We start from the raw sequence: 53,319 nt of genomic DNA, 5'->3' as shown, positions 1-53,319 counted from the left end.
CCCATGACCTGGATGAGCGGGCATTCCGAGCACGCCGCCGACCGGGAGATGCCCGGCCTCGCCTCCCAGGACGAGCTCGACCGCCTCGGCGGTCTCAAGGGCAAGGACCTCGACGCCTTCTTCCTCCAGCTCATGATCCGCCACCATGAGGGCGGCCGCCTCATGACCACCGCCGCCGCCCGCGACGCCGCCGTCCCCCACGTCCGCGCCTACGCCAGGACCATGACCATCGAGCAGCGCCAGGAGACCGCCACCATGTCCGGCCTCCTGTCCGCCCTGGACCGCGCGCCCCTCCCCTGATCCGGTCCCCGCACTCCGCGGGTCAGCGGTCGGTGAGGGCGGCGAAGGCCTCGTCGAGGAGGGCGGCGAGGTCGAGGGAGCCGTCGGAGGACGTCCAGCGGTCGATGGCCAGGGAGAGGCAGTCGAGGGCCGCGGCGGCGCGGACCAGGGGCGCCAGGGGCGGGGGGTCCGGGAGGCCCGCCCGGTCGGCGAGGGCCTGGGCCAGGCCGGGGCGCCAGCCGGAGTGCTTCTCCATGCGGCGGGCGCGCAGGGCGGGCGTCTGCTGGACGAGGCGGGTCAGGGCCAGGGTGCCGGACGGGTTCTCGCGGTAGTCCTCGAGGATGAAGTCGAAGGACCGGCGCAGGGCCGTCCAGTCGTCCTCGCCGGCGGGGCGGGCGCGCAGCTTCTCGGCGAGCTGCCGGCCCTGGGCGTCCAGGACGCTGAGGACGGCGTCCTCCTTGCTGCCGAAGTACCGCAGGAAGGTGCTGCGCGAGACGCCGGCCGCGGCCGCGACGTCGTTCACCGTGACCTGGTCGTAGCCGTTGCGGCGGAACAGGTCGAAGGCCACCTCGGCGAGCTCGGCCTTCACCGCCGCCCGCGCGATCTCCCTGGTGCCGCGCACCGTCCCCATCATCCGATCATGATATAAGACACCTTGCTGAAACTCGGTCTCATATTTAACACGATGACCGAACTATGAATCATGGAGTCACCTGTCCGGGAACGGACGTTCGGGGGAAGCGCGTGAGAGAGACCCATCCCACCAGGATCGTCGCCGTGCTGGCGTTCGCCGGCACCGTCGGCGCCATCATGCAGACGCTGGTCACACCGCTCATCGGCGAGCTGCCGACGATGCTGCACACCTCGGCGTCCAACGCCTCCTGGGTCATCACCGCGACGCTGGTCTCGGCGGCGGTGTTCATGCCGATCAGCGGGCGGCTGGGCGACCTGTACGGCAAGCGGAAGGTGCTGCTGGCGTGCTGCGTGCCGCTGACGGGCGGCTCGATCCTGTGCGCGCTCGCGTCCTCGGCGCCTTTGATGATCGCCGGGCGGGGGCTGCAGGGCGTGGGGATGGGGCTGGTGCCGCTGGGCATCAGCCTGCTGCGCGACGTGCTGCCGCCGCGGCGGCTCGGCTCGGCGATCGCGATCGTCAGCGCGTCCATGGGCATCGGCGGCGGCATCGGCCTGCCCGTCTCGGCCGCGGTCGCCGAGTACGCCAGCTGGCGCGCCCTGTTCTGGGGCTCCGCGGTGCTCACCGCGCTGATCGCCGTGCTGATCTGGCTCGTGGTGCCCGCCCCCGCGTCGCTGGCCTCCGGGGAGCGGTTCGATTACGTCGGCGCGGTCGGCCTGGGCACCGCGCTGGTCTGCCTGCTGCTGCCCGTGACCAAGGGCGCCGACTGGGGCTGGGGCGACCCGCTGACGCTCGGCCTGCTCGCCGCCGCCGCGGTGCTCCTGCTCGCCTGGGGCTGGTGGGAGCTGCGCATCACCCAGCCGCTGGTCGACCTGCGGGTGACGGCGCGCGCACGGGTGCTGCTGACCAACGTGTCCTCGCTGCTGATCGGCTTCGCGATGTACGCGCAGGCGCTGATCGTCCCGCAGCTGATGCAGCTGCCGGAGGCCACCGGCTACGGGCTGGGCCTGTCGATGCTGGAGATGGGCCTGTGGATGGTCCCGGGCGGGCTGATGATGATGGCCGTCTCCCCGCTGGGCGGCAAGCTGTCGGCGGCGCGCGGCCCCAAGTTCACGCTCGTCCTGGGCGCGCTGGTCATCGCCGTCGGCTACGGCTCCTCGATGTTCCTGCTGTCCACGGCCTGGGGGCTGATGATCGTGGCCATCGTGTGCAGCGGCGGCGTCGGCCTCGCCTACGGCGCGATGCCCGCCCTGGTCATGAGCGCGGTGCCGCCGTCGGAGACGGCCTCGGCCAACAGCTTCAACACCCTCATGCGCTCCCTGGGCACCTCCGCGGCGGCCGCCGTCGTCGGCGTCGTCCTCTCCCAGCTCACCATCACCGTCGGCCCCTACACGCTGCCCTCGGAGACCGGCTTCCGCACCGGCATGCTCGTCGGCTGCGGCCTCGCCCTCGTCGCCGCCGCCGTCGCCGCCACCATCCCGGGGCCGCGCCCCCACGGCGACGCGCCCGAGACCAGGCCCGGGGTCAAGGCCGAAGCCGCCGCCTGAAGCCCTTCCCCGGGAAGTCCGCCCGATTTCCGGGGCTAAAACATGAAATTCTTTCACAAGGGATCGTCCAGGTGACGTCTTTCCCGTATCGTCCGTTCGATGGCTACGGTTCTCCTGGTCGAGGATGACGACCACGTCAGGCAGGCGCTGCTGCGGGAGCTGCGGGCGCTGGGGCACGTCGTGCGCAGCGCCGGGCGGGCGCTGGACGCGCTGCGCGAGGTCGCCGCGCAGGCTCCCCAGGTCGTCGTCCTGGATCTGGGACTGCCGGATCTCGACGGCGGCGAGGCGCTGAAGATGATGCGGGCGGTCTCCGACGTGCCGGTCATCGTGGCCACCGCACGGGACCGGGAAGAAGAGATCATCCGGCTGCTGAGCTCGGGTGCCGATGACTACGTGGCCAAGCCGTTCTCGGCGGGCCACCTGCACGCGCGCATCGAGGCGGTGCTGCGGCGCGCCAGGGGGGCGCCGCAGCCGGAGGCGCTCATCGTGGGCGGGCTGCGGATCGATGTCGACCGGCGGCAGGCGAGCCTGGACGGGGCGCCTTTGCAGTTGTCCCGCCGGGAGTTCGACCTGCTGGCGTTCCTCGCGCGCCATGCGGGCCGGGTCGTCAGGCGCAGGGAACTGCTCGCCGAGGTCTGGCGGCAGCCCTACGGGGACGACCAGACCATCGACGTCCACCTGTCCTGGCTGCGGCGCAAGATGGGCGAGCGCGCGTCATCGCCGCGCTACCTGCACACCGTGCGGGGCGTGGGCGTGATGCTGATGGCGCCGGAGTGAGGCGCGTCAGTACTCGTAGACCTCGACGAGCGGAGGATGGCCGTTCCACGTCGCGAACACGGCGGAGCCGTTGACGCCGTCGGTCAGATCGACGCGCAGCCACTCCTCCTTCCGCCAGACCTTGGCCTGGAATCCGCTGTTGGGGGAGGCCGAGACGAGCCGTGCCGAATCGGCGGACAGGGCCAGCACCACACGGCCGGACTTCACCACGTAGGTGCGGACGTCACCGCCCGCGGGAGCGGGATCGGGCTCCGTCTTGGGGGGCTTGGTCGGACGGGCCGTGGGGCGTTCGGTGGCGGGCTTCGTCGCGGGCGGGACGGGTTCGCGGGTCGATGACGCCTGGGCCGTGCCGGAGGACGCGGTGGCCGTCGGCGCGGCGGGAGCGGGCTCCGACGCCGGAGGGCGTCCCTCGTGGACGGCCGCCTGGGCGGCGAGATCCGGGATCGGCAGCGCCGTGCCGCGCAGCGCGTCGCCCACGCCGGCCCAGCTGATCGCCATGCCCGCCGCCGTGGTGGCGATCCACACCGCGACGAAACCGATTCGTACCTGCATGGGGCCCCATTATGGTGATGCGCCGGTGAACAAGCCCGTCATACCAGCACAGAGGTGAGCATGCGAAGAGCACTGGCGCGCGTCGCGACCGCCGTGACGGCGATGGTGGCGCTGTCCTTCGTCGTCCCGCTCGGACTGCTCAACAGCCAGATGTCCCACGACCGGGCGCTGATCTCGGCCGAACGGCAGGCGGCCTCGCTGGTGCCGGTGCTGACGGTGACGAACGACCCCGACCAGCTCGACGCGGCGATCGGCTCGATCCCCGCCGGAGCCGCGGGACGCCTGGCCCTGCACCTCCCCACGGGCGAGGTGATCGGCTCCCCGCACGCGCCGGACGGCGACCTCGCCGAGGCGCGGCGCCTCAGCCGCACCTTCACCGCCGAGGTCGCGGGCGGGAAGGTGCTGCTGCGCCCGGTGCTGCTGGACTCCGGACGGCCCGCCGTCATCGAGGTGCACGTGCCGGAGGCCGAGCTCAGCCACGGCGTGGCCAAGTCCTGGACGATCCTCGCGCTCGTGGCGATCGCCCTGGTCCTGGTGTCCGTCGCGATGGCCGACCGGCTCGCGATCCGCGTCGTGCGGGCCGCGGACCGGCTCGCGCAGGCGGTGAAGCGCGTCGCCGGGGGCGACCTGGCCGTCCGGATCGTCCCCGACGGCCCGGCCGAGCTGCACGAGGCGGGCGAGGCGTTCAACCACATGGCCGACCAGCTCGCCCGGCTGCTGACCGCCGAACGCGAGGCGGGCGCCGACCTGTCGCACCGGCTGCGCACCCCGCTGACCGCGCTGCGCGTCAACCTCGACGGCCTCGCCGCGCACCCCGGCGACCCCACCCGGATCGCGCAGAGCCAGGACGCCCTCGGACGGCTGGAGGAGGCCGTCGACGAGCTCATCGCCGCCGCGCGCAGGACCGGCGGGAAGACCGCGGGCTGCGACGCCGCGGCGGTCGTCGGGGAGAGGCTGCGGTTCTGGTCCGCGCTCGCCGAGGACCAGGACCGCCTCTGGGACCTGGTCGCGCCCGGCGGGCCGGTCCCCGTCCCCGTCCCCGCGCCCGAACTCGCCGCGGTCATCGACGCCCTGCTCGGCAACGTCTTCCGGCACACCCCGCACGGGACGTCCTTCCAGGTCACCCTCCACCAGGGCGGCAACTCCACGGGCCTGCTGTTCGCCGACGCGGGCCCCGGCATCGCCGATCCCGAGACGGCGCTGCGGCGCGGCGCCAGCGGCGCCGGATCCACCGGCCTCGGCCTCGACATCGCCCGGCGGCTCGCCGAGTCCACCGGCGGCTCGCTGCGCGTCGGCACCTCCCTGCTCGGCGGCACCCAGATCGAGGTGTGGCTGCGCACCGCGCCCCGCCCGTCCCTCACGCGAACAGGCCGCCACACCGCCCGCCGAGCCCGCCGGAAGGGGCGGGCTTAGGCCTCGCTGATGCCTTCCTTAAGAGCTTCTGAAGAGCATTTTCCAGCCTCCTTCCGCGCCTTAGCGTCGGGGCGTCGCACCCCCTGGAGGCCAAGTTGAACAGCCACGTGAAGACCCTCGGCCGGTCCGCCCTCGTCCTGGCGGCGGCCGCCGCGCCCGCGGTCGGACTCGCCATGCCCGCCACCGCCCACGGCTCGATGCAGTTCCCGCTCGGCAGGGCGCTCACCTGCTACCAGGAGAACCCCGAGTCCCCCAGTTCCGCGGCCTGCAAGGCGGCCGTCGCCGCGGCCGGACCCCAGGCCTTCTACGACTGGAACGGCGTCCGCGTCGGCGACGCCGGAGGACGCCACCGCCAGGTCGTCCCCGACGGGAAGCTGTGCAGCGCGGGCGACCCGGCCTTCCGCGGCCTCGACCTGCCCCGCGCCGACTGGCCCGCGACCTCCCTGAAGGCGGGCACCCCCTACACCTTCCAGTTCAAGGTCACCGCCGTGCACCAGGGCGGCTTCCAGCTCTTCATCACCAAGGACGGCTACGACCCCGCCAAGCCCCTCACCTGGGCGAGCCTGGAGTCCCAGCCCTTCCTGACCGCGCCCGGCGCGACGCCCTCCAACGGCTTCTACAACCTCGCCGGGAAGATCCCGGCCGGAAAGAAGGGCCGCCACATCATCTACGTCGTCTGGCAGCGCACCGACAGCCCCGAGGCGTTCTACTCCTGCTCGGACATCGTCCTGGGCGGCGGCTCCACCACGAACCCGGGCACCACCGCGGCTCCGCGGCCGCCCGTCACCACCGCGCCGCGGCCCTCCGCCACGTCCACGCCGACCGTCGTCCCCAAGCCGTCCCGGCCCGGCAGGCCGACCGGGTCCGCCCGGCCCACCCGTCCCGGCAAGCCGGTCAAGACCACCGGTCCCGGCGGGCCGACCGGGCCCAAGCCCTCCTCGACCTGCTCTCCCGGCTCGCACGCCCACCACACCGACCCCTCGCACGTGAACCTGAAGAGCACTCCCGTGGCGGGCACCACCGACGCGCCGAAGACCTCCAGCACCGTCCTGATCGGTTCGATAGCCGGCCTCACCCTCGGCGGCCTCGCGGGGCTCCTCTTCACCGCCCGCCGCCGCGCCCGCAACTCCTCCTCCTGACCCCGGCCCGCCACGCGCCGAAGGCGGACGGCACTTCCCCGGCCGTCCGCCCCGCCGTCTCCGGAGGCGCTGGTTCCGCGAGGGCGTTCAGCCTCCGCCGGTGAAGTCCTCGCGGTTCAGTCCGGCGTCCCGCATGGCCTCCTTGAGCTTGGCCCCCGTCTCCGTCTCCTCCTTCGGCCGGGGGCGGCGGGCCTGGTCGTCGGGCTGGGGGAGGACCTGGTCGGTCTCATGGGTCTTGGGGGTCTTCTCTTCCGGCGTGGACATCGGGTGTCAGCTCCCTGCTTCGAATATGGATGTTGTGGGGCATACCCGAACGAAAGTGATGAAACGAGAAAAGGGTGAAGATCTTTCAACGATTGACCCGGAGTTGGCGAGCGCGGACCGCGGCGGCCCGCGCGGAACACCCGTCCCGCGCCCGTTCAGGGACGGGTGAAGGCGAGGACGGCGTTGTGGCCGCCGAAGCCGACGGCGTTGGACAGGGCCGCGGCGGGACCGGCGGGCAGGGGGCGCGGCGCTCCGGTGACGATGTCCAGGTCGATGGCGTCGTCCAGGTCGGCCAGGTGGGCCACCGGGGGGAGGAGCCCCTCGTGGAGGGCCAGGACGGCGACCAGGGCGCCGAGGGCGCCCGCGCCGCCCAGGAGGTGTCCGGTCATCGACTTGGAAGCGGTGATCGCCAGGCCGCCGGCGGCCGTGCCGAAGGCGGTCCTGATGCCGTTGATCTCGGCCACGTCGCCCAGCGGGGTACCGGTGGCGTGCGCGTTGACCGCCACGACCTCGGATGGGACGAGATCCGCGTCGGCCAGGCAGCGCGTCATCGCCTTCGCCGCGCCCCGGCCGTCCGTGGACGGCTGGACGATGTCGTGCCCCTCCGCCGAATAGCCAACGCCCGCTGCCACCGCGTACACCCGGGCGCCCCTCGCCAGAGCTGACTCCTCCGACTCCAGAACGAGCACCGCGGCTCCTTCGCCGAGGACGAAACCGTCCCGCGACTTGTCGAAGGGGCGGGAAGCCGTCGCCGGTTCTCCGTTACGAGTGGACATGGCACGCATCGCACCGAAGGCCGCCATCTGCAGGGGATGGATGCACGCTTCCGAGCCACCGGCGATGACCACGTCCGCCCGGCCGTTGCGGATCATCTCGGCACCGTAGCCGATGGCCTCGGAGCCGGACGCGCAGGCGCTGACCAGCGTGTGCACGCCCGCCCTCGCGTCGAATTCGCGGCCCACCTGCACGGCGGGGCCGTTGGGCGGCTGGCGGAACGGGGCGAGCGGTGAGACCTCCGCCCATCCCTTCTCCCGGAGGGTGTCGTAGCCGTCGAGCGCGCTGTGCAGCCCGCCGATCCCGCTGGAGACCACCACGCCGAGCCGGTCGGGGTCGAGCCCGGCCTCGTGTCCGGCGTCCGCCATGGCCTCCATGGCCGCGATCAGCGCGAACGCCTGGCTCCGGTCCAGCCGTTCCAGCCGCTCCGGGGAGAGCCTTCCGGAGGCGGCGGGTTCCACCGCGGCACTGGCCGCGAACCGTACCGGCAGTGCGTCGACGTCCTTCCAGGGAAGGTTCCTCGCACCGGATTCGCCCGCCAGCAGCGCCTTCCAGGTGGATGCGACGTCGCCGCCCAGCGGGGTGGTGGCACCCAGGCCCGTCACCACGACACGTGTCTTCTTCATATGCTTTTCTCCTCTTCATGTGGATCGCCGAGCGTGCTGAAGCGCGGAAGACCCTCGTCGGCCTGGTCGAGGGGATGCGGGACGGCGGTGGTGCCGCCCTCGTCACGGGTGCGGGCGGGATGGGCAAGAGCACGCTGCTCCACGAGGTCCGTGAGCGGGCGGAGGCGTCGGGGGCGACCGTGCTGGCGGCCGTCGCCGCGGCGGCCGAGAAGAACCGCCGCCTGGGCGTCATCGAGCAGCTGGTCTCCGCATCGGAACAGGTGCGGACGGCTGAAGAACTCCATCTGCTCGTCCAGCGGCTCGCGGAGCGTACGCCCGTGCTCGTCACCGTCGACGACGTCCACGAATGCGACACCGCCTCGCTGGAGTTCCTCCGGTACCTGGTGCGCAGAGCCGGGCTCTCCCGGGTCTTGGTCGTGCTCGGAGAACGTTCCGAGCCGAGCGGCTCGCGGACGGCCGAGCAGTTCCTCCGCGATCCGCGTTGCGCGCTGATCCGGCTGGCCGCCCTCTCCGTCCGGGAGACCGCGGAGGTGCTGGGCCGCGAACCGGGCGGAGGGCCGTCCGCCGCTCCCGAGTGGCATCGGATATCGGGCGGCAATCCGCTGCTGCTGCGCGCTCTGTTGCAGGACAGTGCCTGCGGTGACGGACCCGAGCCGGGTGCGGCGTTCCGGTTGGCGGTCCGGTGCCTTCTGGACGGCACGGTGTCGCGTACCGCGCACGGGCTGGGCCTGCTGGACGGTGCCGCGACGCCGCCGAGACTCGACCGCCTCCTCGCGCTGCCGCCCGGTACCGCCGAGCAGGCTCTCGCGGGCCTGGACGCCCTCGGCCTCACCGAGTCCGGCCGATACCGCGCCGAGGCCGTACGCAAAGCCGTGCTGGAAACGTTCTCCGCCACGGAACGTGCGGAATTGGAGCATCAGGTGGCCCGTCTTCTTCATGAAGAGCGAGCCACGGCCACCTCGATCGCCCGGCATCTCGTCGCAGGCGGATCTCCTGGCGCGGCGTGGGGTGTTCCGATCCTCCGGGAGGCCGCCGGTCTGGCATTGCTGGAGAACGACGTGGCATGGGCCATCACCTGCCTGCGAACGGCATATGACGCCTGCGAAGACCACTCCGAACGGGCGACCGTCCGTTCGGACCTGGCTCAGGCCGAATGGGAGGCGGACCCGGCAGCCGTCCTCCGGCACCTGCCCGAGCTGCTGGAAGACCAGCACGAAGGGAGGCTGGACACGCTGCGGACCGTCCGGCTCATCGGCCACCTGATGTGGCACGGCAGACCTGAAGCGGCCGACGGCATCCTGAGCGGCCTGGACGGCGGCGGTGAAGCGGCCCGCCTCTGGTTCGCCTACGCCTACCCCGTACCGGGAGCCCGCTACCGGACCCGTTCCGTTCTCGCCCGGATGCGGCTCGGCCGGCACGTCCAAGCCGTCGATCCGCACTCCGACGGAGCGCTCGTACTCCGCTCCCTGCTCTCCGACGGGCCCACCGTCCCGGCCGTGGAGGCCGCGGAAAGGCTGTTGCAGGAGCTGCTCCTCCACGCTCCACCGGTGGCTCCCGCGATGGCCGCGCTCGCTTCCTTCGTCAGGTCCGCCCGGCTGGACGAGGCTTCCACGTGGTGTGAAGCCCTGTATGAGAACGCCGAGGCGCGCACTCCGGCCGTCCGGGCGATCCTCGCCGCCGCCTGCGCGACCGTCGAAAGTCGACGCGGCGTCTTCGACACGGCTCGGGAGCGTGCCGACGAGGCACTCTCGCTGCTGAGCCCGGCCGCCTGGGGCGTCGTCATCGGCATCCCCCTGGCCGCGAAAGCCCTGGCGTGCACCGCGCAGGACGATCACGAGACGGCGGCGGAGTGCTTCCGCGTTCCGGTCCCCGAGGCGATGTTCGAGGCGCTTCCCGGGCTGCACTACTGCACGCCCGCGGGCTCCACCACCTCGCGGCGGGACGCCACCGCGCGGCGCTCGGCGACTTCCACGCCTGCCGGGACCTGATGGCCGCCTGGCGGATGGACGTCTCCTCGTCCCTCACCTGGCGCGCGCCCGCCGCCGAAGCCCTGTTCTCCCTGGGCGAAGGGGAACGGGCGGCGGCACTCCTGGCCGAGGGAACGGACCGGAAGGGACCCGACGCGCTCAGCGCGGCCGAAAGGCGGGTCGTCCGGCTCGTCCGCCGCGGCCTCGGCAACCGCGAGATCGCCGAAGAGCTCTTCGTGACGGCCAGCACCGTGGAGCAGCACCTGACCCGCGCCTACCGCAAGCTCGGCGTCCGCGGCCGTGCCGAGCTGGCCGCGGTGCCGGAGACCACCGCCCATTGACGCCGCCTTCCTTCCAGATGCCTCGGAAGGATAGGAACGGCTCTCACGCCGCAGAACCCCTGTTCGCCCGGCGGGAACCCCTCATCCCGGCGGTAGGGGGTGCCTCAGGACAGGAGGGACTTGAGGGTCGGACCGTGGGAGTCCATCCAGGAGCAGAGGTCGATGAAGACGGTCTCGGCCGCCACGCGGCCCGCGGCGTGGTGGTCGTCGCGGGCGCGCCGGAAGCGCGCGCCGAGCTCGTCGATGACCGCGGCGGGGTCGTCCCAGCCGTAGGCGGTGCAGAAGAGGGCGACGCGGCGGGCCTGCTCGTCGAGGTCGAAGAGCGGCTCGGCCACCGCGGCGAAGCACCAGACGGCGTGGCCGAGATCGGCCAGGCGGGTGCCGGGGGTGAGGGTGTCGTCCCAGTCGATGAGGCCGACCGCCTCCTCGCCGACGAACACCGTGTTGTGCGGGCCGAGGTCGCCGTGGCAGACGACCTCCGCGCCGCCGGCCACCGGCGTGCCGGCCGTGGCGTCGTGGAAGGCCCTGATCAGGCGGCCCGCCGAGGCGATCTGCGCGTCCGCGAGCAGGGCGGCGTCCGGGACCACCTCGCCGGGGAGGAAGGTGAGGATCTCCCGGTCGTGCTCGTCGACGCCCAGGAAGCGCGGTGCTCCGGCGAATCCGGCGCGCTCCAGATGGAGCAGCACCTCGCGGGTGAAGGGGCCGGTCGCGTGGGCGGGCCTGCGCACCGTGTCCCCCACCCGCACCAGGCCCAGAGTCTCGCCGCCGCCCAGGGTCTGCTCGCTCATCCCGCCCACCCAACACTCCGCCGCGCGGACCGGCAAGGGACGTGACACAAGAGTGATCAACTTCTGTCGGCGGGGCGGACTGACAGCGACTTGACCGTATATTCCGTTTCTGAGATTTCCCGTCAAGTCCCGCTTACTGTGGAGTACATGCGATCCGATCTTGCGGCGTTCGAACAGAGGCTCGCCGTCCGGCACACCGTGCCCGACGTGCTCAAGGCGACCTGTTCCCACCTGCTGGACCGGGTTCCCGCCGACGTCTGGTGCTCCGTGCTGCTCGACCCGGCCACCCTGCTCGACACCGGGGGGCACGTCGAGAAGGGCTTCCCCCGGGAGTACCTGATGAAGATCTTCGAGATCGAGCACTTCGCCGGGGACGAACCCGGCGGCTTGCGCGACCTGGCCGCCGGAACGGCCACCACCCGGCTGCTCAGCCGCTCCATGGGCGGACGGCTGGAGGACAGCGCCTACTACCGGACGATCCTGCGCCCGCAGGGACTCGGCGACGAGTTGCGGCTCGTCCTGCGCGACGGCCCCTACATGTGGGGCGTGCTGGTGTGGTGCCGCGCCGAGGGAGGCCCGCCGTTCACCCCGGCGGAGGAGGAGATCGCCGCCCGCCTCGCCGCCCCCGCCGCCGACGCGCTGCGGCGCGCCCTCCTGCTGAACGGAGTCGACACCGGCACCGACGCCCCGGGCCGTCTCATCACCGGCGTCGACGGCACCATCCGCTCGGCGAGCCCCACGGCCCTCGCCTGGCTGGACGTTCTGGCGGGCGACCCGGAGCAGAACCGGCAGCTCCAGGGCACGATCGACGCCGCGCTCTTCTCCGGCACGGCCCGTTCCGTCATCCCCGTCCGCGACGGAGGGAGCCTGTCCGTCCACGCCTGGTCGGTGCACCTGGACGGCGAGCAGACCGTCGCCGTCTCCCTCGGCCCCACCCCGTCAACGACCCCGCGCGCGCTCATCCTCGCCCCCTACGACCTGACCGAGCAGGAGGAGGAGGTCGCCTGGCACACCCTGCGCGGCCACTCCCCGGAGCACATCGCCGAGCACCTCTCCCGCGCCCCCGAGGCCGTTGCCGAACGCCTGGAGAACGTGCTGCGCAAATCCGGCCTGGACAACAGGCAGGCCTTCGTCGCCGACGTCCTCTGCCGCCACTACCTCCCCTTCTTCGGCCGCGGTCCCCTGTCCACCGACGGGCGCCGCCTCCCCGAAGCCGCCGGCTGAGCCCTGGGGCGCCCTCAGACGAGCCGGTCGACCAGGGAGTGCATCTGGTCGCGGAAGTACCGACGAGCGCCCGGATCCTCCGGAAGGCCCTGCTCCCCGGCCCGGTCCGGCAGCCCGCCGTGCACGAAGCCCCGCGCCGACCACATCATCAACCAGCCCAGGAACCGGAGATCGAGCTCCGGGCGCACGCCCTCCCACCCCTGGGCGGTCAGCACCACCAGCAGCGGAGGCGGGAACTCGTCCTCGGGAAAGGTGAGGTCCACCGCGTCCTTGAGCGCCCGCTGCTCCCACAGCCCCGGAACCTCCGGATGAAGGAACACGAAGTCCAGGAAGGCGTCCAGCAGGTGGTGCAGCCCCGCCACGTCGTGCGGGGTCTCCTTCATCGCCGCCTGCAGATGCGCCACGTCCCGCTCGTAGAACCAGGTGACGACCGCGCGGTAGAGCTTCTCCCTGCCGCCCTGGAGCAGCGGCGACTCCTCGCTTCCCCGCCCCACCGCGGCGGCGATCAGCTCCATGCTGGTCCCGTCGTACCCCAGTTCCGCGAACAGCCTCCCCGCCGTCTCCAGAACCCGCTCGTCCATCTCCTTGATCCAGAAATCCACGGCATCCCTCCGCTCTTCACCCCTTCAACACCGCTCCCATTCCCGATTTCCTCCCGCCACGGGAAAAGAGAGGTCAGGAAACGGGCTTGAGTCTCCAGTCAGGGGAGACCGCACAGTGGGGGACATGGACGGCGAGCACCTGTACACGATCGGAGAACTGGCCCGGCGCACCGGGCTGGCGGTCAAGACGATCCGGTTCTACTCCGACAGCGGCGTGGTGCCGCCGACCGACCGCAGCCCCGCCGGCTACCGGCTCTACGACCTCGACGCCCTGGTGCGCCTGGACCTGGTGCGGACGCTGCGCGAACTCGGATTCGACCTGGCGGCGATCCGGCGCGTACTGGACCGCCGGGTCTCGGTACCCGAGATCGCCGCGGTGCACGCCGACGCCCTGGACGCGCAGATCCGCACGCTGCGGACGCGCAGGGCGGTGCTGAGAGCGGTGGCCGAGCGCGGTTCCGACCCCGAGCTCACCGAACAGGTCCGCGAGCACGTCGAATCCGCCCGCGCCTCCGGCATCGACCCGGCCTCCGACCGGGCACGAACGGTCCTCGACGGGATCATCGCCCGCTCCTGCGCCGCCTTCGGCGAGACCGACTCCCCCGAGTACCGCGCCGCCCTCCTCACCCGCGTGGAGACCGCCAACGATCCGCGGACCGAGCGCTGCTTCCAGCTTCTCGGCATCATGAACGGCTGGCCCCCGATCCCGACCCTGGTCCCCGTCTTCGACTGGTTCGTCCAGTCCCTCCGCCACCACCCCGTCCCGTAGGACGGATCAGGCCGGGAGGTCGGAGGGGGCGGAGAGGCGGCCGAGGACGGCGGTGGCGGCGGCCACGGGCGGGGAGACGAGGTGGGTGCGGGCGCCCTTGCCCTGGCGGCCTTCGAAGTTGCGGTTGGAGGTGGAGGCGCTGCGGTGGCCGGCGGGGAGCCTGTCGGGGTTCATGCCCTGGCACATGGAGCAGCCGGGGTGGCGCCACTCGGCGCCCGCGGCGGTGAAGACGCGGTCCAGGCCCTCCTGCTCGGCCTGGAGCTTGATCTTGACGGAGCCGGGGACGACGAGCATGCGGACGTGGTCGGCGACGCGGCGGCCGCGCAGGAGGGCCGCGGCGGCGCGGAGGTCCTCGATGCGGCCGTTGGTGCAGGAGCCGAGGAAGACGGTGTCGATCCGGATGTCCTTCAGCGGGGTGCCGGGGGCCAGGTCCATGTAGGCGAGCGCCTTCTCGGCGGCGTCCCGTTCGGCGGGGTCGGGGAGGTCCGCCGGGTCGGGGACGCGCGTGTGCAGGGGGGCGCCCTGGGCGGGGTTGGTGCCCCAGGTCGCGAACGGGGTGAGGGAGGCGGCGTCGATGACGACCTCCTTGTCGAAGACGGCGTCGTCGTCGGTGCGCAGGGTCTTCCAGTACGCCAGGGCCTCGTCCCATACGGCGCCCTCGGGAGCGTGGGGGCGGCCCTTCAGGTAGGCGAAGGTCGTCTCGTCAGGGGAGATCATGCCGGCGCGTGCGCCCGCCTCGACGGACATGTTGCAGACCGTCATGCGGCCCTCCATCGACAGGGCGCGGATCGCCTCGCCGCGGTACTCGATGACGTGGCCCTGGCCGCCGCCGGTGCCGATCTCGGCGATGACCGCCAGGATGACGTCCTTGGCCGTGACGCCCGGTCCGAGCGCTCCGTCGATCGTCACGGACATCGTCCGGAAGGGCGTCGAGGAGAGCGTCTGGGTGGCCAGGACGTGCTCCACCTCGCTGGTGCCGATGCCGAAGGCCAGCGCGCCGAACGCGCCGAGGGTGGCGGTGTGCGAGTCGCCGCAGACGATCGCCATACCGGGCTGGACGAGGCCGAGCTGGGGCGCCATGACGTGCACGATGCCCTGGTCGGGGTCCTTCAGGGAGTGGATGCGGATCCCGGACCCGGCGCAGTTGGCGCGCAGCGTCTCCAGCTGGGTGCGGGAGAGCGGGTCGGCGATGACGTCGACGTCGTCGGTGGGGACGTTGTGGTCCTCGGTCGCGATCGTCAGGTCGGGCCGCCGGACGGTGAGGCCCGCGGCGCGCAGCCCCGCGAAGGCCTGCGGGCTGCTCACCTCGTGCAGGAGGTGGAGGTCGACGTAGATCAGGTCGGGGCGGCCGGCGGCGCGGTGGACGACGTGCCGCTCCCAGATCTTGTGCGCGAGGGTCTGGCCCATGGGCTTCCTCCTGCCAGGGCGTCTCACCGAATGAGACGCCGGTCCCGGATCGCGGTCATCCTATGAGAAAAGTCTGATCTTTGGTAGAGGAGGCTTCGGCCCCGCCGGTCCTCCCGAAGGACATGCGGGGCCGAAGCATCTGATCAATGCGTCACCGGGGCGAACTGGGCACGGTGCAGGGCGGCGTAGGCGCCGTCGCGGGCGAGGAGCTCCGCATGGGTCCCCTGCTCGGCGACCCGTCCGGAGTCCAGGACGACGATGAGATCGGCGTCCCGGATCGTGGACAGCCGGTGCGCGATCACGAAGCTCGTGCGACCCCGGCGCAGCTCCTTCACGGCCCGCTGCACCAGCAGCTCGGTACGGGTGTCGACGGAGCTGGTCGCCTCGTCGAGGATGAGGATCCGCGGGTCGGCCAGGAAGGCGCGCGCGATCGTGATCAGCTGCCGCTCCCCCGAGCTGACCCCGGACGCCTCGTCGTCCAGCACGGTGTCGTACCCGTCGGCGAGCGTCGCGACGAACCGGTCGACATGCGCCGCGCGGGCCGCCCGCTCCACCTCCTCCCGGCTCGCCCCCTCCTTCCCGTACGCGATGTTCTCCGCGATCGTCCCCTGGAAGAGCCACGCGTCCTGCGACACCATCCCCGTCGCCGACCGCAGCTCCCGCCGCGCCATCCCCGCGACGTCCGCCCCGTCCAGCGTGATCCGGCCCGCGTCCGGCTCATAGAACCGCATCAGCAGGTTGACCAGCGTCGTCTTCCCCGCCCCCGTCGGCCCGACGACCGCCACCGTCCGCCCCGGCTCCGCCACCAGCGACACGTCCTCCAGCAGCCGCCTCCCCGGCTCGTAACCAAACGAGACACCCGAGAACACCACCCTCCCCCCACGACCTCCACCCGGCACCGCCGGCTCCCGCCCGACGGGCCGCTCCACGTCCGCGCCTCCGCCCGACCCGGCAGACCGCTGCTCCGCAGTGAGCCGTCCTACGTTCGAGGCGGGGGTTCCCGTGCGGGTGGCGAAGGTTCCCATGCGGGCGACAGGGGTTTCCGTGTGAGTGGAGAGGGCATCCGTGCGGGCGGCAGGGGCTTCCGTGCGAGTGACAGAGGTTCCCGTGCGGGTGGAAAGGGCTTCCGTGCGAGTAGCGGGGGTTTCCGTGTGGGTGGAAAGGGCTTCCGTGCGGGTGGCGGGATGTTGCGGGTCGGGGGACTGTTCGGGTTCGTCGAGGAGAGCGAAGACGCGGTCGGCGGAGGCCAGGCCGGACTGGAGGAGGTTGACCAGGCCCGCGAGCTGGCCTGTGCCCTGGGTGGCCTGTTGGGAGTACTGGATGAAGGCCTGGACGTCGCCGAGGGAGAGCGAGCCGGAGGCCACGCGGTGGGCGCCGGCGACCGCGATCAGGAGGTAGCCGACGTTGCCGAGCAGCATCGTCGCCGGGCGGGCCAGGCCCGAGACGAACTGCGCCTTGAAGGACGCCCGGTAGAGGTCCTCGTTGTACGAGGCGAAGCGCCGGGCCGCCTCCTCGCTCCGGCCGGACAGGCGGACGACGGCATGTCCGGTGAACACCTCCTCCACATGCCCGTTGAGCTTGCCCGTCGTCCCCCACTGTGCCAGGAAGCGCGGCTTGGCGCGCTCGGCCGCCCACCGGGCTGTGGACAACGACACCGGGATCACGACGAGGGCGATGAGGCTCAGCAGGGGCGAGATCCAGGACATCATCGCCAGCACGCCGACCAGGGACAGCACCGAGTTGAGCAGCTGGCCGAGGGTCTGGGAGAGCGTCTGGGAGAGGTTGTCGACGTCGTTGGTGACCCGGCTGAGCAGGTCGCCGCGCGGCCGCTCGTCGAAGTAGCGCAGCGGGAGGCGGGACAGCTTGGCCTGCGCCAGGTCGCGCAGCCGGTACATCGATCGCTGCACCAGCCTGCTCAGCACCCGCCCCTGCAGCAGCAGGAAGAACGACGAAGCCAGGTAGAGGGCCAGGAGCCGGAGCAGCACGTCGCGGAGGCCCGCGAAGTCCACCGGGCGGTCGCCGGTCACTCCGTCGAAGATGAGGTCGGTGGCCCGGCCCAGGACCTTCGGGGCCGCCACCATGCACACCACTCCGGCCAGTGTGGAGAGCACGGCCAGCGAGATCAGCCTGCTCTCGGGACGTAGCAGCTCCAGCAGTCGACGGCCCGTGCGCGCCGCGTCACGGGACTTCTCAGCGGGCGCGTTCAGGAAGGCCGCCGGGCCGCGGAAGACCGTTTCCTTGTCGGTCATGCCGCCTCGCTTTCGGTCAGCTGGGACAGGACGATCTCGCGGTAGGTGGAATTGCCGGCCATCAGCTCGTGGTGGGTGCCCGTACCGACGACCGTGCCGCGGTCCAGGACGACGATCCGGTCGGCGTGACGGATCGTGCTGACGCGTTGAGCGACGATCAGGACGGTCGCGCCGGACGTATAGGCGGGCAGGGACGCACGCAGCGCGGCATCCGTGGCGTAGTCGAGCGCGGAGAAGGCGTCGTCGAAGAGGTAGACATCGGGCCGCGCGACGAGCGTGCGCGCGATCGCCAGCCGTTGCCTCTGTCCGCCGGAGAGGTTGCCTCCGCCCTGGTTGACGGGCGCTTCCAGCCCTTCGGGAAGCGCTTCCACGAAATCGCGGGCCTGTGCGACCTCAAGCGCCCGCCAGAGTTCGTCTTCCGTGGCGTCCGGGCGCCCGTAACGCAGGTTGGAGGCAACGGTTCCGGAGAACAGGAAAGGCTTCTGCAGGATGTATCCGACCGTGCTGGAGAGCAGGGAGGGATCGAGTTCCCGTACGTCGACGCCGCCGACGAGCACGGTGCCGGCCGTCGTGTCGAACAGCCTCGGGATGAGATCCAGCAGGGTCGTCTTGCCGCTTCCGGTGCTGCCGACGATCGCGACGACCTCGCCGGGCTCGGCCACCAGGTCGACGTCGTGCAGGACCGGCTGCTCCGCCCCGGGGTAACCGAAACCCACTCCGCGCAGCTCCACGCGTCCCCGAGCCGGAAGTTCCCGGACGGGCCGCGCGGAGGGAACGACACTGGAGACCGTGTCGAGCACTTCGCGAATCCGCTGCGCCGATACCTCCGCACGCGGCATCAGCAGCACCGTGAAGGTCGCGAACATGACCGTCATCAGGATCATCATCAGGTAGGCGAGGAAGGCCATCAGCGAGCCGACGCCCATCGTTCCCGCGTCCACCCGATGGGCGCCGAACCAGAGCACTCCGACGCTGGAGAGGTTCGCGAGCAGCATCACCAGCGGGAACATCATCGCGATGAGGAACCCGACACGCGTCGAGACACCGCGCAGCTCCCGGTTGGTACGGCGGAAGCGCTCCCGTTCCGTATCCTCCTTCACGAACGCCCGTACGACCCGTACGCCGGTGATCTGCTCGCGTAGAACGCGGTTGAGAGTGTCGAGGTACTCCTGTGTCCGGAGGTAGAGGGGCCGCATGCGACGCAGGATCACCGCGAAGATGACGGCCATTGCAGGCAGCGCCAGCAGCAGCACCGCGGACAGCGACACGTTCTCGCGCAGCGCCATGACGATGCCGCCCACGCACATGATGGGTGCGGTGATGAGCATGTTGAACGTCAGCAGCGCCACCATCTGCACCTGCTGGACGTCGTTCGTGACACGGGTGATGAGTGATGGCGTGCCGAACCGGCCCACTTCCCGTCCAGAGAACGTCTGGACCTTCGTGAAGAGGTCGGCACGCAGGTCCCGGCCGACGGCCATCGCGGCGCGGGCGGCGTAGTAGGTGGCGCCGATGGAGCCGGCGGCGCCCGCCAGGGCCACCGCCAGCATCACCAGGCCGAGTTCGAGGATTCTTCCGGTGTCTCCGGCGACCACGCCTTCGTCGACGATGTCGGCGTTGAGGGCGGGCATGAAGAGCATGCCGAGGACGGTCAGAATCTGCAGAAGCAGGATCAGGACGAGTTCGCGCCGGTAGGGGCGGAGGTGCTCGCGGAGCAACCGGGCCAGCATCGGTCCCCTCCCGTCAGCTGCCGTAGGGGTTGCGTCGCTTGGCTTCGCGCAGGGCGTCCGCCCACCAGACGAGCTGGTCCAGCATCGTCTTCGCGGCCTGGTTGCAGCCGTCGGGACTGGTGGGGAAGCTTCCGTCCTCGCCGACGTGGCCCCACACGTTGTGGAAGCTCACCCCGTCCCGGACGGAGACCATGTGCATCTCCGCGAAGATCTGCCGGAGCTGCTCGACGGCGCGCAGCCCGCCCGACATGCCGCCGTAGGAGACGAAGCCGACGGGCTTGGCCTGCCACTCCTTGTAGAAGGAGTCGATGGCCGTCTTCAGGGGAGCGGGGAAGCTGTGGTTGTACTCCGGCGTCACCACCACGAACGCATCCGCGTCCGCGAAACGCGGCCTGGCCGCGCCGACAGCGGGGTCCTTCCCGTCCATGTCCTCCGGCAGCCTCAGCTCCGCCAGGTCCAGGACGTCCACCTTCACACCCGCGTACGCTTCGGCCCGCTCGACGAACCACCGCGCGACCAGCGGGGACATCCGCCCCTCACGGGTGCTCCCCAGCAGCACGGCGAGCTTGATCGGTCCGGTCATCGTTTTCTCCCATCGGTGAAAGAGCGATCACCGGCAGGTTAGAAGTTGAAGTTAACTTCAAGTCAAAGTATGAATCCAGTGCCCTGGATCACAGGGCCGCGGCGTTGACCTCGAGTCGACTTCAACTTTCACGATGGACTTCCACGCGAGGAGGTCCTCATGATCCTGATCACCGGAGCCACGGGAAACGTCGGCGGCCAGGTGGCCGCCGGCCTGGCGGACCTGGAACCCCGCCGCCTGTCCCGCTCGGCGAGCGGCCCCGGAGCCGTCGCCGGGGACCTGACCGACCTGGAGCTGATGGAGAAGGCACTGGACGGCGTCGACCGCGTCTTCCTGCTGTGGCCCATGGCGCCCGCTCCCCTGGCCGAGCCGCTGGTGGACCTCCTGTCCCGTCGGGTGGAGCGAGTGGTCTTCCTGTCCACCCTCACCATCGCGGCGGGCCTGGACGACGACATCACGCGCACCCATGCCGAGCTGGAGCGGATGATCGACGAGTCCGGCCTGGCGCGTACGTTCATCCGCGCAAGCGGATTCGCCACCAACCTGTTGTGGGAGGCTCACGCCATCAAGTCAGGTGTCGTGCGCAAGCCCTTCGGCGCCGCGGGCCGTTCTCTCGTACACGAGCACGATCTCGGGGCCGTCGCCGCCCAGGCGCTGCGTGACGACGCCTACGCCGGCACCGAACTGGTCGTCACCGGACCGGAGGCGGTGACGCAGCGACGACAGATCGAACTCATCGCGGAGGCCACCGGCCGTCCGATCCGCTGGGAGGAGCTGTCGCAGGACGCCGCTCACGCCGAGATGGTCGGTGCGGGCTGGGATCCGACCATGGCGGCGGACCTCCTCGACTACTACGGCTCGCTGGTCGAAGCCCCCGAGCCCGTCACTTCCACGGTCGCGGACGTGACGGGGGTGCCTGCGCGCTCCTTCCGCCAATGGGCACAGGATCACGCGGACGCCTTCCGCTGACATCAACCGCATCGAGCGACCAGAGCCTCGACCTGTTCTGAGAGAGGTGCGCTCCCCAGCCGATTGTCCAGCGTGAGATGAGGCACCGGAGGCGGAACATCCGGCTGCATACGCGCGATGAAGGCATCGAAGGCGGCCAGTTTCCCCGTGTCACGCGCAAGGTTCCTGGACGTGAGGCGGGCGTGCAGGGTGGTCGCGTCCGTGCGGATCCAGATGAGCCTCACGGGCGGGCCACCCAGTTCCTCCCGCCAGATCTCCCATCTCCGCGGATCCCGAATCTGACCGGTGAACGGACCACTGAGCAGTACAGGGCATCCGTGGGAGCGAATTTCACGGGCGGTGGCCGTCAACCCCGCATACTCGTGGCCCTTGATGTTCTCGTCGTACCAGGAGCCTTCACGTTCTCCCGGATCGCGCGACGCGGCCGCAAGCGTCGCCGCAACGAACGGACCGTACAACGTGTCCTTGTCCAGGAGCGCCGGAACCGGCCGAAGCCTCTCCAGAAGGAGCGCACAGGCCGTCGACTTGCCGCTCCCGGGCGGTCCGGCCACGATCCAGACGGGCGCCGATGCGTTCATCCCGCCACGTTATGCCGAGGGGCCCGGCTTGCCGCCGGGCCCCTCGGGTTCGGATCAGGTGTGGACGGACTCCTTCAGGGCGCCGCCGGCGACCCACTTCTTCCACGGGATCTGGAAGTAGCCCCAGCCGTTGTTCCAGTCCAGCTTCCGCTTCGTGCCCGTGATGATGACCTTGTCGCCGCGGTAGGACCACTTCATGAACCACTTCGCGTCGCCGCCGGGGGAGCGGACGCAGCCGTGGCTGCAGTTGCGGCGGCCGAGGCAGGAGGGGTCGGACATGTTCTGGTGGATGTACTCGCCGCTGGCGCTGATGCGCGTCGCCCAGGGGATCATCTCGTCGTAGTAGCCGGGGTCGCCCTTCTCCTTGCCGGGGGAGATCATCCGCTCCAGCTTGCTGTGCGCCATCACCAGGTGCACGCCGCTGGTGGTGATGAGGACGTCCACGCCGTTCTTCCGCTCGCCGCCGGAGCCGAGGCTCACCGGCCAGGAGCGCACCAGCTTGCCGTTGCGGTAGGCCTTCGCGCGGTACTTCTTGGAGTTGATCTTCACCACGTGCGAGTCGCCGACCCGGAACGACATGCTGCCGTTCTTCATGCCGACGACCTTGTTCCCGGCCTTGACGCCCTTCAGCGCGGCCCGGACGGTCACCGTCTGGTTGGGCTTCCACTCCGTCTTCGGCCGGAAGATCGCCAGCGACGTGCCGCGCGTGCTCGTCGTCCAGAACCAGGCGCCCTCGGTCGACTTGGTCGACTCGACGACCAGCGCCTGCTCCACCGCCTTCTTGTTGCGGATCTTCTGGTTGAACCGCAGCATGATCGGCATTCCGGTGCCGACCTTCTCACCCCGCCGCGGCGTGATGTCATCGATCGAGAGCGTCCGGGCCTTCGCCCGCTCCGCCCCCTCGTCCGCCGCCGGTGCGGCCGCCGCCCCGCCGGCCAGTCCCGTCACCAACACCAAAGAGCCCAACCCGAGCAAGGCGACGCCACGCATGTTCTCTTCTCCAGGGGATTCGCGCGCCGGGAGTATGCCCCCATACCCCGACAAGCACTAACGAGCAGATCGAAAACACTACTCGTCCACTGCTGCACCTTCCCTGGCGATCCCCCCAGAATCAACCAGATCCTCACCCACCCGACTCACAACCGTGACGCCGAAAAGGGAACCTTCCCGGCCGAGGCTGAAAACCGACATATCCCCCCGGTCCGCGTGGCCGTCCAAGGGGACGCGATCACGACGCGCGGCCCGCCACGTGCGGCACCGGCGTCGCGAGGCGGGGAGCGTGCGGTGCGCCTACTCGCCGGTGGACCCGTCGATGCGCTCGCGCAGCAGATCGGCGTGGCCGTTGTGCCGCGCGTACTCCTCGATCATGTGCGTGAGGACGTACCGGAGCGAGAAGACGCGACCCGTATGGTGCACACCGGTGACGTCGAGGGACTCGGCGGCCGCCGCGATCGCCCTGGAACTCGCGCACTCCTCCCGCCACACCGCGAAGGCCTCGTCCACGTCGGCGCCCTCGACGTCGAAGCCCGAGGCCCTCGGCGACCCCGTTCCCCACCGCAACCGCACGCCGTCCCCCGCGATCACGTTCCGGAACCAGCCGCGCTCGACCTCCGCCAGGTGCCGCACCAGCCCCAGCAGCGACAGATCCGAAGGCGGGATCTCCTTGCGCCGGAGCTGCTCGTCCGTCAACCCCGCGCACTTCAAGGCCAGCGTGTCCCGTTGGAACTCCAGGAAGCCGACCAGTGTCGACCGCTCGTCCGCCGCCCAAGGCCGCTCATACCGCCGCTCTTCACTCATGCACGGATCCTCACCGCCGTCCCCCGAACCTGTCCATGCATTTCCTCGCCTTCGCCGGAGCGCGCCCCTGCATCGCACACAGCGTGTTCTGTCACACCCCCTCGGTAGCTTCGGGGCATGGTGATCGATGGAGATCTGCTGCGGAGCACGGTCGGTGCGCATGTCGCCGCCGGGGCCGTGCCCGGTGCCGTGGTGGCGGTCGCGTCGGGCGGGGAGACGCAGGTCGCGGCCGTGGGCGAGATCCGCGGCGACGCGGTGGTGCGCCTCTCGTCCATGACGAAGCCGTTGCTGGCCGCGCTGACCCTGACGCTGGTCGAGGACGGTGTGCTGGCGACGGACGACGGGATCGAACGGTGGATCCCGGAACTGGCGGACCGGCGCGTCCTGCGGCGGCCTGACGCGGCCCTCGACGACACCGTGCCCGCCGAGCGGCCGATCACCGTGGACGACCTGCTCACGATGCGGATGGGGTTCGGCCTGTACTTCGACGGGCCGTGCCCCGTCCTGGCGGAGGCGGCGTCCCTCGGCCTCGGGATCGGGCCGCCCGATCCGGCCTCCCCGCTCACCCCCGACGAGTGGATCGCCCGTTTCGCCCGGCTGCCCCTGATGTACCAGCCCGGTACGGAATGGGCGTATGACCTGGCCTTCGGCGTCCTGGGCGTCCTCCTCTCCCGCGCCGCCCGGCAGCCCCTCGACGTCCTGCTCCGCGACCGCCTTCTCCAGCCCCTGGGCATGGCCGACACCGGCTTCGCCGTCCCCGCGCACGCCGGAGACCGCCTGATCCCCTGCCTCACCCGCGACGAGCAGGACCGGCTCGTCACGTTCGACGGAACCGACGACAGCCGCTGGAACGCCGCGCCGGCCTTCCCCGACGCGCGCGGCGGCCTGGTCTCCACCGCCGCCGACTACCTGCGCTTCGCCCGGATGCTGCTCGCCGGAGGCAGGGCCGACGACGGCACCCGCCTGCTCTCCCCGGCGTCCGTCGCGACCATGACCACCGACCACCTCGGTTCCCCGCCCCGTTCCCCCACCGTCCGGGCGCTCCTCCAGGACAGCGGGTGGGGCTACGGCCTGGAGGTCGCCTCCCACCACGGCAGTGGCGCGCCCATCCGCCGTTACGGCTGGGCCGGCGGCCTGGGCACCCTCTGGTACTCCTTCCCCGACCATGACGCCGCCGCCGTCCTGCTCACCCAGTGCCTCCCCCCGCCCGCCCCGCTGTTCGACGCCTTCCTGTCCGCCCTCCACCACGCCCTCGACGCCTGAACCGCAGGAGCCCCCCCATGGAATACAAGCTGCAACTCGTCCTCGTCCCCGTCACGGACGTCGACCGCACCAAGGCCTTCTACGCCGAGAAGCTCGGGTTCACCCTGGACCTGGACGTCCAGCGCGGCGAGGACTTCCGCATCGTCCAGTTCACCCCGTTCAGCTCGTCCTGCTCCCTCGCCATCGGGAAGGGCATCACCCAGGCCGCCCCCGGCTCCGTCCAGGGCCTCCACCTCGTCGTCACCGACATCGAAGCCGCCCACGCCGACCTCACCTCCCGCGACGCCCCCGTCAGCGAGATCTTCCACTTCGCGGACGGCGACCGCCGTCCCGGCCCCGCGCCCGACCGTGCCGACTACGGCTCCTACCTCTCCATCGACGACCCCGACGGCAACGGCTTCCTCATCCAGGAGGTGGGCCACTCGCCCCGGTGAACCCGGGCCCCGCCCACTGACGGGATCCCGGTCGGCATCCGCCGATGCGCCCTGCCGCGTCGGTGTCGTCGCCAAGCGCCGATAAAACGCGCGCAAGCAATTCATCAGCTCCCCTTTCGGAGCCATTGGCCGCTTCGGATCAATCGACCGCGACCACTTTCTCCTCTCGCCATGAGAGAGGAGTTGATCTTCCTTGAGAAGCGCCCGGGAAAAGCAGACGGCACATCTCGGAGCCCGCGCGGCCCGAGGGCTTCAACCCCATGCCGAGCAGGGCTCTCCAGCCGGACGGAGAGTCCCGCGAAAGCAATTTAGGGCAGCCTTGCCTTACCCTCGAACACGTATCCGACGTCACATGCGAAAGGGAATGAGGCACAGGGGAAGAATGTTGTCATCACTGATGGCCGGCGGCGCCGGAAGAACACCCGGACCCGCCGGAGGCCTTCCGCCCGCACGACACCGAACACCGTTATCGCATATTCCAGCGCCGCGACATCCGGGCGCCGCCGGACGACCCGTCCGGAGTTCCATGAAGGGGATCCACAGAGATCATGAGGGAGTCCGCCACACTCAAGGACCGTCCTGAGACCACCGAGATCACCACCCTGACCGAATCCCGCACGTACGCCGCCCCGTCCCGTACGGAGGGTTCCCGGGCGCGTGTGGAGGGGGCGGAGTCGCGGGAGGACGGTTCCGAGAGGCGTACCGGTGGCCTTGAGCGGAGGCTCAACGCCCTGCGTGCGGGTGTGCTGGGCGCCAACGACGGCATCGTGTCGACCGCGGCCGTCGTCGTCGGCGTCGCCGGGGCGACCTCCGCCACCCAGCCGATCCTGCTGGCCGGGCTCGCCGCCTCGATCGGCGGCGCCGTGTCGATGGCGCTCGGCGAGTACGTCTCCGTCCACAGCCAGCGCGACAGCCAGCGCCACCTCATCGAGGCCGAGCGCCGCGCCCTGTCCGCCGATCCCGACACCGAGCTGCAGGCCCTGGTCCGCTCCTACGAGGACCGCGGCCTCTCCGCCAAGACCGCCCGCCAGGTGGCGCGCGAGCTGTACGAGCACGACCCCCTGGACGCCCAGCTGCGCGAACGGCACAACCTCGACCTCGACGACGTCACCAGCCCCTGGCACGCCGCGATCGCCTCGTTCACCGCCTTCGTGATCGGCGCCGTCCTGCCCCTCCTGGCGATCCTCCTGCCCGCCCCGCACCTGCGCGTCCCGACGGCCTTCGCCGCCACCCTCGCCGGCCTGGCCCTCGCAGGCGCCCTCGCCGCCCTGATCGGCGGCGGCTCCTGGCTCCGCGCCGCCACCCGGGTGACCGCAGGCGGCGCCCTGGCCCTGGCCGCCACCTACCTGACCGGCTCCCTCCTCGGCACGACCGGACTCGTGTAACCCCCACCGCTCCCGACACCCGCCCCTCGAAGGCCCGCCGAAAGGCGGCCCTTCGAGCAGCCGTGCCACGACCCCCAAGCCCGGCCAACCTTCCCCGCCTGCGTCCGCCCGAGCCGAAACAGACACAGCACCCATTCGGCCGCCCGGTGGGGAACAACCGTCCATCCGCTGAGGAACAGGCAGCGCAACGTCCCGTCGTTCGAGGGCTCGGGCTGTGGTGGCGGGCGGGGGAGAATGTCGTTCGGGGTGGGCGTTAGGGCTGTGCTCTGGTGGGGAGGATCAGCGCATGGAGCGACAATTCACCCCCGGGACGGCAGAGTTGATCGCCGGGGCGCGGCGGCATGCGGTGGGAGATCTGCTGCGTCGGACGGCGGCACGGTATCCGGAGAAGACGGCGGTCGTCGCGGATGGGCGGCGGGTGGGGTTCGCCGGGTTCGATCTGGCGGTGACGCGGTGCGCCAACGCGCTCAAGGCGCGAGGGATGGGCAAAGGGGATCGGCTGGCGCTGTTGAGCCACAACTCGTGGCAGTTCGCCGTGCTGGTCTTCGCGACGGCGCGGCTGGGCGTCGTGCTGGTGCCGGTCAACTTCATGCTCGGTGCGGCGGAGGTCGCGTACATTCTCGCCCATTCGGAGGCGAGCGGGATGGTCGCCGAGGGCGCGCTCGTGCCTACGGCGGATGAGGCGATCGCTCTCTCGGGGCTTTCCGGCGGGGTGCGCGGCAAGATCGGGCCGGCGGGCGGCCCGGATGCGGCGGGTGAAGGGTGGGAGGACGTCGACTCCTGGATCGACGGCGGGGACGAGACGCCCGTTGAGGTCCTGGTCGATGACGATGATCCGCTGCGGCTGATGTACACCTCCGGTACGGAGTCGCGGCCCAAAGGTGTGCTGCTGTCCAGCCGTTCGCTGATCGGACAGTACGTCTCGTGCGCGATCGACGGGGGGATGAGCGCCGACGACGTCGAGGTCCACGCGCTGCCGATGTACCACTGCGCGCAGCTCGACTGCTTCTTCTCCGTCGACGTCTACCTGGGCGCCACCAGCGTCGTCCTTCCCTCGCCCGAGCCGGCCGCGCTGCTCGCCGCGATCGAGGCCGAGAAGGCCACCAAGCTGTTCTGCCCCCCGACGGTGTGGATCTCGCTGCTGCGCCACCCCGACTTCGACACCCGCGACCTGTCGAGTCTGCGCAAGGGCTACTACGGCGCGTCCCCGATGCCCGTCGAGATCCTGCGCGAACTGCGGGAGCGCCTTCCCGACGTGCGGTTGTGGAACTTCTACGGCCAGACCGAGATGTCGCCGCTCGCCACCATCCTCCGCCCGCACGAGCAGCTCCCGCACGCCGGTTCGGCGGGCCGCGCCGCCCTCAACGTCGAGACCCGCGTCGTCGACGACGAGGACCGTCCGCTGCCGCCCGGCGAGGTCGGCGAGATCGTGCACCGCAGCCCCCACGCCTCCCTGGGCTACTACAACGACGAGGCCAAGACCGCCGAGGCCTTCCGCAACGGCTGGTTCCACTCCGGCGACCTCGGTGTCATCGACGCCGACGGGTACCTGACCGTCGTCGACCGCAAGAAGGACATGATCAAGACCGGCGGCGAGAACGTCGCCTCCCGCGAGGTCGAAGAGGCCCTCTACCGGCTCGAAGGCGTGGCCGAGGCGGCGGTCTTCGGCATCGGCCACCCCCGCTGGATCGAGGCCGTCACCGCCGTCATCGTCCCCAAGCCCGGCGCCGGCCTCACCCCCGAGGCCGTCCACGCCCACGCCCGCGAGATCCTCGCCTCCTACAAACGCCCCAAGTACGTCGTCTTCACCGACGCCCTCCCCAAGAACCCCAGCGGCAAGATCCTCAAGAAGGACCTCCGCGTCCAGCACGCCGGACTCGCCGCGGAAGACGCCTAGAGCGCAGCGGGAACCTCCCGGTTCCCGCTGCGGAGACCTCCGGGACCCGCTCAACGCCAGTGCGGCAAAGCCGCGACCGGACCGGCCTTGCGGGCGGTAGCGGCCGGCAGCCCCTCCGGATCATCGCTCACCGGGCCGAGGCGGATCTCCCGGAGCCCGTCCGCCTCCAAGGCGATCGCCCGAAGTGCGGACCCCTGGCCACCGGCGCCGACATCACGGAAAGTAAGGTGATCATCACCGGAAAGTGACAGGCGGGAGCGAAGATGCAGGTCCTCGTGGTGGCGGTCCTCGCCCTCATCGGCGCCGCGATCCACTGGCGTCTGCGCCGCCGCGACGCGGGCCCCGCCACCGCGGTCGACATCTTCCTGGTGTGGTGGCTGGTCGTCGCCGTGGGAGTCGGCACGACCATAGGCGCCGCCGCCCACCTCTTCGACGGCCCCGCGGTCGCCGAGAAGATCGGCTACACCCGGGGCAACGGCGGATTCCAGTTCGAGAACGCGATGGGCGACCTGTCCATAGGCATAGCCGGGCTCCTGTGCGTCCGCTTCCGCGGCGACTTCTGGCTGGCGGTCATCATCGTCCTGTCCATCCAGTTCTACGGCGACGGATTCGGCCACCTCTACTACTGGCTCGCCGAGAACAACACCAGGCCCGACAACATAGGCGCGCCCCTGTGGCTGGACTTCATCCTCCCCACCTTCGCCTGGATCCTCTACGCGGTCTCCCGCAGACGAAACGGAGACGCGGTCCCTCCCGCCGGCCGATGGACGTCGCGCCGCGCCGGTTGATCACCGGTCCACCGCAGACGGCCGGCGGCACCGCGCACGGTTCCGCGCCCCCGGCCGTCGGGGTGACCGGTCAGGCGCGTTCCGGACCCGGCTCGGCGGTGTCCGCGGCGGTGCCGTCCGAAGATCCTCCGGGCTTCATGTGGAGGACCTCGCGGGCCTGCTCGGCGGCGCGGGCGTTGCTCTCGCTGACGAAGTCGAGGAAGCGGGCGATGTTCTCGAGGCGGGCGGCGGCCGGGGTGCCGCGGCCGAGGACCTCGACTCCCTGCCGTGCGGTCTCGACGATCTGGAGGAGCGCCCGGGCGCTGGCCATCGTCGACTCGTACCAGATGTCGTCGTCGACGACGTAGCGCTCGCGGCGGCGTTCGTCGCGTTCCCGGCGGACGAAGCCCTGGCCCTCGAGGAACGCGATCGCCTTGGAGATGGACGCCGGGCTGACCTGGAGGCGCCGGGCGAGTTCGGCCGCGGTGAGGCTGCCCTCGTCGGTGAGGGAGATGCTGGCCTGCACCCGGGCCATCATCTTCGGCATGCCCGACTGTATGAGGACGGTGGCGAACGACTCCTCGTACGCGCGCACGGCCTCGGCGTCGCGGCCGTCGGCCCGCGCGGACGCCTGCGCGTCCCGGGGCGCGGCCTGCCTGCGCCGCTGGGTGCGGCGCTCGGTGGCGCGGTGCGCCAGGTCGGCGCGGTAGCCGGCGGGGCCTCCGTTGCGCATCACCTCGCGCGTGACCGTCGAGGTCGGACGGTCGATGCGCCTGGCGATCTCCGCGTAGGGAAGGCCGTCGGCCAGCCCCAACGCGATCTGCTGACGTTCCTGCTGGGTGAGCCTGCCTCCCGGCATCGCAACCTCCTCGATGTTCCCCAATGCCGCCAGCATAGCGTTCATCCTCAGTTCATTGCAACGAACCCCCCATGATCGTTGCATTAGCTTCGATACCGATTGCAACGATATCGACGCTTCTACCTGCGCATATGCAAATCCAATGCAACAAGCATGTTGCCAACTCCTCGAACGCAACGTAGCTTTTCCATTGTTCGAAACAACGAGCCACAGGAGAACAAGATGCAGTTCGACACCTCCGCCCCCATCACCGCCGTCCTCGACATCCCCGCGGGGCGCATCCGGTTCATCGCCGCCGACCGCGCCGACACCACGGTCGAGGTCCTGCCCGCGGACGCCTCGAAGGGCCGCGACGTGAAGGCCGCGGAGCAGACGAAGGTCGAGTACGCCGACGGCGTCCTGCGGATCACGGCCACGGTGAAGAACCAGGTCCTCGGCCCCTCCGGATCCGTCGAGGTGACCGTCCAGCTGCCCGCCGGCTCCCACGTCGAGGCGAAGGCGGCCGGCGCCGAGTTCCGGGTCGTCGGACGGCTCGGCGACATCGTCTTCGAGAGCGCGCAGAGCCAGATCAAGATCGACGAGGCGGCGAGCGCCCGCCTCACCGTGAGCGACGGCGACGTCGAGATCGGCCGGCTGGGCGGCCCCGCGGAGATCGGCGTCAGCAGGGGAGACATCCGGATCGCCGAGGCCGTGCGCGGCAAGGTCGTGCTCCGCACCCTGTCCGGCGACATCTCGGTCGGCGCCGCCGCCGGCGTCTCGGCCTCCCTGGACGCCGGCACCGACCACGGCCGCATCACCAACGCCCTCAAGAACGACGGCGCCACCGAGCTCGACCTCCACGCCACCACCGCCCAGGGCGACATCACCGCCCGCAGCCTCTGAATCGAAGGAGTCCCCCCATGACGATCCCGGCCATCGCGGCGAACGGGCTGCGCAAGTCCTACGGTGACAAGGTCGTGCTCGACGGCGTCGACCTGACCGTCCCCGAAGGAACGATCTTCTCCCTGCTCGGCCCGAACGGCGCGGGCAAGACCACCACCGTCCAGATCCTGTCCACCCTGATCCCGGCCGACGGCGGCACCGTCCAGGTCGCCGGGCACGATCTGGCCCGCAGGCCGGACGACGTGCGGGGTGCGATCGGCGTCACCGGCCAGTACTCGGCCGTCGACAAGCTGCTCACCGGCGAGGAGAACCTGCTCCTCATGGCCGACCTCAGGCACCTGTCCCGCAAGGACGGCAGGCGCAGGGCCGCCGAGCTGCTGGAGCGGTTCGACCTGGTCGACGCCGCCGGGAAGCCGGCCGGCACCTACTCCGGCGGCATGCAGCGCCGGCTCGACCTGGCGATGACCCTGGTCGGCGACCCGCGGCTGATCTTCCTGGACGAGCCGACCACCGGCCTCGACCCGCGCAGCCGCCGCTCCATGTGGCAGATCGTCCGCGAGCTCGTCCGGGACGGCGTCACCATCTTCCTCACCACCCAGTACCTGGAGGAGGCGGACGAGCTCGCCGACCGCATCGCCCTCCTCGACGGCGGGCGGCTGATCGCCGAGGGCACCGCCGAGGAGCTCAAGCGGCTCATCCCCGGCGGCCACATCGAGCTCACCTTCGCCGACGCGCACCTGCTCGGCACCGCCCGCAACGCCCTCGGCGCGGGGGTCGCCGACCCCGAGGCGCTCACCCTCCAGGTGCCGAGCGACGGCAGCGTCCGCGCGGTCCGCGAGCTGCTCGCCCTCCTGGACGAACGCTCGATCGACGTCGCCGAGATGAGCGTCCACACCCCCGACCTCGACGACGTCTTCCTCACCCTCACCGGCCAGCAGAAGGAGAACACCCGATGAGCACCCTCGCCTTCGCCGTGCGCGACTCCTCCACCATGATCCGGCGCCAGCTCAAGGCCCTGCTCCGCTACCCGTCCATGACCGTGCAGCTGGTCATCACACCCGTCATCCTCCTGCTCCTGTTCGTCTACGTCTTCGGCGGCACCCTCGGCGCCGGGCTAGGCGGCGGCCGCGGCACCTACGTCGACTACGTCGTCCCCGGCATCCTGCTCATGGCGGTGGCCACGGCCGCGACCGGGACCGCCGTCATGGTCGCCACCGACATGACCGAGGGCATCATCGCCCGCTTCCGCACCATGCGGATCTGGCGGGCCTCGGTCCTCACCGGCCACGTCGTCGGCGCCGTGGTCCAGCAGCTCCTCGGCATGGCCGTCCTGATCGGCGTCGCGCTGGCCATCGGCTTCGACCCGAACGCCACCGCCCTGGAGTGGCTGGCCGCCGCCGGGCTGCTCACCCTGTTCGTCGTGGCCATCACCTGGCTGGCCGTCGCCCTCGGCATGAAGTCCCCCACCCCCGAGGCCGCCAGCAACGCCCCCATGCCGCTGATCCTGCTGCCCTTCCTCGGCAGCGGCTTCGTCCCCACCGACTCCATGCCCACCGTCCTGCGCTGGTTCGCCGAGTACCAGCCCTTCACCCCGATCATGGAGACCGTCCGCGGCCTCCTCCTCGGCACCCCGATCGGCGACAGCGCCGCCATCGCCACCGCCTGGTGCGCCGGCATCGCCGCCGTCTCCTACCTCTGGGCCAAGAGCATCTTCAACAAGGCGTGAACCGTGAACCGGCCGGACAGGGCCGTCGGACCAACCGGTCCGACGGCCCTGAGCCGTTGGTGCGGGATCAGCCGGAGGTGCGGACCAGCCGGAAGAAGGCGCGAACGTCGGCGACCAGCAGGTCGGGTGCCTCCATCGCGGCGAAGTGGCCGCCCCGGTCGAACTCCGACCAGTGGATCACGTTGTGCTCGCGTTCGGCGACGCGGCGGACTCCGGCGTCGTGCGGGAAGACCGCCACCCCGGCGGGGACATCGGACTTCTCGACCGGCCCGCCCCAGTCGGCCGCTGTCTCCTTGTAGAGGCGGGCGGAGGAGGCCGCGGTGCCGGTGAGCCAGTAGATGGTGATGTCGGTGAGCATCTGATCGCGGTCCACGGCGTCTTCGGGGAGCTCGTGGGCGGGGTCGGTCCACTCCTTGAACTTCTCCACGATCCAGGACATCTGGGCGACGGGGGAATCGTGCAGGCCGAAGGCGAGCGTCTGCGGGCGGGTGGACTGGAGGACGGCGTAGCCCGTGCCGTCCTGGTCCGAGTAGGAGGCCAGCCTGGTCCGCTCCGCCTCGGTGAGGCCCGCCATCTCGTCGGGGGCGAAGGTCGGGAAGCCCAGGGCGCCGTTGACGTGGACGCCGACGACGTGCTCGGGGGCGACACGGCCGAGCGCGGGGGAGATCACCGAACCGCTGTCGCCGCCCTGGGCGCCGTACCGGTCGTAGCCCAGGCGGCTCATCAGTTCGGCCCAGGCGCGGGCCACCCGGTTCAAGGTCCAGCCGGTCTCGCGGGTGGGACCGGAGAACCCGAACCCGGGGAGGGAGGGCGCCACCACGTGGAAGGCGTCGGCCGGATCGCCGCCGTGGGCGCGGGGATCGGTCAGCGGGCCGATGACCTTCATGAACTCGGCGATCGAACCGGGCCAGCCGTGCGTGAGGATCAGCGGCAGCGCGTCCGGCTCGGGAGAGCGCACGTGCAGGAAGTGGATGTTCTGCCCGTCGATCTCGGTGGTGAACTGCGGGTACTCGTTGAGCGCCGCCTCCTGCTTCCGCCAGTCGTATCCCGTCCGCCAGTACTCGGCCAGCTCCCTGGCGTACGACGACGGAACGCCGTACGACCAGCCGGTTCCGGGCAGCTCGTCCGGCCAGCGGGTGCGGGCCAGCCGCTCGCGGAGGTCGTCGAGGTCGGCCTGCGGGATGTCGATGCGGAAGGGATTGATTTTCGCCATGCCCTGAACACTAGGTATCTGCTAGGACGACTTCAGTCCTAGGTAGTCGGCGAGAATGCAGACATGTTGGAGACCTCGGCTCGACTCCTCAAACTGCTGTCCCTCCTGCAGGCCCATCGGGACTGGTCCGGCACGGATCTGGCGGAACGGCTCGGCGTCACGACGCGGACCGTACGGCGGGACGTGGACCGGTTGCGGGAACTGGGCTACCCCGTGCACGCCACGGCCGGCGCGCCGGGATACCGGCTGGGCGCCGGATCCGACCTGCCTCCGCTGCTGCTCGACGACGACGAGGCGGTCGCGGTCGCGGTGGGGCTGCGGACGGCCGCCGGAGGCACCGTCGCCGGGATCGAGGAGACGTCCGTACGGGCGCTCGCGAAGCTCGAACGGGTCCTGCCCTCACGGCTGCGGCACCGCGTCCACGCACTGCAGTCGATGACCGTGCCCATGGCGGTGGCCGCGGCGCCGGTCGACCCCGACGTGCTGACCGCCATCGCCGCGGCCTGCCGCGACCACGAGGGACTGCGCTTCGACTACCGCTCCCACGCCGGTCAGGAGAGCCGCCGTTCGGTCGAGCCCCACCGGCTCGTGCACTCGGGACGCCGCTGGTACCTCGTGGGCTGGGACACCGACAAGGAGGACTGGCGGACGTACCGGGTCGACCGGCTGCACCTGAAGACCCCGAACGGGCCGCGCTTCGTCCCCCGCGACCCGCCCGACGAGGACCTCGCCGCCTACACGTCCCGCGCGATCTCCAGCGCCCCCTACCGCTACCAGGCGCGCTTCACCATGCACGCCCCCGCGGAGACCGTGGCCGGACTCATGCCGCCGACGAGAGGAGCGGTCGAGCCCGTCGACGCGCGGACCTGCGTCCTGCGGTGCGGCTCGAACGACCTCGACGAGATCATCGTGTGGGTCACCCTGATGGACATCGGATTCGAGGCGCACGAGCCGCCGGAACTGGTCGAGCGCATCGGCGTCATGGCCGACCGCCTCCGTGCGGCGTCGGCCGGACGGTGACGGTCAGCGGATGTCGGCGCCGGCCTGGTGGGCGGAGTCTGCGATGGCCTGGAGGGCGGCCAGGTGCTCGGTCAGCGCGGTGCGGCCGTCCGGGGTCAGCGAGAGCCAGGTGCGCGGACGTTTCCCGACGTAGCCCTTGCGGACCTTGACGTACCCGGCGTCCTGGAGCGCCGAGACGATCCTGCTGATGCTCGCGTCGGAGACCTGCGCGTGGTCGCGCACCGCACCGAACTCGGCTTCGAGGCAGCCGGACAGGAAAGCCATGATGCCCAGCCGCGTCGGATGGTGGATCTCCTCATGGAGGACGGGTCGTGCGCTGGGACGACCCTTCATGACCGCCTCCGGTTCTCCTGCCACGCGGTGGCCGCCCACAACGCCGCACCGCCCAGCACCGCGGCGGTGACCGCGCCCGCGGCATGCCCGAACGGAATCGCGGCCAGCCATCCGAGACCGTACACGAACAGCGGCCCGACCTGATCGATCAGCCACTCCTCACCCGTCCTCTTGGGCATGACGACGACCCCGCCGAGGTTCACCACCGCCCCGTGCACGAGAACGAACGCCGTCATCGCGACCAGCCCGGCGATCAGCCACGGCCGCGCCCAAGGCCCGAACACCAGCCCGAAACCCGCCATGAACAGCAACCCCCGCGCCGGCGCGTACCACCCCGGCGCCGCGGGCCGCTCCCGTGCGGCGGCCTTGGACCGCGCGGCGACCCGAAGCGCGGCCTGAGCCGCGGCGACCTGCTCGTCGTTGGCCATCGAAACACTCCTCTGCTCAGCGGAAGTACTTCGATGGTAACAACTACTTTTGCGATACAAAAGTAGTTACGCGGGCGAGTCCCCGACGCCGCGGCCATCGGACGCCATCACCGATGCACGGCCGCCGTCGAACTCGTGGGAGGCGGTCAGCGGAGGAAGGAGAAGCTGCCGCCCCAGCTGCCGTAGGACTGGCTGGTCACGCCGTTGCGGGTGGAGCCCTGGTAGGCGTCCTGGCCCGCCTTGATCTCGACCCGTACCCGGCCGCCCTCCGCGAGCGTGATGAGCCCGGCGTGGACGGCCGCCGTGCACACCGAGGAGTCGCTGGTGTAGACGTCGGTGCCCCAGACCGTTCCCGCCGTGCCTCCCGAGGGACACGACAGGGTGAACCGTGGGCCGAGCGTGTTCGCGTAGGTATCGGAGTCGCTGCTCCAGTCGGCCGGGGTGGCGGTCTCCGCTGAGCCGTCGCCGCTGCCGTCGGTTCCCGTGCCTCCGCCACCGCCCGGATCGCGGGTCAGCTGGTAGGCCGTGATTCCGGCCGCCGCCAGGAGGACGACCCCGATGGCGGCGATCACCGGCCCGCGCCGTCCCTTACGGGCCGTCGTGGGACGGCCGGGCCAGTGGCCCTGCGGGTCGGTGGGCGGGAGCGGGGAAGGCGGAGGCTGCCGGCTCGCGGGCTCGGGCGCGGAACCGGGAGGGGGGAAGCCCGGCGGGAACGCGCCGGGCTGAGACGGGAAGCCCTGCGGGCCGGGCTGTGGCCGAGGGGCCACGGTTGCGGCGGGGAGGGAGGCGATGTCGGTCATGCGGCGCCCGGTCAGACCTTCGAGCAGATCGGCGACGCTCGGGCGGACGGCCGGGTCCTTGGCCAGGGAGGCTTCGACGAGCGGGAGGAGTTCAGGGTCGAGGCCGTCGAGGCGCGGGGCGTCGTAGGCGACGCGGTGCAGGATCTCGGGCAGGGTCGACCCGTGGAAGGGGGCGCGGCCGGTACCGGCGTAGGCGACGACGCAACCCCAGGAGAAGACGTCTGCGGCCGGGCTGAGCCGCCCGCCGGTGACGAGCTCGGGGGCCAGGTAGGCGGGGGTGCCGATCAGCTGGCCGGTGCGGGTCATGCCGTCGGCGCCGTCCAGGGCGCGGGCGATCCCGAAGTCGATGACGCGCGGCCCGACCGGCGACAGGAGCACATTGGACGGCTTGAGGTCACGGTGCACGAGGCCGGCGTCGTGGATGGCGGCCAGGGCCGTCGCGACCCCGAGGGCCAGCCCCTCCAGATCGCCGCCGTGCAGCGCGCCGCCCGACTCGACCGCCTCCTGGAGGGTCGGCCCCGCGATGTACTCGGTCACGATGAACCACGGGCTGTGGTCGAGCCCGGCGTCGACGACGGGAGCAGTGCAGTAGCGGCGTACACGCTTGGCCGTCTCGACCTCGCGCCGGAACCGGTCCCGGAACTGGGTCTGCCCGGCGAGCTCGGCGTTGATCACCTTGACGGCGACCCGCCTGCCGTCGGCGCCCTCGCCGAGGTAGACGGTTCCCATCCCGCCCCGCCCCAACCGCCCGACCAACCGATAACGCCCGATCTCGACCGGATCATCATCGCCCAGCGGTTCCGCCATGCTTCCTCCCCTTCGCCCGCCCATCCCGAGCGTACGGCGCGCGGGGATGTTCCGAGCGAAAATCTCGGGCGTACCACTCAGCGCGGCACCCGGAGATCCGATGAGAGATTCAGCCGCAGAACCGCCCTCCGCGGCGGCCCCTCCTCATTCGCCTGGCGAATGGCTTCGGCGAGCCCGCGGCGAAGCACCTCGACTTGTTTCTCAGAGTCCCGAAAGCGGCGTGCAAAGTGTGCGAACGATGCGGGCCACCCCGGCGGGCACGTCGACGATGAGATGACGGGGAGCATCGCGGAGCAGACCCTCGCGGGACGCGAGAAGGCCCGGCTGGTCACTCGGCGTCAGTAGGAGGTCAGGCGGGGACCCAGGAGATGGTGGAAACCCTGGCCCAGGGCCGGAGCGGCAGGGCCGGTGGCGGTGTAGCGGGCCTGGGTGCCGTCGGTGTGCTGGACGGTGATGGCGAGGGCGTCGAAGGACTGGTGGGCCCATGCCTGGTGGATGGCGTGCGACGGGTGATGCTTGTAGTCGGCCTGCCGGAGGGTCTGGGCGGCGCTGGTCAGGACGGTGATCCTGGAGGCGATGAAGGAGAGCAGGCCGTAAGCGATGCCTACGATGCCGGGGGCGAAGATCAGGGTCTGGGTGGTGCTGGAGGCTCCCTGCTCGCCGGCGGAGATGGCCAGAACACCGAACACGGCCGAGCCGACGAGCGCCGAGAGGACATAGCGGACACGGAAGAACCGTTCAAACCAGATCTCCATCCGGGTGTCCAGGTGAACGCCCTGCACCTCGTAGCCGTGGGGCACGAACGTGATCGTGACGTCGCCACCGGGCTCCGCCCGCACTCCGTCGATCCGCATGTTCGCCCACCCACTTCTGCTCGGGACTTCCTCCCCAAATGCGAGTCATTAGACCATGGGAAGAACGGTTCGACGATGCATGGCCTGCCCCTCGGCCGCCGGTGGGTTCGGCTCCGCGGATGGGCTCGGTGTCGACGGGCTCACCGCCGGGGCGCTCCCGGCACTTGCGGTCGCGGGTTCCGCGGACGTTGTCGCGGAGCCCGGCCAGCAGGCCGGCTGGTGGACCGCCGACCTGGCCGAGGCGCCGACGATCGTTGCAGATCAGGCAACGGCCGACGCCGATCGGGCGGTGGTCCTCCGGGCCGCCGGGATGTTCGGAGCAGAGCAGTGGCCGGGTGAGGGCCCCCGCACAGGGAACCTCCCCGCTCCGCCGCATCCTCGTCGGCATCGGCGAGCGGTCGCCGGTCGGCGAGATGAACGGCCTCAACGAGAACCGTGAGGTCACCGCGGTCGGCCATCTCCTCCAGGTACCGAGCGAGACTGCGGATGGGTTCGGCTGCTCGGCGGCGCGCCTCTTCGATGATCACTGTGGCCTGGTCATCGATCAGTCCGTACAACCGGTGCAGTAGAGCGTGAGCTTCCGCGCGCTGCGCCGACCGACCGACCGGAAGGCAAGCGGAGCGTAGGGGCCGCCAGGCCCCCGTAGCACCGCTGTGCGCGAACGGAGGTGCTTGGACGGGTGGAGAGCACGGGTTCCGGAACGGGGGAGAACACACTGGCCGGACGGCGGGGAGCGGGAGGGGCGGAGCCCCTCGCCCGGGGTCCGGGGCAGAGCCCCGGTGGGCAGGGCCCCGAGCGTAGTGAGGGACCAAGGGTGGAGCGGAGGGCGCGGAGGCGGAACCGGAGTGATCCCGATGCGGGAGAAGGGCCGCGGGCTGCGCGAGGGCCGAAGGGCCGGACCCCGCCCCGAAAACGATCAGGTCCGCCGCACGAACTCGTGCGGCGGACCTGGTCAGAAGGCGGAGGTGGCGAGATTTGAACTCGCGATGGGCGTGAACCCAAACCGCATTAGCAGTGCGGCGCCATAGACCGTACTAGGCGACACCTCCAGGACCCGTGAGGGCCAGTGCAAGGGTACCGGTAGTCGGGGGGTGCGGCAAAGCGGTTAGCTCTCGACGGGGCCGCAGTGTTGCTCGAAGGTGCCGGCCGCGGTGGCGAGCTTGCCGCTGGCTTCGAGGGCTTCGGGGCCGCCGGTGGGGTCGTCGGACTTGTGGGCCTTGGCGAGCTGGTCGAGGGCGTCGGCGACCTGGGTGCCGGCGGTCTTGACGCTGTCGTCCTCGGCGGAGCCGGCGGCGGTGCGGATCTTGGCCGCGGCGTCGGCGTAGATCTTGGTGAAGTCGGCCTCGCCGGTGCCGTTCTCCTCGGCCTGGAGGGTGGCGATGGACTTGATCGCGTCCTTCATCTGGTTGCAGCTGGCCTGCTTGTCGACGCCGTCGCCACCTCCGCAGGCCACCGCCGCGGGCAGGAGGACTACGGCGAGGAGAACAGATCTGAGACGCATGAGAACTCCAAGTGAGAGGCCCCGTCGGGTGCCCTGAGACCTTACAGCCTGTGTACAAACCTTTTGATCGTGCACAGCCCCCTTCTCGGGAGTCCCCGCTCACGCACCCGGCAGGGCGGTGGTGGGGGTTCGCGCCGTTGACGGCCCGCAGACGGCGGCCGTACCAGTGGTCGGCCGGTGGCGTCTGTGGGTCTGGGTCGCGCGTTGGTCACCCGGCCCGCTGCTTGCGGGTCCGGGGCCCGGGTGATGACCTCCACCCGGGCATGAGAGGAAACGGACAAGACGGGACAGGCGAGGGCCCTGCTTGGCGAGGTTGATCGCGGCATTGAGGTCCCGGTCGATCCGCAGTCCACACTCCGGGCAGCGAAACTCCCGCTGGGACAGGGGCAGTGTCGCGACGCGGTGGTCGCAGCGCGAGCAGGTCTTGCTGGAGGCGTACCACCGCTCGGCCTCCACCACGATAACGCCCCGCCAGGCGGCCTTGTAGACCAGTATCCGAGCCAGGGAGGCGAAGGCGGCATCGGACAGGGACTTGGACAGGCGGTGGTTGGCGAGCATCCCGGCCACGTGCAGGTGTTCGATCACCAGCCGGTCGTGGTTCTTGACCAGCAGGTTCGACACCTCATGCAACCGGTGCTCGCGCATCGCCGCGGTGCGGGCCTGATACTCACTCACCTTCTGCAGGGCGCGGGCGCGCCTGCGGGAGTCGGGCCGGGTGCGGGCCAGGCGCCGCTGCCGGAGGGCCAGGCCCTCCTGGCGGCGCCGGTAGATCCGTGCGGCCGGGACCCGGGCGGTCTCGGTGCCGTCATCAGTGGCGGCCACGACCAGGTCGATCAGTCCCCGGTCGACGCCCGCCCAGCCGGATGCCTCCACCTCCGGCGGGGCATGCCGGACGGCGGGGTGCAGGTCGGGGGCCTCCACACTGATCGCCACGGTCCACCGGCCGCGCCGCCACCGCACGGTGGCCGCGATGACGCGGGCTCGGGGTTCCCCGTCCGGACCGGGACTCAGCAGCCTGCGCAGCGGCCGGGTGTCCTCCCGCACCCCGATCACCCCCAGACGGGGCAGTCTCACCGCGCGCAGACGATCGGGAGTTCCCACCGCGACATTGGCCTTCTGGGAGCGGATGCGGAAGCAGTAGAGGGTGCGGGACTTCTTCTTGAAAGCCGGGAACCCCACCGCAGGCCCCGGTCGGCGGCCCTTCCGGGAGTCGGTGAACGCCACCAGGCCTCGGGCGAGGTCTGCGGCGGCCTCCTCGAACACAATCGACGGGATCGTGCGGTGCCAGGTCGCTCCCTGGGCGTCCAGGTCGCGTCTCCAGGCGTTGACCGCATTGATCAGATCGAACTTCGACCACGGAACCCGCACATCTGGATCGGTTCCGCGTTCGCCCAAGCCGGACTTCACCAGGGCGAGGAGGGTGTTGTAGGCGGCGCGTGCGGCACCGCCGGCCGTGCGTAGGAGCATCTCCTGCGCAGCCGTCGGCTCGAGGGTGTATCTGAACGCCGTCATCCGCGACACACCCGCCACGATACGTACACCAGTTCGAATCCGCCATCGGAACACCACGATAGGTCAGGGTCTGCTCACTGACCGGACACACCGCCGGCAGCAGGCGAGCCCAGCACCGAAGAGCATTCCCACCGCCGCTTCGGGGTTTGCCAGCAGGCTCTTAGTGGTCGGGTGGTCGGGTGGGGTAGCCCCTGGGCCGGGGGATGGGGAAGTCCTGCCCGAGGTCGGCGTCGCCGCGGAGGCGGGTGACGGCGCGGGAGACCGTCGACTTCACGGTGCCGACGCTGATGCCGAGGTGTTCGGCGATCTGCGCGTCGGAGAGGTCGGCGTAGTAGCGCAGGACGAGGGTGGTCCGCTGGCGGTCGGGGAGGCGGCACAGGGCGCGGTGCAGGCAGTCGCGCAGTTCGCTGCGGCGGGTGCAGTCCTCGACGGGCAGGTCGGGCGGGTCGGCGGTCGGGTGGACCTCCGGGCCGCGGCGGCGCCACCAGGAGATCCGGATGTTGACCATGGCGCGGCGGACGTATCCGTCCAGGGCCGCGCGGTCCTGGATGCGGTCCCAGGCCAGGTAGGTCTGGGCGAGTGCGGTCTGCAGGAGGTCCTCGGCCTCCGTCGGGTCCGCGGTGAGGCCCCGTGCCATGCGCAGCAGGGCGGGACCGCGGCGGATCACATACTCGGCGAACTCCTTATGTACCGGATTATCCATGTTCATCCCCGCCTCCAGGAGCCGGCTCTGAGCCGTACCCTGACACGAAGATCTCCATTACGGTTTCCAGTAATTCCCAATTTAGGGTCAACCAAGTGCGAAGAAACTGTACCCAGGAGTGAAAAACCCATCCGCAGAACCGCGAGTTATGGACAAATTGGTCGACATTTGGCCTGCGGGAGGTAACTGTTGACAACACCGCATGGAACACGCTTGACAGAAGCACTTGACAGCAGAGGGGTGGAAGAGGGGTGCCGACGCGCCGACGCCGTAGATGGAGGTCCGCGGTCCTGGGACCCTCCGAGCGGTTCCTGCCGGTCGGCGAGCCCCCGCTGCCCGTGGTCGAAGGGCGCGTCGTCGACGCCGGACCCGACCTGCTCGTGCTGTGGGCGCCCGCCGGGAGCGGCGTCGGCCACCGCGAGTACCGGGTGCCCATGTCCGACGAGACCTCCGTCTGGTACGGCGGGCGCGCCGGCCGCGAGGCGCTGCAGCCCGGCCGGGACGCGGTCGTGCGCCCCACCGGTGACGGCCTCGCCGCCGACCGGATCTGGGTCGACATCGTCCGGGTCAACGGGACGATCCTCTCGGTCGCGCAGAAGCGGGAGCGGCAGGGCCTGCGCCACCTCGTCGAGGTCGACCAGGGGCCGCACCGGCCACACGTCCGGGTGGCCATCCCGCCGGAGAGCCTCGGCAAGATCCTCGTGCGGCACCCGCTGATGCTCCCCGGCCAGCTGTTCGACGTGATCGCCCGGCAGACGTGGGAGGGGCCGGTGGCGGTCCAGCCGGGCAGCGCGCAGCCCGCGCCGCTGGCCGCCCCGCCGCCCGGACCCGAGAAAGGCGTGCTGCGGGGCACCGCCACCTGGTACTCCACCCCCGGACGCGGCGCCGCCTACCCGCGGCTCGAGGCGCTGGGCGACTCCGGCGGCTGCCCCGACGCCCCCGATCCCTGCGCCCAGCTGCCCTACCTGTCGCTGGGCAGCGCGGTGGAGGTGCGCAACGACTGCACCGGCCGCGGCGCCGACCTCGACGTGATCGAGTGCGGCTGCAACGCGGCGCTGTTCTGCGACCGGTGCGTGGTGTGCGGCACCACCCCGCGCGGCCGCCTGGTGGAGCTCACCAGGGCCAGTTTCGTCGAGCTCGGGGGAGACCTGGATGTCGGCTGCTTCAACGTGTCCCTGGCGGTGAACCGATGACGCTCGTCGTGCTCGAAACCCAACTCCTCGTCGTCATCTTCATGTTCGCGCTGGCCATCCTGGGCAAGATGCACGCGGCCAAGGACGGGTTCAAGATCCTGGCGCTCCTCGTCGAGTGCGTGCTGTGCGTGCTGCTGCTGTTCTCGGCCCACCTGCTGGTGCGGCTGGCGACCGCCATGCTGCTGGTCTCGGCGACGTGGGTGCTGGACGAGATGCGCGCCCTCCGGCCGGGCCAGGGCTGCGGCTGCTTCGGGGTGCTCAGCAACGTCCCGGTCACCCGGATGACGGTCCTGCGCACCGGGCTGCTGGGGGTGGCCGCGGCCGTGGCCGTCCCGGTGCAGGACACCGGGCTGCAGGTCCTGGCGGACCTGCCGGGCTGGCGGTCCCTGCTGTTCGTGGTGGAGGTCGGGCTGATCGCGGCGCTCTCCCCCGAGATCTCGACGGTGGTGCGGCGGCGGCGCGTGCCCTGCGAGCGCCGTGCCGTGCCGCTGCGCGAGACCTTCACCGCCCTGCACGCCAGCGAGCCGTGGCGCCGGTACGGGCTCTCCCGCAAGGCCGCGCCGGCGGAGGTCTGGCGGGAGGCGTGCTGGCGGTTCCTGGTCTACCCGCTGGCCGACGGGAGCGAGGTCGTCTTCGCGGTCTCGCTGGCCGACGGCGGAGTGCGCGCGGCGACGACGGACGAGGTGCTCGCCGCGCCGGTGGACGAGCAGGCGGTTCTTCAGCCGTCTAACGCCATCTTGACCAGGCACTAGAGAACCCTAGATTTTCCTGGTCAGGAGAGTCTAAGGATCTCTAGCACCAGCCCTAGAGATCCTTAGACAAGACTTGCCATACCTCTCTACGGCTTTCTAGCGCCGACCTTAGAGAGCCGGATATTCACCCGGGCTGCTCCCGCAGGAACCTCCCGAAGTGCGGCACCGTGAAGGCCACCGAGCCGCGCTCGGCGCTGAAGATCAGCCCCTTCTTGATCAGCCCGTCCCGGGCCGGGGACAGGCTGGACGGCTTGCGCCCCAGCTCGTCGGCGACGGACGCGGTGGAGACCGGCTCGTCCCCCAGGGCGGCCATGGCCCGCATGTAGTCGCGTTCGGCGGGGGTGGCCCGCTCGTAGCGGCTGCCGAAGAACCCGACGGCCAGCTCGCTCTCGGCCTCCGGCGCGGCGACCTTGATGTCGTGCTCGGTGATCGGCGAGGTGGGCGCCAGGTCCCAGACGACCTTGGCGTAGGCCTGGACGAAGTACGGGTAGCCGTCGGCCGCCTCGTACAGGGCGTCCAGCGCCTCGGGGGTGAAGGTGACCTCCTCGCGCCCGGCGGGTGCGAGCAGCGCTTGGTCGGCGGCGTCCCGGTCGAGGCGGTCGATCCTGGCGTAGCGGAAGAGCCGCTCGGAGTAGGACTTGCTGGCGCTCAGCACCGCCGGGAGGTGCGGCAGGCCCGCCCCCACCACGATCAGCGGCCCGCCCGTCTGGGACAGCTCGTGGCAGGCGGCGCACAGCGCGGACACGTCGTCGGGCGGCACGTCCTGCATCTCGTCGACGAACAGGCCGATGCCCACGCCGAGGTCGGTGGCGACCGAGGCGGCGTCGACGAACAGCTCGGTGAGGTCGATCTCCAGATCGCCGGAGTCGGCGCGGCCGCGGGCGGCGGGCACGTTGATGCCGGGCTGCCAGCGGTGCACCGGGGCCTTGGCGCGCCCGGACGGCGGCGGCTCGGCCTGGGCGAAGGCCTTGAGCACGCCGAGGAACTCCTCGATGCGGTCGGGGGCGCGGTGGCGGGGCGCCAGCTCCCGGATCGCGGTGTGCAGGGCCGCGGCGACCGGGCGGCGGATCGACTGCTCCGGCCGCGCCTCGATCTTGCCGGTGCCCCAGAGCCGCTGGATCGCCATGGAGCGGAAGGTGTTGAGCAGGACGGTCTTGCCCACCCCGCGCAGCCCCGTGATGATCATGCTGCGTTCCGGGCGCCCCCGGGCCACCCGTTCCAGCACGACCTCGAACTGGCGCAGCTCGCGGTCGCGGCCGGCGAGCTCCGGGGGCCGCTGGCCCGCGCCGGGCGCGTAGGGATTGCGTACGGGGTCCACGGTCTCGGACTCTATGAGGGCGTATAGCTGCGGCCGTAGATTTCCATAGAAACACTGACGGCGTGTCGCCATAAGGACCACAACTACCCCCAATCCGCATGATCGAAGATGCGTTCGATGGCCATCACGTTAGCGCACAGATGTTCGAGCCGTCAGCAACACCTGGGGAAAATCCCGCGGGGGCGGCATGGGTAGGCTCTGCCCATGGAAGAACCCCGCTGGCTGGACGCTGCCGAGCAGAGCCACTGGCGCGCGTACCTGGAGGGCAGCTCCCGGCTGTGGGAACGGCTCGACCGCGACCTCAAGGCCTCCCACGGCCTGACCATGCCGGAGTACGAGATCCTGGTCCGCCTCTCGGAGGCGCCCGAACGCCGGCTCCGCATGGCCGAGCTGGCGGTCATGGCCTACCAGTCCCGCAGCAGGCTCTCCCACACCTGCTCCCGGCTGGAGAACAAGGGCCTGGTCCGGCGGGAGGCCTGCGCGGACGACAAGCGCGGCATCAACGCCGTCCTCACCGAGGAGGGCTTCGCCGCCCTGGACCGGGCGGCCCGCGACCACGTGCGCACGGTGCGCGCCCACCTCGTCGACCTCGTCTCCCCGGAGGAGCTCGAGGTCATCGGCAACGCCTTCGCCCGCATCGCCGCCCAGGCCGAATGAGCGGGCGGCTCAGCCCAGCCCGGTGGCGAAGCCCAGCGACAGCAGGGTGAGCACCACCCAGCCGAGCATCATGCCGAACCCGTACGCGCGCCCGTTCCTGCCCACGCCCCAGACCAGGAACGCGCCGAAGCCGAAGGCCACCGCGATCAGCACCACCGCCTGCACGCCCGTGTCCGAGCCGCTGTTGTGCATCGGCGCCCACATGACGACGAGGTTGATCAGCGCGTAGGCGAGGAACCCCGCCGCGCCGCGCGCCACCTCCCCGGTGCTCGGGGGTGCGCCGAGCGCCTCGGGCCAGCTCAGGCCCAGTCCGTCACCACCCGCTCGGGCCGCGGGGGTCTCCTTCATCTCGAACAGCTCGTCGGAGAGAGTCGGCCGTTCGTCCGGCTCGGTCATGGGCGATCCTGAGGTCATGGACGGTTCACGGGCTTTTTCGATACTCGCCCTGGGGGCGGTCCTCCTCGCGGGAACGGCCGCATGTGGCCAGGACGAGGAGGACGGCGGGCCGACCGGGACCCAGACCCGGTCGCCCCAGCAGGCTCCGACGCAGACCGCCTCTCCCGAGGGGCCGCCGGAGTTCAGGTCCGAGATCAGCAAGGTCACCGCCGAACAGTTGCGCCATTCCTGGCGCGCGGGGTGCCCGGTCCCGCTCTCCGGGCTGCGGATGATCACCATGACCTACTGGGGGTTCGACGACAAGGCACACGAGGGCGGCAAGCTGGTCATCAACGCCAAGGTAGCTCAAAAGATCGCGGGGGTCTTCGAAAAGCTCTACGACGACCGCTACCCCATCCACAAGATGGTCCCGGTCGACGAGTACAAGGGCAGCGACTTCGACTCGATCGAGGCGAACAACACCTCGGCGTTCAACTGCCGGCAGGCCACCGGCTCGGGCAACTGGTCGCGCCACGCCTACGGCATGGCCATCGACATCAATCCGTGCCAGAACCCGTACGTCTCCACCAGCGGCGAGATCGCCCACCCGAGCTGCAAGAAGTTCTACCGGTCCCGCAATCCCAAGGAGCCGGGCGTCATCACGGCCGGGGACAACGTCGTGAAGGCGTTCCAGAGCATCGGCTGGAAGTGGGGCGGCTACTGGGAGGGGACCAAGGACTACCAGCACTTCTCCGACAGCCGCTGAGCGCCTGGCGGTGCCGTACGGCCGCAGTGGGGGCGCGGACACCACTGCGGCCGTACGGAGCTCGGCGGCCGCCTCCGGGCGACGAGCATGCCGTGGAGAAGCCTCCGTCCTTGGAAGAATTACCCTCCCGAAGGCCGCCGGGTGGCCCGATTCCCAGAAGTCGTCCTCGAGCGGCCTTGATTTCCGTATTTCCGTCAACCGGGGTTGACACGCCCTTCGTGTCAACCTAGGTTGACATCATGACAGATGGAGAACAGCTCGCCCGTGAGGCGGGCAGCCGCGACCCGGCGGTGGGGCTGCGCGCGGTGCGCGCGCTCCGGGAGCTGGCCGACCGGCTGGAGACGCTTCAGGTCGGCAACGCGCGCTCGCTGGGCTGGTCCTGGCAGGAGGTCGCCGACGCGCTCGGCGTCAGCCGCCAGGCCGTGCACAAGAAGCACCGGAACACCGAGACCTCCCTCTTCGCCAGATTCGGAAAGGACACCTGAAATGTTCGAACGCTTCACCAAGGACGCCCGCGCCGTGGTCGTCCAGGCCCAGCAGGAGGCCAGGGCGCTGCGCCACGACCGGATCGAGGCCGGCCACCTCCTGCTCGCCCTGACCGCCGTCGAGGGCGGCGCCGCACGGGCGCTCGACGCCTGCCTCCCCGGCCTCGACGGGCTGCGCGCCCGCGTCCGCGCCGAGATCGACGGGCTCGACCCCGACGCGCTGGCCTCGATCGGCGTCGACCTGTCGGCGGTCCGCCAGGCCGCCGAGTCCGCCTTCGGCGAGGGCGCCCTCGACCGCGACCGCAAGGAGAAGCGGGGCCACCTGCGCTTCACCCGCGAGGCCAAGAAAGTGCTGGAGCTCTCCCTGCGGGTGGCGCTCAGCAACGGGCACCGGTTCATCAGCGACGGGCACATCCTGCTCGCGCTGCTGATGCTCCCCGAAAGCGCGCCCGTCCGCGCCATGCGCAACGCCGGAGCAGAGCTGGAAAACGTAAAAAGTGCAGCACTTCGCGAAATCACCGCCGAGGCTGCTTGAATCATCTACTAATAGTTACAATTGCCGATGCCTTGGATACGCTCAGGTATATGGCAGAGAACGAACAGGATCCCGCTGGAAACACCCAGCAGTTCCAACGTTTCGCGCAGCGGGTGGAGAGTGAACCCGACCCGGACGCCCAGGGCGGCATGCCCACCGGCCTCTTTCTGGCCGTCATCTCCGTGGTCGCGCTCATCGCCGTCATATCGGCGATCGCGCTGATCGTCTGAGCGGAGGGTGTGGGATTCGAACCCACGGGACCCGTGAAGGCCCGGGCGCTTTCAAGGCGCCTGCACTCGTCCACTATGCGAACCCTCCAGTGCGTACACCACGATAGCGGGCGTCACCCGGTAGCGCGCCCGCTATCGGTAGCGTGAACTCATGCATGCGATCTCCATCCTCGAACCCGGCGGCCCGGAGGCGCTCTCCTGGCGGGAGGCGCCAGACCCGGTGCCCGGACCCGGTGAGGTGATCATCGACGTGGCCGCCACCGCGGTGAACCGGGCGGACGTCCTCCAGCGGCTCGGCTTCTACCCGCCGCCCGAGGGCGCTCCGGAGTACCCGGGCCTGGAGGCCTCGGGCACGATCGGCGCGGTGGGCCGCGACGTGGACGACTGGGCGCCCGGAGACGAGGTGTGCGCCCTGCTCAGCGGCGGAGGGTACGCCGAGCGGGTCGCGGTGGCGCGGGAGCTGCTGCTTCCCGTGCCCGAGGGGACGTCCGTGGTCGAGGCCGCGGCCCTGCCCGAGGTGGTCTGCACCGTCTGGTCGAACGTCTTCATGATCGCCGGTCTCCGGCCGGGGGAACGCTTCCTCGTGCACGGCGGCGGCAGCGGGATCGGCACCATGGCCATCCAGCTCGCCAAACAGCGCGGCGCCGAGGTGACCTGCACCGTCGGCACCGAGGAGAAGGCGCGGCGCTGCGTCGAACTGGGCGCCGACCACACCGTCAACTACCGCACCGAGGACTTCGTCCGGGCCGGGGAGTTCGACGTCATCCTCGACAACATGGGCGCCAAGTACCTCGACCGCAACATCACCGCGCTCGCCCCCGGCGGCAGGCTCGTGGTGATCGGGATGCAGGGCGGCACCAGGGCCGAGCTGGACCTCGGCAAACTGCTGGGCAAACGCGCCTCCGTGCACGCAACCTCCCTGCGCTCCCGCCCGTTGGAGGAGAGGGCGGCGATCGTCGCCTCCGTACGGGAGAACGTGTGGCCGCTGCTGGAGGCCGGGACGGTCCGGCCGGTGATCGACCGGGTGCTTCCCCTGCCGCAGGCGGGGGAAGCTCATCGGATCATGGAGAGCAGCGGACATTTCGGCAAGATCTTGTTGAAGACTGGGGAGTCATGAGCGAACAGCACCAGGAACCGCAGGTGTTCATCGTCGGACCCGGGGACCCGTCCTCCGGTAAGGCCGACCACGAGGAGGACGGCCCGCGCTCCCTCACCGACATGGTCGAGCAGCCGGCCAAGGTGATGCGGATCGGCGGCATGATCCGGCAGCTGCTGGAGGAGGTGAAGGCCGCGCCGCTGGACGAGGCGAGCCGCGCCCGGCTGCGCGAGATCCACACCTCCTCGATCAAGGAGCTGGAGGACGGCCTCGCCCCCGAGCTGGTCGAGGAGCTGGAGCGGCTGTCACTGCCGTTCGCCTCCGAGGTGCCCAGCGAGGCCGAGCTGCGGATCGCCCAGGCCCAGCTCGTCGGCTGGCTGGAGGGCCTGTTCCACGGCATCCAGACCACCCTCGTCGCCCAGCAGATGGCGGCCCGCGCCCAGCTGGAGCAGATGCGCAAGGCGCTGCCCGCCGGGCTCATCCCCGGTGGAGTCCAGAAGGACGAGGAGCAGCCCCGCTCCAACGGCCCCTACCTGTGAGAGGGGGCCTCACCTGAACACGGCGACGGCCGGAACGCCCTCCGCGGGCTTCCGGCCGTCGTCTTACGCGCTACTTCAGGAGGCGCTTGCGCAGCGCCTTCTTCTCGGCCGGCTTGATGCCGAGCCCCTTGCGGAGGAACTTGTCGAAACCGCCGTACCGCTTCTTCACCTCGGAGAACCAGGCGTCGAGGTACGAGCGCTGGGCGTACAGCGCGGGCTCGACCAGCCTCGGGTCGATGTCCTCCTTCTTGAGGTAGGCGATGACCTCATCGTTGTAGGCCTTGAGCTCATCGTTGGAGCGCAGGTAGTCGCGGTAGACGGTCGACCGGTCGACGCCGGCGGCCAGCAGCAGGATCGCCGACATGACGCCCGTGCGGTCCTTGCCGGCGGCGGTGCAGTGGAAGAGCACCGCCCGGTCGGCCTTGGCCACGGCGCGGAACGTCCGGGCGAACTCCTTGCGGGCCACGGGGTCGGTGACCAGCTGCCGGTACCCCCGGCGCACGGCGGTGGCCGTCGGGGAGAGCGTCGGCATGGTCAGGATTCCGGCCAACTGGCCGAACTCCACGGGCGACTTCTGCCGCTTCACCCCACTGGGGAGCCGGTAGTTCCCCTCGCTCCGGATCTCGCCGCGCGTCCGGAAGTCGACGACGCGGGTGACGCCCTTCTTCTTGAGCAAGGCAAGGCCCTCGGACGTCGCCTTGGCCAGGCCGCCCGAACGGTAGACACGCCCGTAGCGCACCGTCTTGCCGTCCGCACCGCGGTAACCGCCGAGGTCGCGGACGTTGTGGGCACCCTCGACGTGGACCACGCGGGGCGGTTCCGCCGCCGGTTCGGCGGACGCCGGGATCGCGGGCAGGCTCGCGAGCAGCAGGGAGGACGCCACGAGGGGCAGCGCCAGGACACCAGATCTCATAAAGAGGTACTCTCACAGCACAGGAGGCACTTTGGTCTCACAAATATGGCCGAATCCGGGCAGACTTAGGGTCGCTATGCCGAAACTCATCGCGACCGACCTCGACGGCACGCTGATCCGCTCGGACGGCACGGTGTCCGAGCGTACCGTGGCGGCCGTCGCCCGCGCCGAGGAGGCGGGGCTCGCCGTGGTCATGGTCACCGGACGCCCGCCCCGCTGGATGCACGGCATCGCCCGGCAGCTCGGCCACCGGGGGCAGGCGATCTGCGCCAACGGGGCCGTGCTCTACGACCTGCACACCGAGACGATCGTCAGCCGGCGGACCATCGAGCCCGACCTCCTCGCCGAGCTCGTGGGACGGCTGCGCGCCGTCCTGCCCGAGCTGGGCTTCGCCGTCGAGTACGGCGAGGGCTTCCTCTTCGAGTCCCACTACAACCTCGGCCGGTGGGACGCCCGGAGCTGGGGCGGTGAGGCCGTCGAAGACGACAAGGCGCTCACCGCGCGGCCCGCCACCAAGCTGCTGGCCCTCCACCCGCCCACGGACATGGAGGAGCTGCTGCGGCGCGCCCACGAGGAGATCGGCGACCTCGTCACCATCACCCACTCCTCGGGACGCGCACTGCTGGAGATCAGCGCCCTGGGCGTCACCAAGGCCAGCGCGCTGTCGGACTACTGCGCGGAGCGTTCGCTGACCCCGGCCGACGTCGTCGCCTTCGGGGACATGCCGAACGACCTCCCCATGCTGGCCTGGGCGGGGCACGCCTACGCGATGGGCAACGCCCACCGCGACGTCCTGGCGGCCGTACCGCTGCGGACCGCGTCCAACGACCAGGACGGGGTCGCGCAGGTCATCGAGACCCTCCTCGAACCGCCCGCCTGAGCCTCGGCTCCTGTCCTTCTCCGTCCCGCATCCGCTTCTCCCCTCCCCACGGCTCGGTCCCTCGCTACGCTCGGGGCCGTGCCCACCGGGGCTCTGCCCCGGACCCCGGGCGAGGGGCTCCGCCCCTCCCGCACCCCGCCGTCCGGTCACCTTGTTCACACCCGTTCCAGGACCTGTGTTCTCCCCCGTTCGACCACGCCCGTTCGCGCACAGCGGTGCTACGGGGCCTGGCGGCCCCTACGCCCCGCTTGCTCACCTTCCGGAGACCGCGAGCGATTCGGAGAACGATCAACGTCGCCCTTGGAAAGCCCCTTGAGCTTGTCTGTGATCTCCGTAAGCCGACCTCGTCCGATACCCGGCACGTAGTCCGGGTCGCTGGCCTCCCGCAGCTCCACCAGGTCGGCGACCATGGGCACATAGCGGCCCCCGAAGACCCAGTGCGCCAGCAATGCCCGCTCTGTCTGCACTTTCAGCCCCAGGAACCCGAGTGGACAAGGCGAGCCCAGGACCGTGCGTTTGATCGCGATCCACCTCACGGGCGGCCGGATCAGCCGCCCTACTCACGGCAGCCCCCGCCCATGAACGCCCGCATGCCTTCCACCGAGCACAGCCAGGCCACCACCGCCGCCGCAGACAACAGCCGCTGACCGATCACCACCTCTTCCGGACCGAACATCCACAGCACCGCACCGCCCTCCACCCGGACCGACACCGTCAACGGCGGCAAAGCACAGTCGGCCACCAGGAAGACACCCCAGGACTCCATCCGGACCAGGGAGCGGACCCCATGCAGGCGCAGCGCCCACGCCAGCAGCCGCAGCCGCCACCCGTCCCTCACCACACGCCCCCGCAGGAGCAGCCGGGCACCGCCCACGCCGTCACCGAACGGTCGCTTTCCGGCCGGTAGGTGAACCCTTCGGAGAGGTGCCAGACCACCAGCAGGCCCCGCGAGGACTCCACCAGCTCTTCCGGCTTCACCGACTCGCCCAGCAGAAGCCGAGAGGTCTGCGCCACCGCCTCCAACTTGGGGAGCAGGTCACCCGCCGGAGGCCGGCGATGCACCAGCCGCCCCAGCAGACGACCCCCCGCGTGTCCCACGCTCAACGTGATCTCACCGCCGCCCCCGTGCACGGAGGCATTCGCCACCAGCTCCGAGAGCACCAAGTCCATGTCACTCCCGGCCGTGCATCCACGCGGCAGGATCCCCCGGAACCAGCAGCGCACCAGCGCCACCACCGCCCCACGCTCATCCAGCGTGAAATCACGGCGAACCGCATTCCCCGGCATCTCCAGGACAGGGAATTGCGCGTAGCCCCTAGGCTTGTCGTTCATGGTCGGAACCTCTGTTTCCGATCTAGGCCCCGGAGCCGGTGTGTCCGCACCGACCGGGGCCGCTTTTTGAAGCCGATTCACCGAGCGTTCGGCTGCGAGACGTGCGGCACGCATCGGTCCAGGTGGACGAGAAGTTAGGCGCTGCGCACAGCACGCGACCGCACAAAATGTGTGATCTTCCTGGCGGTCTTCGCGCGAAGCTAGAGCCGATGACCAGTAGCCAAGACATCGCCCGACGCATCGCCTACTGGAGGCGGAGGCGGGGCATGACCATGCGCCACTTCGCAGATCTTGTCGGGCGTTCCGTCAGCTGGGCGGAGAAGATCGAAAGCGGAGAGCGTGAGATAGTCCGGTTGCCCATGCTGGAGCGTGTGGCCGAAGTCCTACAGATCAGCGTGAGCGCTCTCATCAACGATGGCGATGCCGTTGAAGCCCAGCACAGACCCGATGCGGCGGAGATCTCGGCCATCAAGTCGGCTCTGGGCTCCTACGGGAGCATCGTCGAAGACGGCAGCGGGACGCCCCTGGACGTAGATTCCCTCAGGCAACAGGTCGAGTACGTGAACGCCGCTTTCCTAGCTTCTGATTTCGTGGCCGTCAGCAAGACTCTTCCCCCACTGATCGCAGAAGCCGCGCGGATAACACGAAGCGCGGATCGCAGTAGCCATGAAACAACCGCTCTGGCCGTGACCATCTACAAAATAGCCAGCTCAACGCTGCACAAATTCGGATCGCACGACGTCGCATGGCTTGCCGTTGATCGTGCCATGTACACAGCCCTTGATGTGCCCTGCCGATTCCGGACAGCTTATTTGCGGTTAGTTCACGCCGCGAGCTGCCGTTCGAGGTACTCGTTGT

General features: G+C 70.7%; 58 protein-coding genes and 2 tRNA genes (1 of these 60 only partly in view). 31 read left to right on the top strand and 29 right to left on the bottom strand.

The window, feature by feature from the left end; translation table 11 throughout:
• On the top strand, window positions 1-300 hold the 3' end of the coding sequence (locus tag ABD140_RS26480) for a DUF305 domain-containing protein (RefSeq protein ID WP_344243693.1). 318 nt of this gene lie to the left of the window's left edge; 300 of the gene's 618 nt are visible here — the last part of the coding sequence; its start codon lies beyond the left edge, outside the window; it ends in the stop codon at window positions 298-300.
• A 22-nt stretch (window positions 301-322) separates the two neighbouring features.
• On the opposite strand, the gene ABD140_RS26475 is transcribed toward ABD140_RS26480, so the two are convergent.
• Window positions 323-913 carry a TetR/AcrR family transcriptional regulator gene (locus tag ABD140_RS26475; protein WP_344243692.1) on the bottom strand — a complete coding sequence of 197 codons (591 nt, stop codon included), beginning with the start codon at window positions 911-913 and terminating at the stop codon, window positions 323-325.
• A gap of 110 nt (window positions 914-1,023) precedes the next feature.
• Between ABD140_RS26475 and ABD140_RS26470 the strand changes: the two genes are divergently transcribed.
• Both ABD140_RS26470 and ABD140_RS26465 read left to right on the top strand, forming a co-directional pair.
• Window positions 1,024-2,457 (top strand): MFS transporter, encoded by a 1,434-nt coding sequence (locus ABD140_RS26470; protein ID WP_344243691.1) that lies wholly within the window; start codon window positions 1,024-1,026, stop codon window positions 2,455-2,457.
• A 99-nt stretch (window positions 2,458-2,556) separates the two neighbouring features.
• Window positions 2,557-3,234 carry a response regulator transcription factor gene (locus tag ABD140_RS26465; RefSeq protein ID WP_344243690.1) on the top strand — a complete coding sequence of 226 codons (678 nt, stop codon included), beginning with the start codon at window positions 2,557-2,559 and terminating at the stop codon, window positions 3,232-3,234.
• Between the two features lie 6 nt (window positions 3,235-3,240).
• Here ABD140_RS26465 and ABD140_RS26460 read toward each other — a convergent pair whose 3' ends face one another.
• Window positions 3,241-3,786, bottom strand: a complete 546-nt coding sequence (locus ABD140_RS26460; RefSeq protein ID WP_344243688.1) for a hypothetical protein — start codon at window positions 3,784-3,786, stop codon at window positions 3,241-3,243.
• A gap of 60 nt (window positions 3,787-3,846) precedes the next feature.
• Here ABD140_RS26460 and ABD140_RS26455 point away from each other — a divergent pair, with 60 nt between their 5' ends.
• Both ABD140_RS26455 and ABD140_RS26450 read left to right on the top strand, forming a co-directional pair.
• Window positions 3,847-5,199 (top strand): sensor histidine kinase, encoded by a 1,353-nt coding sequence (locus ABD140_RS26455; RefSeq protein ID WP_344243687.1) that lies wholly within the window; start codon window positions 3,847-3,849, stop codon window positions 5,197-5,199.
• Between the two features lie 95 nt (window positions 5,200-5,294).
• Window positions 5,295-6,338 carry a lytic polysaccharide monooxygenase auxiliary activity family 9 protein gene (locus tag ABD140_RS26450; protein ID WP_344243686.1) on the top strand — a complete coding sequence of 348 codons (1,044 nt, stop codon included), beginning with the start codon at window positions 5,295-5,297 and terminating at the stop codon, window positions 6,336-6,338.
• Between the two features lie 87 nt (window positions 6,339-6,425).
• Here ABD140_RS26450 and ABD140_RS26445 read toward each other — a convergent pair whose 3' ends face one another.
• Both ABD140_RS26445 and ABD140_RS26440 read right to left on the bottom strand, forming a co-directional pair.
• On the bottom strand, window positions 6,426-6,602 hold the full coding sequence (locus tag ABD140_RS26445) for a hypothetical protein (RefSeq protein WP_344243685.1): 177 nt from the start codon (window positions 6,600-6,602) through the stop codon (window positions 6,426-6,428).
• 155 nt (window positions 6,603-6,757) lie between these two features.
• Entirely contained in the window at window positions 6,758-8,002 is a 1,245-nt protein-coding gene (locus tag ABD140_RS26440; protein ID WP_344243684.1) for a beta-ketoacyl-[acyl-carrier-protein] synthase family protein, read from the bottom strand.
• A gap of 17 nt (window positions 8,003-8,019) precedes the next feature.
• Here ABD140_RS26440 and ABD140_RS26435 point away from each other — a divergent pair, with 17 nt between their 5' ends.
• Together ABD140_RS26435 and ABD140_RS26430 are read left to right on the top strand one after the other, a co-directional pair.
• Window positions 8,020-9,990 (top strand): ATP-binding protein, encoded by a 1,971-nt coding sequence (locus ABD140_RS26435; RefSeq protein ID WP_344243683.1) that lies wholly within the window; start codon window positions 8,020-8,022, stop codon window positions 9,988-9,990.
• On the top strand, window positions 9,990-10,310 hold the full coding sequence (locus ABD140_RS26430) for a LuxR C-terminal-related transcriptional regulator (RefSeq protein WP_344243682.1): 321 nt from the start codon (window positions 9,990-9,992) through the stop codon (window positions 10,308-10,310). The genes ABD140_RS26435 and ABD140_RS26430 overlap by 1 nt, the downstream gene beginning before the upstream one ends.
• 104 nt (window positions 10,311-10,414) lie before the next feature.
• On the opposite strand, the gene ABD140_RS26425 is transcribed toward ABD140_RS26430, so the two are convergent.
• A complete protein-coding gene (locus ABD140_RS26425) occupies window positions 10,415-11,098 on the bottom strand; it encodes a phosphotransferase (protein ID WP_344243681.1) in 684 nt (227 codons plus the stop codon).
• Window positions 11,099-11,245: 147 nt separating this feature from the next.
• On the opposite strand from ABD140_RS26425, the gene ABD140_RS26420 reads away from it, so the two are divergent.
• A complete protein-coding gene (locus tag ABD140_RS26420; RefSeq protein ID WP_344243680.1) occupies window positions 11,246-12,322 on the top strand; it encodes a helix-turn-helix transcriptional regulator in 1,077 nt (358 codons plus the stop codon).
• A 14-nt stretch (window positions 12,323-12,336) separates the two neighbouring features.
• Here ABD140_RS26420 and ABD140_RS26415 read toward each other — a convergent pair whose 3' ends face one another.
• The gene (locus ABD140_RS26415; protein WP_344243679.1) at window positions 12,337-12,924 is read right to left on the bottom strand and encodes a TetR/AcrR family transcriptional regulator; all 588 of its coding nucleotides are present in this window, start codon (window positions 12,922-12,924) and stop codon (window positions 12,337-12,339) included.
• A gap of 124 nt (window positions 12,925-13,048) precedes the next feature.
• Here ABD140_RS26415 and ABD140_RS26410 point away from each other — a divergent pair, with 124 nt between their 5' ends.
• Window positions 13,049-13,693, top strand: coding sequence for a MerR family transcriptional regulator (locus ABD140_RS26410; RefSeq protein WP_344243678.1), 645 nt, complete (start codon window positions 13,049-13,051; stop codon window positions 13,691-13,693).
• Between the two features lie 6 nt (window positions 13,694-13,699).
• On the opposite strand, the gene leuC is transcribed toward ABD140_RS26410, so the two are convergent.
• The 4 genes from leuC to ABD140_RS26390 all read right to left on the bottom strand — a co-directional run bounded on the left by leuC (window position 13,700) and on the right by ABD140_RS26390 (window position 19,662).
• Window positions 13,700-15,100: a 3-isopropylmalate dehydratase large subunit gene (gene leuC, locus ABD140_RS26405; protein ID WP_344243677.1), complete on the bottom strand. Its 1,401-nt coding sequence runs from the start codon at window positions 15,098-15,100 to the stop codon at window positions 13,700-13,702.
• A 143-nt stretch (window positions 15,101-15,243) separates the two neighbouring features.
• Window positions 15,244-17,349, bottom strand: a complete 2,106-nt coding sequence (locus ABD140_RS26400; RefSeq protein ID WP_344243676.1) for an ABC transporter ATP-binding protein — start codon at window positions 17,347-17,349, stop codon at window positions 15,244-15,246.
• Window positions 17,346-19,079 carry an ABC transporter ATP-binding protein gene (locus ABD140_RS26395; RefSeq protein WP_344243675.1) on the bottom strand — a complete coding sequence of 578 codons (1,734 nt, stop codon included), beginning with the start codon at window positions 19,077-19,079 and terminating at the stop codon, window positions 17,346-17,348. Before ABD140_RS26395 ends, ABD140_RS26400 begins: the two co-directional genes overlap by 4 nt.
• A 13-nt stretch (window positions 19,080-19,092) precedes the next feature.
• Window positions 19,093-19,662, bottom strand: a complete 570-nt coding sequence (locus tag ABD140_RS26390) for an NADPH-dependent FMN reductase (RefSeq protein ID WP_344243674.1) — start codon at window positions 19,660-19,662, stop codon at window positions 19,093-19,095.
• A gap of 159 nt (window positions 19,663-19,821) precedes the next feature.
• Between ABD140_RS26390 and ABD140_RS26385 the strand changes: the two genes are divergently transcribed.
• Complete coding sequence (locus ABD140_RS26385) at window positions 19,822-20,631, top strand: NmrA family NAD(P)-binding protein (protein ID WP_344243673.1); 810 nt, start codon at window positions 19,822-19,824, stop codon at window positions 20,629-20,631.
• Window positions 20,632-20,633: 2 nt separating this feature from the next.
• Here the strand turns inward: ABD140_RS26385 and ABD140_RS26380 are convergent, their stop codons facing one another.
• From ABD140_RS26380 to ABD140_RS26370, 3 genes are all read right to left on the bottom strand, one after another.
• Window positions 20,634-21,209 (bottom strand): P-loop nucleotide/nucleoside kinase family protein, encoded by a 576-nt coding sequence (locus ABD140_RS26380; RefSeq protein WP_344243672.1) that lies wholly within the window; start codon window positions 21,207-21,209, stop codon window positions 20,634-20,636.
• Window positions 21,210-21,263: 54 nt separating this feature from the next.
• On the bottom strand, window positions 21,264-22,157 hold the full coding sequence (locus ABD140_RS26375) for a L,D-transpeptidase (protein WP_344243671.1): 894 nt from the start codon (window positions 22,155-22,157) through the stop codon (window positions 21,264-21,266).
• Between the two features lie 342 nt (window positions 22,158-22,499).
• Window positions 22,500-23,006 (bottom strand): DinB family protein, encoded by a 507-nt coding sequence (locus ABD140_RS26370; protein ID WP_344243670.1) that lies wholly within the window; start codon window positions 23,004-23,006, stop codon window positions 22,500-22,502.
• 117 nt (window positions 23,007-23,123) lie between these two features.
• On the opposite strand from ABD140_RS26370, the gene ABD140_RS26365 reads away from it, so the two are divergent.
• The 5 genes from ABD140_RS26365 to ABD140_RS26345 all read left to right on the top strand — a co-directional run bounded on the left by ABD140_RS26365 (window position 23,124) and on the right by ABD140_RS26345 (window position 28,773).
• Window positions 23,124-24,269, top strand: coding sequence for a serine hydrolase domain-containing protein (locus tag ABD140_RS26365; RefSeq protein WP_344243669.1), 1,146 nt, complete (start codon window positions 23,124-23,126; stop codon window positions 24,267-24,269).
• Window positions 24,270-24,286: 17 nt separating this feature from the next.
• A complete protein-coding gene (locus tag ABD140_RS26360; protein ID WP_344243668.1) occupies window positions 24,287-24,703 on the top strand; it encodes a VOC family protein in 417 nt (138 codons plus the stop codon).
• Window positions 24,704-25,251: 548 nt separating this feature from the next.
• Window positions 25,252-26,088 carry a VIT1/CCC1 transporter family protein gene (locus tag ABD140_RS26355; protein ID WP_344243667.1) on the top strand — a complete coding sequence of 279 codons (837 nt, stop codon included), beginning with the start codon at window positions 25,252-25,254 and terminating at the stop codon, window positions 26,086-26,088.
• A 286-nt stretch (window positions 26,089-26,374) separates the two neighbouring features.
• On the top strand, window positions 26,375-27,985 hold the full coding sequence (locus ABD140_RS26350) for a fatty acyl-CoA synthetase (protein ID WP_344243666.1): 1,611 nt from the start codon (window positions 26,375-26,377) through the stop codon (window positions 27,983-27,985).
• A gap of 263 nt (window positions 27,986-28,248) precedes the next feature.
• Entirely contained in the window at window positions 28,249-28,773 is a 525-nt protein-coding gene (locus ABD140_RS26345; protein ID WP_344243665.1) for a DUF6790 family protein, read from the top strand.
• A 70-nt stretch (window positions 28,774-28,843) separates the two neighbouring features.
• Here the strand turns inward: ABD140_RS26345 and ABD140_RS26340 are convergent, their stop codons facing one another.
• Window positions 28,844-29,611, bottom strand: coding sequence for a GbsR/MarR family transcriptional regulator (locus tag ABD140_RS26340; protein ID WP_344243775.1), 768 nt, complete (start codon window positions 29,609-29,611; stop codon window positions 28,844-28,846).
• A gap of 222 nt (window positions 29,612-29,833) precedes the next feature.
• On the opposite strand from ABD140_RS26340, the gene ABD140_RS26335 reads away from it, so the two are divergent.
• From ABD140_RS26335 to ABD140_RS26325, 3 genes are read left to right on the top strand one after another with little or no spacing between them, the layout of a single operon-like run.
• Window positions 29,834-30,493 carry a DUF4097 family beta strand repeat-containing protein gene (locus ABD140_RS26335; RefSeq protein ID WP_344243664.1) on the top strand — a complete coding sequence of 220 codons (660 nt, stop codon included), beginning with the start codon at window positions 29,834-29,836 and terminating at the stop codon, window positions 30,491-30,493.
• 17 nt (window positions 30,494-30,510) lie between these two features.
• A complete protein-coding gene (locus tag ABD140_RS26330; RefSeq protein ID WP_344243663.1) occupies window positions 30,511-31,449 on the top strand; it encodes an ATP-binding cassette domain-containing protein in 939 nt (312 codons plus the stop codon).
• Entirely contained in the window at window positions 31,446-32,219 is a 774-nt protein-coding gene (locus tag ABD140_RS26325; RefSeq protein ID WP_344243662.1) for an ABC transporter permease, read from the top strand. The genes ABD140_RS26330 and ABD140_RS26325 overlap by 4 nt, the downstream gene beginning before the upstream one ends.
• 67 nt (window positions 32,220-32,286) lie before the next feature.
• Here ABD140_RS26325 and ABD140_RS26320 read toward each other — a convergent pair whose 3' ends face one another.
• Window positions 32,287-33,432, bottom strand: a complete 1,146-nt coding sequence (locus tag ABD140_RS26320; protein WP_344243661.1) for an epoxide hydrolase family protein — start codon at window positions 33,430-33,432, stop codon at window positions 32,287-32,289.
• Window positions 33,433-33,495: 63 nt separating this feature from the next.
• On the opposite strand from ABD140_RS26320, the gene ABD140_RS26315 reads away from it, so the two are divergent.
• The gene (locus ABD140_RS26315; RefSeq protein ID WP_344243660.1) at window positions 33,496-34,452 is read left to right on the top strand and encodes a helix-turn-helix transcriptional regulator; all 957 of its coding nucleotides are present in this window, start codon (window positions 33,496-33,498) and stop codon (window positions 34,450-34,452) included.
• A gap of 3 nt (window positions 34,453-34,455) precedes the next feature.
• Here the strand turns inward: ABD140_RS26315 and ABD140_RS26310 are convergent, their stop codons facing one another.
• The 4 genes from ABD140_RS26310 to ABD140_RS26295 form a co-directional block, all read right to left on the bottom strand.
• Window positions 34,456-34,785 (bottom strand): winged helix-turn-helix domain-containing protein, encoded by a 330-nt coding sequence (locus ABD140_RS26310; protein ID WP_344243659.1) that lies wholly within the window; start codon window positions 34,783-34,785, stop codon window positions 34,456-34,458.
• Complete coding sequence (locus ABD140_RS26305; protein WP_344243657.1) at window positions 34,782-35,213, bottom strand: hypothetical protein; 432 nt, start codon at window positions 35,211-35,213, stop codon at window positions 34,782-34,784. The genes ABD140_RS26310 and ABD140_RS26305 overlap by 4 nt, the downstream gene beginning before the upstream one ends.
• 146 nt (window positions 35,214-35,359) lie before the next feature.
• Complete coding sequence (locus ABD140_RS26300; protein ID WP_344243656.1) at window positions 35,360-36,820, bottom strand: protein kinase domain-containing protein; 1,461 nt, start codon at window positions 36,818-36,820, stop codon at window positions 35,360-35,362.
• A gap of 338 nt (window positions 36,821-37,158) precedes the next feature.
• Window positions 37,159-37,674 carry a hypothetical protein gene (locus ABD140_RS26295; RefSeq protein ID WP_344243655.1) on the bottom strand — a complete coding sequence of 172 codons (516 nt, stop codon included), beginning with the start codon at window positions 37,672-37,674 and terminating at the stop codon, window positions 37,159-37,161.
• 335 nt (window positions 37,675-38,009) lie between these two features.
• Here ABD140_RS26295 and ABD140_RS26290 point away from each other — a divergent pair, with 335 nt between their 5' ends.
• Window positions 38,010-38,243, top strand: a complete 234-nt coding sequence (locus ABD140_RS26290) for a hypothetical protein (RefSeq protein WP_344243654.1) — start codon at window positions 38,010-38,012, stop codon at window positions 38,241-38,243.
• Between the two features lie 391 nt (window positions 38,244-38,634).
• Here ABD140_RS26290 and ABD140_RS26285 read toward each other — a convergent pair.
• From ABD140_RS26285 to ABD140_RS26270, 4 genes are all read right to left on the bottom strand, one after another.
• Window positions 38,635-38,723, bottom strand: a tRNA-Ser gene (locus ABD140_RS26285).
• 56 nt (window positions 38,724-38,779) lie between these two features.
• On the bottom strand, window positions 38,780-39,175 hold the full coding sequence (locus tag ABD140_RS26280) for a hypothetical protein (protein ID WP_344243653.1): 396 nt from the start codon (window positions 39,173-39,175) through the stop codon (window positions 38,780-38,782).
• Window positions 39,176-39,274: 99 nt separating this feature from the next.
• Window positions 39,275-40,687 (bottom strand): RNA-guided endonuclease InsQ/TnpB family protein, encoded by a 1,413-nt coding sequence (locus tag ABD140_RS26275; RefSeq protein ID WP_344243652.1) that lies wholly within the window; start codon window positions 40,685-40,687, stop codon window positions 39,275-39,277.
• Between the two features lie 160 nt (window positions 40,688-40,847).
• Complete coding sequence (locus ABD140_RS26270; RefSeq protein WP_344243774.1) at window positions 40,848-41,390, bottom strand: SigE family RNA polymerase sigma factor; 543 nt, start codon at window positions 41,388-41,390, stop codon at window positions 40,848-40,850.
• Window positions 41,391-41,641: 251 nt separating this feature from the next.
• Here ABD140_RS26270 and ABD140_RS26265 point away from each other — a divergent pair, with 251 nt between their 5' ends.
• A complete protein-coding gene (locus tag ABD140_RS26265) occupies window positions 41,642-42,583 on the top strand; it encodes a hypothetical protein (protein WP_344243651.1) in 942 nt (313 codons plus the stop codon).
• Window positions 42,580-43,335 carry a hypothetical protein gene (locus tag ABD140_RS26260; protein ID WP_344243650.1) on the top strand — a complete coding sequence of 252 codons (756 nt, stop codon included), beginning with the start codon at window positions 42,580-42,582 and terminating at the stop codon, window positions 43,333-43,335. Before ABD140_RS26265 ends, ABD140_RS26260 begins: the two co-directional genes overlap by 4 nt.
• Before the next feature lie 124 nt (window positions 43,336-43,459).
• Here ABD140_RS26260 and ABD140_RS26255 read toward each other — a convergent pair whose 3' ends face one another.
• Window positions 43,460-44,653 (bottom strand): ATP-binding protein, encoded by a 1,194-nt coding sequence (locus ABD140_RS26255; protein ID WP_344243649.1) that lies wholly within the window; start codon window positions 44,651-44,653, stop codon window positions 43,460-43,462.
• 204 nt (window positions 44,654-44,857) lie between these two features.
• Here ABD140_RS26255 and ABD140_RS26250 point away from each other — a divergent pair, with 204 nt between their 5' ends.
• Window positions 44,858-45,310, top strand: coding sequence for a MarR family winged helix-turn-helix transcriptional regulator (locus ABD140_RS26250; RefSeq protein ID WP_344243648.1), 453 nt, complete (start codon window positions 44,858-44,860; stop codon window positions 45,308-45,310).
• A 9-nt stretch (window positions 45,311-45,319) separates the two neighbouring features.
• Here the strand turns inward: ABD140_RS26250 and ABD140_RS26245 are convergent, their stop codons facing one another.
• Window positions 45,320-45,706: a hypothetical protein gene (locus ABD140_RS26245; RefSeq protein WP_344243647.1), complete on the bottom strand. Its 387-nt coding sequence runs from the start codon at window positions 45,704-45,706 to the stop codon at window positions 45,320-45,322.
• Between the two features lie 16 nt (window positions 45,707-45,722).
• Between ABD140_RS26245 and ABD140_RS26240 the strand changes: the two genes are divergently transcribed.
• The 4 genes from ABD140_RS26240 to ABD140_RS26225 all read left to right on the top strand — a co-directional run bounded on the left by ABD140_RS26240 (window position 45,723) and on the right by ABD140_RS26225 (window position 47,701).
• Entirely contained in the window at window positions 45,723-46,451 is a 729-nt protein-coding gene (locus ABD140_RS26240; protein ID WP_344243646.1) for a M15 family metallopeptidase, read from the top strand.
• A gap of 239 nt (window positions 46,452-46,690) precedes the next feature.
• Entirely contained in the window at window positions 46,691-46,936 is a 246-nt protein-coding gene (locus ABD140_RS26235) for an RNA polymerase subunit sigma-70 (protein WP_344243645.1), read from the top strand.
• A gap of 1 nt (window position 46,937) precedes the next feature.
• Window positions 46,938-47,471: a Clp protease N-terminal domain-containing protein gene (locus tag ABD140_RS26230; RefSeq protein WP_344243644.1), complete on the top strand. Its 534-nt coding sequence runs from the start codon at window positions 46,938-46,940 to the stop codon at window positions 47,469-47,471.
• 50 nt (window positions 47,472-47,521) lie between these two features.
• Window positions 47,522-47,701 (top strand): hypothetical protein, encoded by a 180-nt coding sequence (locus tag ABD140_RS26225; protein ID WP_344243643.1) that lies wholly within the window; start codon window positions 47,522-47,524, stop codon window positions 47,699-47,701.
• A gap of 1 nt (window position 47,702) precedes the next feature.
• Here ABD140_RS26225 and ABD140_RS26220 read toward each other — a convergent pair.
• Window positions 47,703-47,789, bottom strand: a tRNA-Ser gene (locus ABD140_RS26220).
• A 63-nt stretch (window positions 47,790-47,852) separates the two neighbouring features.
• On the opposite strand from ABD140_RS26220, the gene ABD140_RS26215 reads away from it, so the two are divergent.
• Both ABD140_RS26215 and ABD140_RS26210 read left to right on the top strand, forming a co-directional pair.
• Window positions 47,853-48,818: an NAD(P)H-quinone oxidoreductase gene (locus ABD140_RS26215; protein WP_344243642.1), complete on the top strand. Its 966-nt coding sequence runs from the start codon at window positions 47,853-47,855 to the stop codon at window positions 48,816-48,818.
• Complete coding sequence (locus ABD140_RS26210) at window positions 48,815-49,336, top strand: bacterial proteasome activator family protein (RefSeq protein ID WP_344243641.1); 522 nt, start codon at window positions 48,815-48,817, stop codon at window positions 49,334-49,336. The genes ABD140_RS26215 and ABD140_RS26210 overlap by 4 nt, the downstream gene beginning before the upstream one ends.
• A gap of 70 nt (window positions 49,337-49,406) precedes the next feature.
• Here ABD140_RS26210 and ABD140_RS26205 read toward each other — a convergent pair whose 3' ends face one another.
• Window positions 49,407-50,249: a tyrosine-protein phosphatase gene (locus ABD140_RS26205; RefSeq protein ID WP_344243640.1), complete on the bottom strand. Its 843-nt coding sequence runs from the start codon at window positions 50,247-50,249 to the stop codon at window positions 49,407-49,409.
• 76 nt (window positions 50,250-50,325) lie between these two features.
• Between ABD140_RS26205 and ABD140_RS26200 the strand changes: the two genes are divergently transcribed.
• On the top strand, window positions 50,326-51,129 hold the full coding sequence (locus ABD140_RS26200) for a Cof-type HAD-IIB family hydrolase (RefSeq protein WP_344243639.1): 804 nt from the start codon (window positions 50,326-50,328) through the stop codon (window positions 51,127-51,129).
• Between the two features lie 556 nt (window positions 51,130-51,685).
• Here ABD140_RS26200 and ABD140_RS26195 read toward each other — a convergent pair.
• A complete protein-coding gene (locus ABD140_RS26195; RefSeq protein ID WP_344243638.1) occupies window positions 51,686-51,967 on the bottom strand; it encodes a hypothetical protein in 282 nt (93 codons plus the stop codon).
• Window positions 51,964-52,299, bottom strand: a complete 336-nt coding sequence (locus ABD140_RS26190; RefSeq protein ID WP_344243637.1) for an ATP-binding protein — start codon at window positions 52,297-52,299, stop codon at window positions 51,964-51,966. Before ABD140_RS26190 ends, ABD140_RS26195 begins: the two co-directional genes overlap by 4 nt.
• 428 nt (window positions 52,300-52,727) lie before the next feature.
• On the opposite strand from ABD140_RS26190, the gene ABD140_RS26185 reads away from it, so the two are divergent.
• Window positions 52,728-53,319: helix-turn-helix domain-containing protein (locus tag ABD140_RS26185; protein ID WP_344243636.1), on the top strand; the 592-nt coding region annotated here is incomplete at its 3' end.

It is taken from the genome of Actinocorallia libanotica (assembly GCF_039525175.1).
In the GTDB taxonomy this organism is placed as follows: Bacteria; Actinomycetota; Actinomycetes; order Streptosporangiales; family Streptosporangiaceae; genus Actinocorallia; species Actinocorallia libanotica.
The sequence above is the reverse complement of the archived record's forward strand: the minus strand, read 5'-3'. Positions and strand labels throughout refer to the sequence as shown.

Excerpts from the sequence above, each read along its gene's own strand:
- ABD140_RS26190 (WP_344243637.1), bottom strand. The coding sequence starts at position 52,299 with ATGGACTTGGTGCTCTCGGAGCTGGTGGCGAATGCCTCCGTGCACGGG.
- ABD140_RS26390 (WP_344243674.1), bottom strand. The coding sequence starts at position 19,662 with ATGACCGGACCGATCAAGCTCGCCGTGCTGCTGGGGAGCACCCGTGAG.
- ABD140_RS26225 (WP_344243643.1), top strand. The coding sequence starts at position 47,522 with ATGGCAGAGAACGAACAGGATCCCGCTGGAAACACCCAGCAGTTCCAA.
- ABD140_RS26315 (WP_344243660.1), top strand. The coding sequence starts at position 33,496 with ATGTTGGAGACCTCGGCTCGACTCCTCAAACTGCTGTCCCTCCTGCAG.
- ABD140_RS26445 (WP_344243685.1), bottom strand. The coding sequence starts at position 6,602 with ATGTCCACGCCGGAAGAGAAGACCCCCAAGACCCATGAGACCGACCAG.
- ABD140_RS26240 (WP_344243646.1), top strand. The coding sequence starts at position 45,723 with ATGGACGGTTCACGGGCTTTTTCGATACTCGCCCTGGGGGCGGTCCTC.
- ABD140_RS26340 (WP_344243775.1), bottom strand. The coding sequence starts at position 29,611 with ATGCCGGGAGGCAGGCTCACCCAGCAGGAACGTCAGCAGATCGCGTTG.
- ABD140_RS26320 (WP_344243661.1), bottom strand. The coding sequence starts at position 33,432 with ATGGCGAAAATCAATCCCTTCCGCATCGACATCCCGCAGGCCGACCTC.
- ABD140_RS26455 (WP_344243687.1), top strand. The coding sequence starts at position 3,847 with ATGCGAAGAGCACTGGCGCGCGTCGCGACCGCCGTGACGGCGATGGTG.
- ABD140_RS26355 (WP_344243667.1), top strand. The coding sequence starts at position 25,252 with ATGAGGGAGTCCGCCACACTCAAGGACCGTCCTGAGACCACCGAGATC.
- ABD140_RS26440 (WP_344243684.1), bottom strand. The coding sequence starts at position 8,002 with ATGAAGAAGACACGTGTCGTGGTGACGGGCCTGGGTGCCACCACCCCG.
- ABD140_RS26350 (WP_344243666.1), top strand. The coding sequence starts at position 26,375 with ATGGAGCGACAATTCACCCCCGGGACGGCAGAGTTGATCGCCGGGGCG.
- ABD140_RS26295 (WP_344243655.1), bottom strand. The coding sequence starts at position 37,674 with ATGCGGATCGACGGAGTGCGGGCGGAGCCCGGTGGCGACGTCACGATC.
- leuC (WP_344243677.1), bottom strand. The coding sequence starts at position 15,100 with ATGGGCCAGACCCTCGCGCACAAGATCTGGGAGCGGCACGTCGTCCAC.
- ABD140_RS26400 (WP_344243676.1), bottom strand. The coding sequence starts at position 17,349 with ATGACCGACAAGGAAACGGTCTTCCGCGGCCCGGCGGCCTTCCTGAAC.
- ABD140_RS26260 (WP_344243650.1), top strand. The coding sequence starts at position 42,580 with ATGACGCTCGTCGTGCTCGAAACCCAACTCCTCGTCGTCATCTTCATG.
- ABD140_RS26360 (WP_344243668.1), top strand. The coding sequence starts at position 24,287 with ATGGAATACAAGCTGCAACTCGTCCTCGTCCCCGTCACGGACGTCGAC.
- ABD140_RS26365 (WP_344243669.1), top strand. The coding sequence starts at position 23,124 with ATGGTGATCGATGGAGATCTGCTGCGGAGCACGGTCGGTGCGCATGTC.
- ABD140_RS26275 (WP_344243652.1), bottom strand. The coding sequence starts at position 40,687 with ATGACGGCGTTCAGATACACCCTCGAGCCGACGGCTGCGCAGGAGATG.
- ABD140_RS26215 (WP_344243642.1), top strand. The coding sequence starts at position 47,853 with ATGCATGCGATCTCCATCCTCGAACCCGGCGGCCCGGAGGCGCTCTCC.
- ABD140_RS26460 (WP_344243688.1), bottom strand. The coding sequence starts at position 3,786 with ATGCAGGTACGAATCGGTTTCGTCGCGGTGTGGATCGCCACCACGGCG.
- ABD140_RS26420 (WP_344243680.1), top strand. The coding sequence starts at position 11,246 with ATGCGATCCGATCTTGCGGCGTTCGAACAGAGGCTCGCCGTCCGGCAC.
- ABD140_RS26430 (WP_344243682.1), top strand. The coding sequence starts at position 9,990 with ATGGCCGCCTGGCGGATGGACGTCTCCTCGTCCCTCACCTGGCGCGCG.
- ABD140_RS26270 (WP_344243774.1), bottom strand. The coding sequence starts at position 41,390 with ATGGATAATCCGGTACATAAGGAGTTCGCCGAGTATGTGATCCGCCGC.
- ABD140_RS26235 (WP_344243645.1), top strand. The coding sequence starts at position 46,691 with ATGACAGATGGAGAACAGCTCGCCCGTGAGGCGGGCAGCCGCGACCCG.
- ABD140_RS26300 (WP_344243656.1), bottom strand. The coding sequence starts at position 36,820 with ATGGCGGAACCGCTGGGCGATGATGATCCGGTCGAGATCGGGCGTTAT.
- ABD140_RS26230 (WP_344243644.1), top strand. The coding sequence starts at position 46,938 with ATGTTCGAACGCTTCACCAAGGACGCCCGCGCCGTGGTCGTCCAGGCC.
- ABD140_RS26330 (WP_344243663.1), top strand. The coding sequence starts at position 30,511 with ATGACGATCCCGGCCATCGCGGCGAACGGGCTGCGCAAGTCCTACGGT.
- ABD140_RS26425 (WP_344243681.1), bottom strand. The coding sequence starts at position 11,098 with ATGAGCGAGCAGACCCTGGGCGGCGGCGAGACTCTGGGCCTGGTGCGG.
- ABD140_RS26475 (WP_344243692.1), bottom strand. The coding sequence starts at position 913 with ATGATGGGGACGGTGCGCGGCACCAGGGAGATCGCGCGGGCGGCGGTG.
- ABD140_RS26335 (WP_344243664.1), top strand. The coding sequence starts at position 29,834 with ATGCAGTTCGACACCTCCGCCCCCATCACCGCCGTCCTCGACATCCCC.
- ABD140_RS26465 (WP_344243690.1), top strand. The coding sequence starts at position 2,557 with ATGGCTACGGTTCTCCTGGTCGAGGATGACGACCACGTCAGGCAGGCG.
- ABD140_RS26395 (WP_344243675.1), bottom strand. The coding sequence starts at position 19,079 with ATGCTGGCCCGGTTGCTCCGCGAGCACCTCCGCCCCTACCGGCGCGAA.
- ABD140_RS26210 (WP_344243641.1), top strand. The coding sequence starts at position 48,815 with ATGAGCGAACAGCACCAGGAACCGCAGGTGTTCATCGTCGGACCCGGG.
- ABD140_RS26310 (WP_344243659.1), bottom strand. The coding sequence starts at position 34,785 with ATGAAGGGTCGTCCCAGCGCACGACCCGTCCTCCATGAGGAGATCCAC.
- ABD140_RS26250 (WP_344243648.1), top strand. The coding sequence starts at position 44,858 with ATGGAAGAACCCCGCTGGCTGGACGCTGCCGAGCAGAGCCACTGGCGC.
- ABD140_RS26410 (WP_344243678.1), top strand. The coding sequence starts at position 13,049 with ATGGACGGCGAGCACCTGTACACGATCGGAGAACTGGCCCGGCGCACC.
- ABD140_RS26280 (WP_344243653.1), bottom strand. The coding sequence starts at position 39,175 with ATGCGTCTCAGATCTGTTCTCCTCGCCGTAGTCCTCCTGCCCGCGGCG.
- ABD140_RS26385 (WP_344243673.1), top strand. The coding sequence starts at position 19,822 with ATGATCCTGATCACCGGAGCCACGGGAAACGTCGGCGGCCAGGTGGCC.
- ABD140_RS26305 (WP_344243657.1), bottom strand. The coding sequence starts at position 35,213 with ATGGCCAACGACGAGCAGGTCGCCGCGGCTCAGGCCGCGCTTCGGGTC.
- ABD140_RS26370 (WP_344243670.1), bottom strand. The coding sequence starts at position 23,006 with ATGAGTGAAGAGCGGCGGTATGAGCGGCCTTGGGCGGCGGACGAGCGG.
- ABD140_RS26200 (WP_344243639.1), top strand. The coding sequence starts at position 50,326 with ATGCCGAAACTCATCGCGACCGACCTCGACGGCACGCTGATCCGCTCG.
- ABD140_RS26245 (WP_344243647.1), bottom strand. The coding sequence starts at position 45,706 with ATGACCGAGCCGGACGAACGGCCGACTCTCTCCGACGAGCTGTTCGAG.
- ABD140_RS26380 (WP_344243672.1), bottom strand. The coding sequence starts at position 21,209 with ATGAACGCATCGGCGCCCGTCTGGATCGTGGCCGGACCGCCCGGGAGC.
- ABD140_RS26345 (WP_344243665.1), top strand. The coding sequence starts at position 28,249 with ATGCAGGTCCTCGTGGTGGCGGTCCTCGCCCTCATCGGCGCCGCGATC.
- ABD140_RS26205 (WP_344243640.1), bottom strand. The coding sequence starts at position 50,249 with ATGAGATCTGGTGTCCTGGCGCTGCCCCTCGTGGCGTCCTCCCTGCTG.
- ABD140_RS26435 (WP_344243683.1), top strand. The coding sequence starts at position 8,020 with ATGTGGATCGCCGAGCGTGCTGAAGCGCGGAAGACCCTCGTCGGCCTG.
- ABD140_RS26325 (WP_344243662.1), top strand. The coding sequence starts at position 31,446 with ATGAGCACCCTCGCCTTCGCCGTGCGCGACTCCTCCACCATGATCCGG.